Annotated in this window: 52 protein-coding genes, 1 tRNA gene and 1 other annotated feature (2 of these 54 only partly in view); of the genes, 35 read left to right on the top strand and 18 right to left on the bottom strand. The window is 69.4% G+C overall.

Annotated features, from left to right (window positions below; translation table 11 throughout):
• The 3 genes in view from F1C10_RS13710 to tsaD are tightly spaced (at most 13 nt apart) and all read right to left on the bottom strand, a layout consistent with a single transcriptional unit that may run on beyond the window.
• A protein-coding gene (locus F1C10_RS13710; protein ID WP_185206993.1) for a DUF1697 domain-containing protein crosses the window boundary here: on the bottom strand, positions 1–54 show its 5' portion. Its footprint begins 468 nt before the window's first position; 54 of the gene's 522 nt are visible here — the first part of the coding sequence; the start codon lies at positions 52–54; its stop codon lies beyond the left edge, outside the window.
• On the bottom strand, positions 51–1046 hold the full coding sequence (locus F1C10_RS13715; protein WP_185206995.1) for an NAD(P)H-dependent glycerol-3-phosphate dehydrogenase: 996 nt from the start codon (positions 1044–1046) through the stop codon (positions 51–53). The genes F1C10_RS13710 and F1C10_RS13715 overlap by 4 nt, the downstream gene beginning before the upstream one ends.
• A 13-nt stretch (positions 1047–1059) precedes the next feature.
• On the bottom strand, positions 1060–2085 hold the full coding sequence (gene tsaD, locus F1C10_RS13720; RefSeq protein ID WP_185210255.1) for a tRNA (adenosine(37)-N6)-threonylcarbamoyltransferase complex transferase subunit TsaD: 1026 nt from the start codon (positions 2083–2085) through the stop codon (positions 1060–1062).
• 128 nt (positions 2086–2213) lie between these two features.
• On the opposite strand from tsaD, the gene hemC reads away from it, so the two are divergent.
• The 3 genes from hemC to F1C10_RS13735 are packed head-to-tail and all read left to right on the top strand — an operon-like array spanning position 2214 to position 4654.
• Positions 2214–3059 (top strand): hydroxymethylbilane synthase, encoded by an 846-nt coding sequence (hemC, locus tag F1C10_RS13725; protein ID WP_374939384.1) that lies wholly within the window; start codon positions 2214–2216, stop codon positions 3057–3059.
• On the top strand, positions 3056–3724 hold the full coding sequence (locus F1C10_RS13730) for a uroporphyrinogen-III synthase (protein ID WP_185206998.1): 669 nt from the start codon (positions 3056–3058) through the stop codon (positions 3722–3724). The genes hemC and F1C10_RS13730 overlap by 4 nt, the downstream gene beginning before the upstream one ends.
• A 24-nt stretch (positions 3725–3748) precedes the next feature.
• Positions 3749–4654 (top strand): hypothetical protein, encoded by a 906-nt coding sequence (locus tag F1C10_RS13735; RefSeq protein WP_185207000.1) that lies wholly within the window; start codon positions 3749–3751, stop codon positions 4652–4654.
• Positions 4655–4682: 28 nt separating this feature from the next.
• Here F1C10_RS13735 and F1C10_RS13740 read toward each other — a convergent pair whose 3' ends face one another.
• On the bottom strand, positions 4683–5477 hold the full coding sequence (locus tag F1C10_RS13740; RefSeq protein WP_185207002.1) for a DUF72 domain-containing protein: 795 nt from the start codon (positions 5475–5477) through the stop codon (positions 4683–4685).
• 220 nt (positions 5478–5697) lie between these two features.
• Between F1C10_RS13740 and F1C10_RS13745 the strand changes: the two genes are divergently transcribed.
• Entirely contained in the window at positions 5698–6075 is a 378-nt protein-coding gene (locus tag F1C10_RS13745) for a hypothetical protein (protein WP_185207004.1), read from the top strand.
• 165 nt (positions 6076–6240) lie between these two features.
• Here the strand turns inward: F1C10_RS13745 and F1C10_RS13750 are convergent.
• Positions 6241–6315, bottom strand: a tRNA-Gly gene (locus tag F1C10_RS13750).
• Positions 6316–6516: 201 nt separating this feature from the next.
• Between F1C10_RS13750 and F1C10_RS13755 the strand changes: the two genes are divergently transcribed.
• The 8 genes from F1C10_RS13755 (at position 6517) to F1C10_RS13790 (ending at position 13723) form a co-directional block, all read left to right on the top strand.
• Positions 6517–7227, top strand: coding sequence for a response regulator transcription factor (locus F1C10_RS13755; RefSeq protein ID WP_085808427.1), 711 nt, complete (start codon positions 6517–6519; stop codon positions 7225–7227).
• The gene (locus tag F1C10_RS13760) at positions 7224–8561 is read left to right on the top strand and encodes an ATP-binding protein (protein WP_258042931.1); all 1338 of its coding nucleotides are present in this window, start codon (positions 7224–7226) and stop codon (positions 8559–8561) included. Before F1C10_RS13755 ends, F1C10_RS13760 begins: the two co-directional genes overlap by 4 nt.
• A gap of 88 nt (positions 8562–8649) precedes the next feature.
• Positions 8650–9348 carry a carbonic anhydrase gene (locus F1C10_RS13765; RefSeq protein ID WP_185207006.1) on the top strand — a complete coding sequence of 233 codons (699 nt, stop codon included), beginning with the start codon at positions 8650–8652 and terminating at the stop codon, positions 9346–9348.
• The gene (locus F1C10_RS13770; protein ID WP_185207008.1) at positions 9345–10877 is read left to right on the top strand and encodes a SulP family inorganic anion transporter; all 1533 of its coding nucleotides are present in this window, start codon (positions 9345–9347) and stop codon (positions 10875–10877) included. Before F1C10_RS13765 ends, F1C10_RS13770 begins: the two co-directional genes overlap by 4 nt.
• Positions 10878–11036: 159 nt before the next feature.
• Entirely contained in the window at positions 11037–11882 is an 846-nt protein-coding gene (locus F1C10_RS13775) for a TorF family putative porin (RefSeq protein WP_185207010.1), read from the top strand.
• Between the two features lie 97 nt (positions 11883–11979).
• The gene (locus F1C10_RS13780) at positions 11980–12876 is read left to right on the top strand and encodes a tetratricopeptide repeat protein (RefSeq protein ID WP_185210257.1); all 897 of its coding nucleotides are present in this window, start codon (positions 11980–11982) and stop codon (positions 12874–12876) included.
• Complete coding sequence (locus F1C10_RS13785; protein ID WP_185207012.1) at positions 12873–13490, top strand: LON peptidase substrate-binding domain-containing protein; 618 nt, start codon at positions 12873–12875, stop codon at positions 13488–13490. The genes F1C10_RS13780 and F1C10_RS13785 overlap by 4 nt, the downstream gene beginning before the upstream one ends.
• On the top strand, positions 13487–13723 hold the full coding sequence (locus F1C10_RS13790; protein ID WP_185207014.1) for a Trm112 family protein: 237 nt from the start codon (positions 13487–13489) through the stop codon (positions 13721–13723). Before F1C10_RS13785 ends, F1C10_RS13790 begins: the two co-directional genes overlap by 4 nt.
• Here the strand turns inward: F1C10_RS13790 and msrA are convergent.
• From msrA to pabB, 4 genes are all read right to left on the bottom strand, one after another.
• The gene (gene msrA / locus F1C10_RS13795; protein ID WP_185207016.1) at positions 13692–14345 is read right to left on the bottom strand and encodes a peptide-methionine (S)-S-oxide reductase MsrA; all 654 of its coding nucleotides are present in this window, start codon (positions 14343–14345) and stop codon (positions 13692–13694) included. The two genes, F1C10_RS13790 and msrA, sit on opposite strands and share 32 nt — an antisense overlap.
• 64 nt (positions 14346–14409) lie before the next feature.
• Complete coding sequence (locus F1C10_RS13800; RefSeq protein WP_179187081.1) at positions 14410–14556, bottom strand: hypothetical protein; 147 nt, start codon at positions 14554–14556, stop codon at positions 14410–14412.
• A gap of 215 nt (positions 14557–14771) precedes the next feature.
• Positions 14772–15971 (bottom strand): pyridoxal phosphate-dependent aminotransferase, encoded by a 1200-nt coding sequence (locus tag F1C10_RS13805; protein ID WP_185207017.1) that lies wholly within the window; start codon positions 15969–15971, stop codon positions 14772–14774.
• A 27-nt stretch (positions 15972–15998) separates the two neighbouring features.
• Positions 15999–17777, bottom strand: a complete 1779-nt coding sequence (gene pabB, locus F1C10_RS13810; protein WP_185207019.1) for an aminodeoxychorismate synthase component I — start codon at positions 17775–17777, stop codon at positions 15999–16001.
• Between the two features lie 131 nt (positions 17778–17908).
• Between pabB and F1C10_RS13815 the strand changes: the two genes are divergently transcribed.
• From F1C10_RS13815 to F1C10_RS13840, 6 genes are all read left to right on the top strand, one after another.
• On the top strand, positions 17909–19849 hold the full coding sequence (locus tag F1C10_RS13815; RefSeq protein ID WP_185207021.1) for a prolyl oligopeptidase family serine peptidase: 1941 nt from the start codon (positions 17909–17911) through the stop codon (positions 19847–19849).
• Between the two features lie 29 nt (positions 19850–19878).
• A complete protein-coding gene (locus F1C10_RS13820; protein ID WP_308458085.1) occupies positions 19879–20514 on the top strand; it encodes an MBL fold metallo-hydrolase in 636 nt (211 codons plus the stop codon).
• 105 nt (positions 20515–20619) lie between these two features.
• Complete coding sequence (gene thiL / locus F1C10_RS13825) at positions 20620–21519, top strand: thiamine-phosphate kinase (protein ID WP_185207023.1); 900 nt, start codon at positions 20620–20622, stop codon at positions 21517–21519.
• A gap of 109 nt (positions 21520–21628) precedes the next feature.
• Entirely contained in the window at positions 21629–23815 is a 2187-nt protein-coding gene (locus F1C10_RS13830; protein ID WP_185207025.1) for a sodium-translocating pyrophosphatase, read from the top strand.
• 198 nt (positions 23816–24013) lie between these two features.
• Positions 24014–24069: a sequence feature (sul1 is cis-regulatory element that is thought to sense ions involved in sulfur or methionine metabolism; They are found in Alphaproteobacteria), on the top strand.
• A gap of 62 nt (positions 24070–24131) precedes the next feature.
• Positions 24132–25628: a SulP family inorganic anion transporter gene (locus F1C10_RS13835; RefSeq protein WP_185207026.1), complete on the top strand. Its 1497-nt coding sequence runs from the start codon at positions 24132–24134 to the stop codon at positions 25626–25628.
• Between the two features lie 89 nt (positions 25629–25717).
• Entirely contained in the window at positions 25718–27004 is a 1287-nt protein-coding gene (locus tag F1C10_RS13840; RefSeq protein ID WP_258042932.1) for a dicarboxylate/amino acid:cation symporter, read from the top strand.
• 27 nt (positions 27005–27031) lie between these two features.
• Here the strand turns inward: F1C10_RS13840 and F1C10_RS13845 are convergent, their stop codons facing one another.
• From F1C10_RS13845 to F1C10_RS13865, 5 genes are all read right to left on the bottom strand, one after another.
• Positions 27032–28693: an ATP-binding protein gene (locus F1C10_RS13845; RefSeq protein ID WP_185207035.1), complete on the bottom strand. Its 1662-nt coding sequence runs from the start codon at positions 28691–28693 to the stop codon at positions 27032–27034.
• 104 nt (positions 28694–28797) lie between these two features.
• A complete protein-coding gene (locus tag F1C10_RS13850) occupies positions 28798–29556 on the bottom strand; it encodes a TIGR02186 family protein (RefSeq protein ID WP_185207037.1) in 759 nt (252 codons plus the stop codon).
• Positions 29553–30467 (bottom strand): sulfite exporter TauE/SafE family protein, encoded by a 915-nt coding sequence (locus tag F1C10_RS13855; protein ID WP_185207039.1) that lies wholly within the window; start codon positions 30465–30467, stop codon positions 29553–29555. The genes F1C10_RS13850 and F1C10_RS13855 overlap by 4 nt, the downstream gene beginning before the upstream one ends.
• 46 nt (positions 30468–30513) lie before the next feature.
• Positions 30514–31536, bottom strand: a complete 1023-nt coding sequence (locus F1C10_RS13860) for a hypothetical protein (protein ID WP_258042933.1) — start codon at positions 31534–31536, stop codon at positions 30514–30516.
• Positions 31533–32924, bottom strand: a complete 1392-nt coding sequence (locus tag F1C10_RS13865) for a glycosyl transferase family protein (protein ID WP_185207041.1) — start codon at positions 32922–32924, stop codon at positions 31533–31535. Before F1C10_RS13865 ends, F1C10_RS13860 begins: the two co-directional genes overlap by 4 nt.
• 184 nt (positions 32925–33108) lie before the next feature.
• On the opposite strand from F1C10_RS13865, the gene F1C10_RS13870 reads away from it, so the two are divergent.
• Both F1C10_RS13870 and pbpC read left to right on the top strand, forming a co-directional pair.
• A complete protein-coding gene (locus tag F1C10_RS13870; RefSeq protein ID WP_185207043.1) occupies positions 33109–38847 on the top strand; it encodes an alpha-2-macroglobulin in 5739 nt (1912 codons plus the stop codon).
• A 158-nt stretch (positions 38848–39005) separates the two neighbouring features.
• Positions 39006–41099: a penicillin-binding protein 1C gene (gene pbpC / locus F1C10_RS13875; RefSeq protein WP_258042934.1), complete on the top strand. Its 2094-nt coding sequence runs from the start codon at positions 39006–39008 to the stop codon at positions 41097–41099.
• A gap of 222 nt (positions 41100–41321) precedes the next feature.
• Here the strand turns inward: pbpC and F1C10_RS13880 are convergent, their stop codons facing one another.
• Together F1C10_RS13880 and F1C10_RS13885 are read right to left on the bottom strand one after the other, a co-directional pair.
• The gene (locus tag F1C10_RS13880) at positions 41322–41858 is read right to left on the bottom strand and encodes an RcnB family protein (protein ID WP_185207045.1); all 537 of its coding nucleotides are present in this window, start codon (positions 41856–41858) and stop codon (positions 41322–41324) included.
• 155 nt (positions 41859–42013) lie between these two features.
• Positions 42014–42469: an outer membrane protein assembly factor BamE gene (locus F1C10_RS13885; protein WP_085808430.1), complete on the bottom strand. Its 456-nt coding sequence runs from the start codon at positions 42467–42469 to the stop codon at positions 42014–42016.
• 138 nt (positions 42470–42607) lie between these two features.
• On the opposite strand from F1C10_RS13885, the gene F1C10_RS13890 reads away from it, so the two are divergent.
• Positions 42608–43123, top strand: coding sequence for a ubiquinol-cytochrome C chaperone family protein (locus tag F1C10_RS13890; protein WP_258042935.1), 516 nt, complete (start codon positions 42608–42610; stop codon positions 43121–43123).
• A complete protein-coding gene (locus F1C10_RS13895) occupies positions 43120–43641 on the top strand; it encodes a DUF177 domain-containing protein (RefSeq protein WP_185207047.1) in 522 nt (173 codons plus the stop codon). The genes F1C10_RS13890 and F1C10_RS13895 overlap by 4 nt, the downstream gene beginning before the upstream one ends.
• A 7-nt stretch (positions 43642–43648) precedes the next feature.
• Here F1C10_RS13895 and F1C10_RS13900 read toward each other — a convergent pair whose 3' ends face one another.
• On the bottom strand, positions 43649–45313 hold the full coding sequence (locus tag F1C10_RS13900) for a thiamine pyrophosphate-binding protein (protein ID WP_185207048.1): 1665 nt from the start codon (positions 45311–45313) through the stop codon (positions 43649–43651).
• A 148-nt stretch (positions 45314–45461) separates the two neighbouring features.
• On the opposite strand from F1C10_RS13900, the gene F1C10_RS13905 reads away from it, so the two are divergent.
• From F1C10_RS13905 to F1C10_RS13935, 7 genes are all read left to right on the top strand, one after another.
• Positions 45462–46382 (top strand): SMP-30/gluconolactonase/LRE family protein, encoded by a 921-nt coding sequence (locus F1C10_RS13905; RefSeq protein WP_185207050.1) that lies wholly within the window; start codon positions 45462–45464, stop codon positions 46380–46382.
• A gap of 58 nt (positions 46383–46440) precedes the next feature.
• Entirely contained in the window at positions 46441–47949 is a 1509-nt protein-coding gene (locus tag F1C10_RS13910) for a calcium-binding protein (RefSeq protein WP_185207052.1), read from the top strand.
• Positions 47950–47952: 3 nt separating this feature from the next.
• Positions 47953–48603, top strand: coding sequence for an HAD-IA family hydrolase (locus F1C10_RS13915; protein WP_185207054.1), 651 nt, complete (start codon positions 47953–47955; stop codon positions 48601–48603).
• A gap of 475 nt (positions 48604–49078) precedes the next feature.
• Positions 49079–49810: a CoA transferase subunit A gene (locus tag F1C10_RS13920; RefSeq protein WP_185207056.1), complete on the top strand. Its 732-nt coding sequence runs from the start codon at positions 49079–49081 to the stop codon at positions 49808–49810.
• Entirely contained in the window at positions 49807–50472 is a 666-nt protein-coding gene (locus F1C10_RS13925; protein ID WP_185207058.1) for a hypothetical protein, read from the top strand. The genes F1C10_RS13920 and F1C10_RS13925 overlap by 4 nt, the downstream gene beginning before the upstream one ends.
• Positions 50469–50777: a DUF5076 domain-containing protein gene (locus tag F1C10_RS13930; RefSeq protein WP_185207060.1), complete on the top strand. Its 309-nt coding sequence runs from the start codon at positions 50469–50471 to the stop codon at positions 50775–50777. The genes F1C10_RS13925 and F1C10_RS13930 overlap by 4 nt, the downstream gene beginning before the upstream one ends.
• Positions 50777–51439 carry a CoA transferase subunit B gene (locus F1C10_RS13935; RefSeq protein WP_185207062.1) on the top strand — a complete coding sequence of 221 codons (663 nt, stop codon included), beginning with the start codon at positions 50777–50779 and terminating at the stop codon, positions 51437–51439. The genes F1C10_RS13930 and F1C10_RS13935 overlap by 1 nt, the downstream gene beginning before the upstream one ends.
• Here the strand turns inward: F1C10_RS13935 and F1C10_RS13940 are convergent.
• A complete protein-coding gene (locus tag F1C10_RS13940; protein ID WP_185207064.1) occupies positions 51427–52677 on the bottom strand; it encodes an MFS transporter in 1251 nt (416 codons plus the stop codon). The two genes, F1C10_RS13935 and F1C10_RS13940, sit on opposite strands and share 13 nt — an antisense overlap.
• A 134-nt stretch (positions 52678–52811) precedes the next feature.
• Here F1C10_RS13940 and leuC point away from each other — a divergent pair, with 134 nt between their 5' ends.
• The 6 genes from leuC to grxD all read left to right on the top strand — a co-directional run.
• The gene (leuC, locus tag F1C10_RS13945; protein ID WP_185207065.1) at positions 52812–54251 is read left to right on the top strand and encodes a 3-isopropylmalate dehydratase large subunit; all 1440 of its coding nucleotides are present in this window, start codon (positions 52812–52814) and stop codon (positions 54249–54251) included.
• A 128-nt stretch (positions 54252–54379) separates the two neighbouring features.
• On the top strand, positions 54380–55018 hold the full coding sequence (gene leuD, locus F1C10_RS13950) for a 3-isopropylmalate dehydratase small subunit (RefSeq protein ID WP_085808373.1): 639 nt from the start codon (positions 54380–54382) through the stop codon (positions 55016–55018).
• The gene (locus F1C10_RS13955; RefSeq protein WP_185207066.1) at positions 54981–55982 is read left to right on the top strand and encodes an NADPH:quinone oxidoreductase family protein; all 1002 of its coding nucleotides are present in this window, start codon (positions 54981–54983) and stop codon (positions 55980–55982) included. The genes leuD and F1C10_RS13955 overlap by 38 nt, the downstream gene beginning before the upstream one ends.
• Before the next feature lie 155 nt (positions 55983–56137).
• Positions 56138–56461, top strand: coding sequence for a DUF1476 domain-containing protein (locus tag F1C10_RS13960; protein WP_185207067.1), 324 nt, complete (start codon positions 56138–56140; stop codon positions 56459–56461).
• Position 56462: 1 nt separating this feature from the next.
• On the top strand, positions 56463–56696 hold the full coding sequence (locus F1C10_RS13965; RefSeq protein ID WP_185207069.1) for a BolA/IbaG family iron-sulfur metabolism protein: 234 nt from the start codon (positions 56463–56465) through the stop codon (positions 56694–56696).
• A gap of 33 nt (positions 56697–56729) precedes the next feature.
• Positions 56730–56849 carry the beginning of a Grx4 family monothiol glutaredoxin gene (grxD, locus tag F1C10_RS13970; RefSeq protein WP_185207071.1) on the top strand. The gene runs 207 nt beyond the window's last position, so only the first 120 of its 327 coding nucleotides appear in the window; the start codon lies at positions 56730–56732; its stop codon lies off the right edge, out of view.

Here is a 56849-nt window from a genome sequence, read left to right on the forward strand (position 1 = left end):
CTTGAGCGTCTTGCCCGCATTGATCGCGCGCGGCAGCGCCGCCCAGCGCGTCACGCCTCCTCGCGCAGCGGCCGCGCGAGCAGCGCCTCGATCACGTCGCGCGCCGGCGCCCCGTCGAGCAGCCGGCAGACCGCGGCGGTGATCGGCATGTCGATCCCGACCTCCTGTGCCGCTTCCGCCAGCACCGGCGCGGTGAACGCCCCCTCCGCCACCGTCCGGCGATCGGCGAGAAGGTCCGCCGCGCGTCCGCCGCGCCCGAGCCCCAGGCCGAGCGAGAAGTTGCGGCTGCTCGTCGACGAGCAGGTCAGCACCAGATCACCGAGCCCCGACAGTCCTGCCAGTGTCTCGGGCCGCGCGCCGCGGGCGATGCCGAACCGCGTCATCTCGGCAAAGCCGCGCGCGATCAGCGCCGCGCGCGCGTTCTGTCCCAGCCCCGCACCCTCGACGACGCCGCACGCGATCGCGAGCACGTTCTTCACCGCGCCGCCGATCTCCGCGCCGACGACGTCGCTTGAGGCATAAGGCCGGAACGCCGGGCTCGCGAGCCGCGCCGCGAGCCGCGCCTGCAGCGCTGAGTCGGCGCACGCCAGCGTCACCGCCGTCGGGAGGCCGGCGGCGACCTCGTGCGCGAAGGTCGGCCCCGACAGCACCGCGATCGGCGCACGCGGGTGCGCCGCCTGCGCGACCTCGCTCACCAGCCGCCGCGTGCCCGCCTCGATCCCCTTGGCGCACAGCACCAGCGGCGTCTCACTGGCGGGCAGTTGCGCCAGGACGGCGCCGACGTGTTGTGTCGGCGCGACGACGAGCAGAGCGTCGCACCCCGCCAGATCGTCCAGCGCGCTGGTCGCACGAATTGCTTGCGACAGCGGCACGCCCGGCAGGAAGACGATGTTTTCATGGCGATCGTTGATCGCGGCGACGACGTCCGCCTCGCGCGCCCACAGCAGCACTTCGCCGCCCGCTACGTCGCCGGTGTCCGCGACTCGCGCCGCCACTTGGGCGAGCGCCGTCCCCCAGGCGCCGCCACCGATCACGCCGAGCTTCATGCCTCGTTGCCCCTCACGCCTTGACGCCGGCGCCGCGCACCGCCTCCGCCGTCGGATCGAGCGGCCAGCGCGGGCGCGCGGCGACGTCGAGCGGGTCGGTCAGCCCGGCGGCGAAGCGTTCGGCCCCTGCCCAGGCGATCATCGCGGCATTGTCGGTGCACAGCCACAAGGGCGGCGCTACGAAGCGCAGCCCGTTCGCCGCGGCGAGCGCCGACAACGCGCAGCGCACCGCGCCGTTCGCCGCGACGCCGCCCGCCACGACCAGCGCGGTCGCGCCCGGTGCGCGGGCGATCGCGCGGCTCGTGCGATCGAGGAGGCAATCGACCACCGCCGCCTGAAACGATGCCGCGATATCGTCCGCCGAATAGTCGCCGACGACGCGCGCGACCGCCGCCTTGAGCCCCGCGAAGGAGAAATGCGGCTCGGGCGAACGCAGCAGCGGGCGCGGCAGCGGCACGGCGGCGGGATCGCCGCGCAGCGCCGCCTGCTCCACCGCCGGCCCGCCGGGGAAGCCGAGCCCCAGCAGCTTGGCCGTCTTGTCGAACGCCTCACCTGCCGCATCGTCGATCGTCGTCGCCAGCCGGCGATAGCGATCGACCCCTTCGACCAGCAGCAACTGGCAATGCCCGCCGGAGACGAGCAGCAGCAGATAGGGAAAATCGAGGTCGGGATCGCTCAATCGCGGGCTCAGCGCGTGGCCTTCGAGGTGGTTGACCGCGATCAGCGGCTTGCCCGCGGCGTGCGCCAGCGCCTTGCCGGTGACGAGCCCCACCATCACCCCGCCGATGAGCCCCGGGCCGGCGGTCGCCGCGACCGCGTCGACGTCGGCGAGCGTCAGCCCGGCATCGTCGAGCGCCGCAGCGACGAGCGGCTCGAGCGCCTCGACGTGCGCACGCGCCGCGATCTCGGGCACGACGCCGCCGTACGGCCGGTGCGCCGCTTCCTGTCCGGCGAGGCGGTGAGCCAGCACCTGCCGGTCGCCGGTCACCAGCGCCGCCGCGGTTTCGTCGCACGAGGATTCGAGGCCGAGGATGATCATCGGCATGGCCTTATCGCGTCACCCGCAGCTTGTCGAAGCGCGCGCGGCGGCCGATAGGGCGGGGCGTTGTGAGCGAGATATTCAAATTGGGAACGCGCGGCTCGCCGCTCGCGCTGACGCAGGCCGGCATGGTGCGCGATGCGCTGATCGCCGCGCACGGCTGGGCCGACGTCGAGATCGTCGTGATCCGAACGACGGGGGACCGGGTGCAGGATCGCGCGCTGGCCGAAATCGGCGGCAAGGCGCTGTGGACCAAGGAGCTCGACCGCGCGCTGCTCGCGGGCGAGGTGGACGCGTGCGTCCACTCGATGAAGGACGTCGAGACGATCCGCCCCGATGCGATCGCGATCGCCGCGCTGCTGCCGCGCGCTGATGTGCGCGATCGGCTGGTCGGCGCCGCGTCGGTGGACGCGCTTCGCCACGGCGCGGTGGTCGGCACCAGCTCGCCGCGCCGGCGCGCGCAGCTCCTCCATCAACGCCCCGACCTTCAGATCGTGCTGTTCCGCGGCAACGTCGACACGCGGCTCGGCAAGCTCGCGACGGGCGAGGTCGATGCGACGCTGCTCGCCGCTGCCGGGCTCGATCGGCTCGGCCGCCACGATACTGGCGTTGCGCTGGCGATCGACGATATGCTGCCGGCGCCAGCGCAGGGCGCCGTTGGCATCGAGACGCGTGCCGACGGTCCGGCGCGCGCGCTGGTCGCCGCGATCGACTGCGCCGCAACACGGGCGTGCGTGATGGCGGAACGCGCCTTTCTCGCGCGGCTCGGCGCGACGTGCCACTCGCCGGTCGCGGCGCTGGCGACGCAGGGCGCGGACGGCATCACCCTGCGCGCCGAGCTGCTCGGCGAGGACGGTGAGGATCACGTCACCGCCTTTCTGACGGGGAGCGACGGCGTCGCGGTGGGGACACAGCTCGCCGAGACGCTGCTCGGCCGCGCGCCGCCCGCGATCCGCCGCCTGTTCGAGGGGTGAGCCGCCGGCTGCTGGTGCTGCGGCCCGCCCCCGGCGCTGCCGTCACCGCGGCGCGCGTGCATGCGGCGGGGCTGCGACCGATCCTGCTGCCGCTGTTCGCCATCGCGCCGATGGCCTGGTCGCCCCCGCCGGGGCGGTTCGACGCGCTGCTGCTGACCAGCGCCAACGCGGTGCGCCACGCCGGCGACGGGCTCGCGGCGCTGCGGGACCTGCCGGTGATCGCGGTCGGCACGGCGACGGCCGAAGCGGCGCGGGCGGCAGGGCTGACGGTGGTCGCGACGGGCAGCACCGATGGCGCCGCGGCGCTGCGCCTTGCGCAGACGCGCGGCTATCATCGCATCCTTCGCTTGACGGCGGATCGGCCGACCCCGCTCGCCGGCATCGTCGACGTGGCGGTCTATACGACGGTCGCGATCGATCATCCGCCGGGTGCGGTAGCCGCGGCGCGCGGTGCGATCGCGCTGCTCCATTCCAGCCGCGCCGCCGAGCGGTTCCGCGCGTTGCTCGACAGCGCGGGGGTCGATCCGGCTGACGTTACGGTCGCGGCACTGAGTGCGAAGGTTGCCGCCGCCGCCGGCACTGGCTGGCGCGACGTGGTCGTCGCCGCAACGCCCGACGATGCCGCGCTGGTCGCCGCTGCCGCGACGCGCGCGATTGACCGCTAGGCCAGGCGCGGGGATAAGGCCGCGATGGACGATGCCGCGACGCCCAACGCCGCCCCCCGCCGATCGCGCGTCAGCCTTCTGGTTCTGCTGATCGTGTTCGCCTTCGCGATCGGAATCGCGCTGATGTGGTCGGCGGTGCGCGACGGCAAGGGCTGGTGGCGCGACGGCGCGGCGCCCGCGGCGCAACCGAGCCCCGCCGCCGAGACCGCGCCTGCCGCCGGATCACCGCCTGCCACGCTGCCGAACGCCGCCACCACGACGCTTGCGGCCCGCGAGAGCGCACTTGCGGCGCAGCTTGCCGCGCTGGAGGCACGCACCGCGGCGATCAGCGTCGATGTGGCCGGGGCTGCCGACCGCGCGGGCCAGGCCGAGGCGATCCTCGTCGCCTTTGCCGCGCGCCGCGCGATCGAGCGCGGCACGCCGCTCGGCTATCTCGAGGAACAGCTTCGCACGCGCTTCGGTGCGACGCAGCAGCGCGCGGTGGTGACGGTGATCCAGGCTGGTCGCGATCCGGTAACGATCGAGGCGCTGCGCCAGGCGCTCGACAGCAACGCCTCGATCCTGCTCAATCCCGGACCGGGCGACTGGTTCGACGGGCTACTGCGCGAGCTGCGCACGCTGATCGTGCTGCACGAGGCAAACACGCCGTCGCCGCTACCCTCCGACCGCCTGGCGCGCGCGCGCCGCATGCTCGATGCGGGGCAGGTCGAACCCGCGCTGGAGGAGATCGGCCGCTTGCCGGGTGCCGACCGTGCGACCAATTGGACCGCTGCGGCGCAGCGCTACGTCGAGGCGCGCCGCGCGCTCGACACACTCGAGACCGCCGCGATCGTCGGCACGATCCCCTCCGCCGCGCGCCCGGCGCTTCCAGCGTCCGCGCCGCCGCCCGTCGATCCCGCCGCCTTGCCGCTGGAACAACCGGTGGGTTGACGTTGCGGACACGCGCCGTACGCCGCCGCTACCGCAGCCGGTCGAGCAGCGCGATCGCACCGTGCGGCGCGCGCACCTTGGCGCCGTTGATGAAGAACACGAACGTCTCGCGCGGGCTCTCCGCCGGCGCGTCGGCAACATAGGGCAGCCCCGTCGGCTGGCCCCCGCCGGCCCAGCAGCGCGCAGCGTCGGCCCACCGATCGAGCGCGGCCGGCGCATAGCCCGTCGGCTCATCCTCGACCGCATCTTCAAGCCGCGCGTAGACGAAGTCGCCCGACACGTCGGCGATCGCCGGATGGTCGCGCGAATCGGCGTAGACGATCGCCACGCCCGCCGCCCGGCACAGCGCGACGAACGCCGGATCGGCGAAGCTCGCGTGGCGCACGTGGACGGCGTGACGCAGCGCCACCCCCTCGTGCTTCGCGGGCAGCAGCGCGAGGAATGCCGCGAAGTCGTCGGGCTCGAACTTCTTCGTCGCCATGAACTGCCACAGGATCGGCCCGAGCTTCTCGCCGAGCTCGACGATCCCCTGCGAGACGAAGCGCTGCACCGATTCGCCACCTTCGGCGAGGACCTTGCGGTTGGTGCAATAGCGCGACGCCTTCAGCGTGAAGACGAAGCCGTCGGGCGCGGTCTTCGCCCAGCCCGCGAACGTCGCCGGCTTGAACCCGCTGTAGTAGGTGCCGTTCACCTCGATCGCGGTCACCTGCCGGCTGGCATATTCGAGCTCGCGCTTCACCGGCCATTTTTCGGGGAAGAAGCTGCCGCGCCATGGCTCAAAGGTCCAGCCGCCGATGCCGACGCGAATCGGTGCCTGTGTCATGTGGCGCATGTAGCAGGCTGCGCATCGCGGCGGCAGGTGCAGGGCGGTGCGCGTGATCGATCGGCGCGACCGACGCAGACCGGCACCGATAGAGACCGGCACCTGATGGAGATCGGCACTTGATCAAGATTTGTATCATTGCCGCAGGCACGGCAGGACCCATCGTCACCACGCTTCGTTCGCCTCGCGGGATTGATCCCAAGGCGAAAGGACAGGTTCGATGGCAGTGAAATATGCCGGCACGATGAACGCGATCAATCGCGGCCTCGACGAGACCAAGGCGACCAAGGGCGTCGACATGGTCGAGGATTGGGAAGCCGCGCTGGCAGACATCGATACGCCGGGTGCAAAAGGCATCCTTCGTGATCTGGGTTCGCTACGCAAGCAGCTCGAGAAGGACACGCCCGACGCCGATCGCGTCCATGCGCTGCTGCATCGCCTCGGCGAGGCGACGACCAAGATCGCCGATCGCGCAGACAAGTCGCAGGACAAGCTGAAGGCGCTGGGCGAGGCATTGACCGAGGCGGGCGAGGAGCAGCCCGACGAGGAAGAGGATGTCGCCGCGGCCGCCGCGCCGAAGCGCGCGCGCAAGAAGTAAGTGCCGATCGGGTCGGGCGGCCGGTCGCCGTCCGATCCGCTCTGCGCGGCGTCCAGGCTGATGCCGTTGGTCGACGCCAATCGACCGACCATGATAAAGCGCGGCAGACCGCGCTGGCCCGGTCGAAACCGAGCCTTTGCGATAACGCTATCATGCTGAAGAAACTGGAGCGGGCGAAGGGATTCGAACCCTCGACCCCAACCTTGGCAAGGTTGTGCTCTACCCCTGAGCTACGCCCGCTCTGGCGCCGTAAGTCCCGGCAGCGAAGCGCCGGGGCTGGGTGAGGCGCGGCCACTAGCAGCGGCTTTTCACCCCCGCAAGCCCAATTGTGCGGCAATCGTCGAAGTACCGCGCTCGGCCGCATCGCCCCGGCCACGTGGTTGATCCAAATTGCCCGCGAGATTGACCGAAGCGGGCCTTACAGCCTACGCCGCGCGGCGCATGACTGCCCCAACCATCCTTCTCGTGGAGGACGATCCTGCGCTGCGCATGCTCACCGCACGCGCACTTCAGGAAAACGGCTTTGCCGTCCGTCCCGCCTCCGCCGCCCCCGAAATGTGGCTCGCGCTCGATTCGGGGCCGGTCGACCTCGTGCTGCTCGACATCATGCTGCCGGGCACCAGCGGGATCGATCTGTGTCGTTCGCTGCGCCAGAAGAGCGACGTGCCGATCATTTTCATGTCGGCGCGATCGAGCGAGACCGATCGCGTCGTCGGGCTGGAGCTCGGCGCGGACGATTATATCGCCAAGCCGTTCGGCGTGCGCGAGCTGGTTGCGCGCGTGCGTGCGGTGCTTCGCCGCCCCGCGCTCGATCGCCGCTCGGGCGAGGGCGACCAGGGCGTGCTCAAGTTCGAGGGCTGGACGGTGAACCTGCCGCGCCGCGAGCTGACCTCGCCGACCGGCGCCGCCGTCGATCTGACCGGCGCCGAGTTCGACCTTCTCGTCGTCCTCGCCGATCACGCGCAGCGCGTGATCGCGCGCGAGCGGTTGATCGAACTGTCGCGCACTCGGCTGGGTGACAGTTCGGATCGCTCGATCGACGTCCTCGTCAGCCGGCTGCGCCGCAAGCTGTCGAGCGCGGGCGAACAGGCGCCGATCGTCACGGTGCGCGGCGTCGGCTACATGCTCAACGTTCCCGTCGAGCGCGTTTGAGGCGGCTGCTGCCCTCCGTCGGCCTGCTTGGGCAGGTCGTCGCGATCCTGCTGCTGACGATGGTGATCGAATTCGGCGTGTCGACGCTGATGTACGAGCGCGCGAGCGAATTCTCCGTTCGCGACGACGAGGCGCGCCGGCTGGCCGAGCATCTCGTCATCAGCCGCCGCCTGCTCGAGGAACGCGCGCCGGTGCAGCGCCCGGCGATGGCGGCCGAGCTCACCACCGATCGCTACGAGGTGCATTGGGACGGCATCGCCGATCTGCCGCTCGCGCTCGATCCCGCGCTCGATGCGACGCGGCAGCAGATCGTCGATTGGGAGCCGAGCCTGCGCACCGGCGACCTGCGGTTGCGACTGATCTCGCCCGGACGCAGCTCGAAGCTGCGCGGCGCGCTGCGGCTGCGCGACGGCAGCTGGTTGCACTTCCGCACCTTGGCCGCAGTCGCCAAGCTCGATTTCGCGGTCGAGCGGATCGTCCTCGCGCTGGTGCCGGCGATCGCGCTGATGGTGCTCGGCGGGCTGATGATCCGCCGCACGCTGCTGCCGCTGCGCCGGCTCGCCGCCGCCGCCGACCGCGTCGGGCGCGATCCGGTCGGCTCGGTGCCGGAAGACGGGCCGGGCGAAGTGCGCCGCGTGGTCGCCGCGTTCAACCGCATGCAACAGCGTATCGGCGCGCTGATCGACGCGCGGACGCAGGCGCTCGCCGCGGTCGGCCACGATCTGCGCACCCCGCTCGCACGACTGCGGCTGCGCACGGAAGCGATCGACAGCCGCGAGACGCGCCAGGCGATCGGCAACGACGTGTCGGAGATGGAGGCGATGATCGCCTCGCTGCTCGCGTTCCTCGGCGGCGATGCCGATCCCGAATCGCCGACCTCGATCGATCTGGCGGTGATGTGCGCGACGCTGGTCGACGATGCGCAGGATCGCGGGCGCGAGGCGACGTACGAGGGGCCCGACCATTTCGAACTGCGCGTGCGGCGATTGGCGGTGAAGCGCGCGCTTACCAACCTCGTCGACAATGCGCTGCACTATGGCGATCGCGTCACCGTCGCGCTGGTGCCGGGCGACGGCGAGGTTACCGTTTGCGTGCGCGACGACGGGCCGGGCATTCCGGAGGCGGAGCTCGCGCACGTCCTCGAACCTTTCGTTCGGCTCGATCCCGCGCGCGGCCGCAACACCGTCGGCTTCGGTCTCGGCCTTCCGATCGTCGTCCAGGCGATCGAGGCGGAGGCCGGCCGGCTTACCCTGCGCAACCGCTCCGCCGGCGGGCTGGAAGCGTGCGTGACGCTGCCGATCACCCGCTACGTCGCGCCCAGAAACACAACGTAACAGCGACACAAAACATCACACGGCCGCCCACCGACAGCAACGCGCGGGCGGTAAATAGGCTGGTCCATATGTTTTAGGAGCAGCCCCTGTGAACGAAGTTATCGGCCGCGTCTTCGATTTCGAGACGAAGGTGTTCGAGGACAGCCGTGCGCTCTACTCGAACCTTGCCACCAACGGTCAGAGCCCGAAGGCGCTCATCATCGGCTGCGCCGATTCGCGCATCGTGCCCGAGCAGATTTTGCAGGCACGGCCGGGTGACCTGTTCGTCTGCCGTAACGCCGGCAACATCGTGCCGCCCTATGCGACGCAGAACGGCGGCGTCACCTCGACGGTCGAATATGCCGTGATGGTGCTCGGCATCCGCGACATCATCGTGTGCGGCCATTCCGACTGCGGCGCGATGAAGGGCCTTGCGGGCGATCCCGCGAAGCTAGAGGCAATGCCCAACGTCGTCGCGTGGCTGCGTCATGGCACCGCCGCGCGCCAGGTGGTCGATTCGAGCTATCCCGATCTTGAGGACGGTGACCGGGTCCGCGCCGTCAGCCTGGAAAACGTCGTCGCGCAGCTCGCGCACCTGCGCACGCACCCGTCGGTCGCCACCGGCATCGCGCGCGGCGAGATCGCGCTGCACGGCTGGTTCGTCGATATCCACAACGGCCAGATGCTCGCGCTCAACGGCGAGACCAACCGCTTCGAAGTGGTGCGCGGCGATCGCCCGCTGCCCGTCGCGCAGCCCGCGGCGAAGCGCCTTGCCGCCGACTTCTCCTATCAGGAAGCAGCCGAATGAAACACGCGACGGTCGAGCGCGCTGGCGTCTCCATTCCATCCCTGAAATTCTTCGGGCGGGATTTCACCGCCTCGATCGTCGTGTTTCTCGTCGCGATGCCGCTGTGCATGGGCATCGCGGTCGCCTCGGGTGTGGCGCCTGAGAAGGGCCTCATTACCGGTATCATCGGCGGCATCGTCGTCGGTGCGCTTGCTGGCTCACCGCTGCAGGTGTCGGGGCCCGCTGCGGGTCTCGCCGTGATCGTATTCGAGCTCGTACGTGACAAGGGCCTGTCTGCACTCGGGCCGATCCTCATCCTCGCCGGCGCGATCCAGGTCGTGGCCGGTATCTTCAAGCTCGGCGGATGGTTCCGCGCGATCAGTCCGGCGGTGGTGCACGGCATGCTCGCAGGCATCGGCGTGCTGATCGTCGTCGGCCAGTTCCACGTCCTGTTCGACGAGAAGCCATTCTCGTCGGGGCCGGAAAATCTCGCGGAAATGCCCGGCCGGCTGCTCGGTCTGTCGTTCGGCAACATCCAGGCGACCGAGCTCGCCTTCGTGCTGGCGCTGGTCACGATCGGCACGATGCTGGCGTGGGAGAAGTTCCGCCCGGCCGCGCTCAAGCTCGTGCCCCCTGCGCTCGTCGGTGTCGTCACCGCGACTGTCGTGTCGGCACTGTTCGGGTTCGACGTTGCCAAGGTCGCCGTGCCCGCTTCGATCATCGGCGCGATCACCCCGCCGGAAGCCGGCTTCCTGTCGCGCTTCCTCGATCCCAGTATCATCGCCGCCGCGCTCGCGATCGCCTTCATCGCCTCGGCCGAAACGCTGCTGTCGGCGGCGGCGGTCGACAAGATGCACGATGGCGTGCGTACGGACTACAACAAGGAATTGCGCGCACAGGGCGTCGGCAATCTGCTGTGCGGATTCGCCGGATCGCTGCCGATGACGGGCGTGATCGTCCGCTCCTCCGCCAACGTTCAGGCAGGCGCGATCACGCGCGCGTCGGCGATGATGCACGGCGTGTGGATCCTCGGCTTCGTCGCGCTGCTGCCCTGGCTGCTGCGCACGATCCCGATGGCGGCGCTCGGCGCGGTGCTGGTCGTCACCGGCTGGCGGCTGGTCAGCGTCAAGCACGCGCAGCACCTCTATCGCGACTATGGGCTGATGCCCGTCGCGATCTGGGCGGCGACGCTGTTCATGGTCGTCGCGACCGATCTGCTGACCGGCGTGCTCGTCGGGATCGGGCTGACGGTGCTCGAGCTGATCCCGAACCTGCGCCGCCTGCGGCTCAAGGTGTTCGAGCAGCGCGACGGTGAGGCGCACGCGATCTCGCTCGACGGCGCGGCGACGTTCGTCACGCTGCCCAAGCTGTCGGCGACGCTCGATCGCGTGCCGTCGGGCGCGCCGGTGCGGCTCGACGTGTCGAAGCTCGACGCGGTCGACCACACCACGGCGGAACTGCTGCGCGACTGGTTTCAGCGCCGCAAGGCCGCCGGCACGCCGGTCGAGCTTCGCGGTCAGCGTGGCCGGATCGCCACACTCGGCGCATGAGAGGACTGGGAAACGTTTTGATACGGTTCAGCAACAATCAAGATGTAATGCTGCGATAGGGTAGTAGTCAGCCGGCCAGCCCGCGACCGCTTCCTACGGGAAGGAGGAGCGCGGGCGGATCGGAAGCAGGAGGAGCCTCTGCCAACAGGAGGTTCCATGATGATCTTCAAGTATCTCCCCGCCGCTGTCCTAGCAGCGCTTGCCCTTCCCGCTACCGCGCAGGACGCCGATCCGCCCAAGCCGATCACCGTCAGCGGCAGCGTCGGCCTCGTCTCCGACTATCGCTTCCGCGGCGTATCGCAGAGCGACGAGAACCTCGCCGTCCAAGGCGGTCTTACCATTGCGCACGAGAGCGGCGTCTATATCGGCACCTGGGGCTCGAACCTCGCCGGCTGGGGCACGTTCGGCGGCTCGAATATGGAGCTCGACCTGATCGCCGGCTACAAGACGACGGTCGACGATCTAACCATCGACGTCGGCGCGACCTGGTACATGTATCCCGGCGGCTTCAACAACACCGACTTTATCGAGCCGTACGTCAAGGTATCGGGCACCGCCGGTCCCGCCAGCCTGACGGTCGGCCTCGCCTACGCCCCCAAGCAGGAAGCGCTGGGCGCGTGGTATTTCAACGGTACCTCGGCGGCGAACGGCGTGTACGACGATCCGGGCGACAAGAACGACAACCTCTACGTCTGGGTCGACGGTGCCGCCGCGATCCCCAGCACGCCGCTGACGCTGAAGGGGCATATCGGCTTCTCCAACGGCAATTCGGGCCTCGGCCCGTTCGCGACCAGCGTCGCGCCGACCGGCGAGTATATCGACTGGCTGGTGGGCGCCGACTTCGCGATCCCCAACACGCCGCTGACGCTCGGCATCGCCTATACCGATACCGACATCAGCCGCCGCGAGAGCGCGTACCTCCAGCCCAGCTTCAGCAAAGGGCAGGACGGCACGGGATCGATCGCCGATTCGCAGGTCGTCTTCTCGATCACCGCCGCGTTCTGACGACGCGGGCGCGCGGGCCGGGGGTTTGCTTCCCCCGGTCCGTCACCACATAAGGGGCTGATCCATCTATCGGGAGCAGCCCTTGGCTACGCTGGGAATGAGTGCCGCGGAAAAGGACGCCGTTCAGGCGTTCCGCAAGGACGTGGTCGAACCGTCGATGACCAGCCTGGTCATCATCGATTTCTGGGCGGAATGGTGCGGGCCGTGCAAGGCGCTGACCCCGCTGCTCGAGAAGGTCGCCGCCGAATACGCCGACAAGGGCGTGATCCTGGCGAAGATCGATACCGACAAGAATCAGTTCATCGCCGCGCAATTCCAGATCCGCTCGATCCCGACGGTCTATGCGATGTTCCAGGGTCAGCTTGTCGCCGATCTGACCAATGCGCGCACCGAATCGCAGCTGCGCGCGACGCTCGATCAGCTGCTGCGCCAGCTGCCGATCACCGGCGAGGCGCAGTCTCAGGAGGCCGAGCTCGAACCGCTGATCGCGATGGGCGAGGACGTGCTGGCCGAAGGCGATGCCGAGCGCGCGCTGTCCGTGTTCGATCAGCTTGCCGAAATGGCGCCCGAGCATCCCGCTGTCCTGTCCGGCCGCGTCCGCGCCCTGATCGCGGTCGGCGACCATGACGCCGCCGATGCGCTGCTCGCCGCGCTGCCCGACGAGGTGGCGAAGCGGCCCGAGCTCGACCGCGCGCGCGCGGCGCTCGCGCTCGCCCGCTCGGCGCCAGCGGTCGATGATCTCGCGCCGCTGCGCGCTGCCGCGGCCGCGAACCCCGACGATCTGCAGGCGCGGTTCGATCTCGCCAATGTCGAGATGGCAGCCGGCAATCGCGACGCTGCCGCGGACGGCTTCCTCGCCATCACCGCGGCCGAGCGCGACTGGAACGACGGCGCCGCCCGCCAGCAGCTGCTCAAGCTGTTCGAAGTCGTCGGGCTCGAGGATCCATGGGTGTCGGCGCAGCGCCGGCGCCTGTCCGCGATCCTGTTCGGATGACACGGCTCTCGATCTTCCCGCTTCCCGGCGCGCTGCTGTTTCCCGGCATGCACCTGCCGCTGCACATCTTCGAGCCGCGGTATCGCGCGCTCGTCTCCGACGCGATGGCGCGCGACCGGCGCGTGGCGATGATCCAGCCGCGGGCGGCCGAGCGCGGCAGCGACGCGCCCCCCGCGCTCTACGACATCGGCTGTGTCGGGCGGATCGCGGAGATCGAGATGCTCGACGACGGTCGCTCGAACCTCGTGCTCGAAGGCGTGTCGCTGTTCCGCCTCATCCGCGAGCTCGAAGTGGCGACGCAATTCCGCCAGGTCGAGGCCGAACTGCTGCCGGCACCGGCGGAGGAAACGCTGTCGCTCGGCGCGCGCGCGTCGCTCGAGGTCGAGGCGCGGCGTTTCGCCGATCGGCAGGGCTATGCGGTCGATTGGGAGGCGGTGTCGCGGCTCGACGATCAGAGTCTCGTCAACGGCATCGCGCAGATCGCGCCGTTCGACGTCGCGGCGAAGCAGGCGCTGCTCGAGGCGGACGGTATTGCCACGCGCGCCGACCTGATCGTCCAGTTGATGCAATTCTTTGGCCGGCACGATGGCGATGATCGCGTGACGCTGCAGTGAGCGCGACAGGAACGGGGCGCGCCACGATCGATCCGTGGCTGCTCGAACGTTTGGTCTGCCCGCTGACGCGCACGCCGCTGCGGTTAGACGAAGCGGCGTGCGAGCTTGTCTCCACAGCCGCCGGCCTCGCCTATCCGATCCGCGACGGCGTGCCGGTGATGCTGGTAGAGGTGGCGCGCCGCCTCGGCCCCGATGACGCGGTCAGCGCGCCAGCGTCGGAAACGCAGCCTTGAACGCCGCAACCTTGGGCTTGTCCCACGCGACGATATAGGGGTGCGTCGGGTTACGATCGAAGAACTGCTGGTGGCTCGGCTCGGCGGGGAAGAAGGCGCCGCTCTCCAGCCTGGTCACGATCGGGCGCTGATAGGCGCCGGTGCGCTGTAGCTGCGCGATATAGGCAGCCGCGACGGCACGCTGCTGCGGCGTCTGCGGAAAGATCGCCGAGCGATAGCTCGGACCCGTGTCGGGGCCCTGCCGGTTGAGCTGCGTCGGATCATGCGCGATCGAGAAATAGACGCGCAGCAGCGTGGCGTAACTCACCTGCCGCGGATCGTAGACGACCCGCACGGCCTCGGCGTGCCGCGTCCGCTCGGTCGAGACGGCGGCGTAATTGGCGGTGGCGCGATCCCCGCCGGCGTAGCCCGAGGTGACGGCGCGTACGCCCTTCACGCGCTCGAACACCGCCTCCATGCCCCAGAAGCAGCCGCCGGCGAACACCGCGGTCTGCATGCCCGGGGTGGCGGGCACGTCCTGACGCGCCGCCGGGATCACCACGGCGCGCTCGGCAGGGGCGGGGACGGCAAGCGTCGCGGCGGCGATTGCTACGACACTGGCGGGGATCAGGAACTTGCGCATGCCGTCAACCTGGGATGCGGACGATGCGACGGAAAGGCCCGGCGAAAGCGTCGAGGCCGATCACTCAGCGCGGCTGGACCGCCGCGGCGGCGTCGATCGGTGCGCCGGTAACCGGATCGGTCTGCGGCACCAGTGTGAACAACCCGATCCCGCCGAGTACGAAACCACCGGCGAACTGCCAAAGGAAGCTGGACTTGAGGATACGGGTCATCGGGCTTGCTCTTGTTCTCGTTGATCTGAGCGACCCGAATAGTCGCCCGCTGCTGAACGGCATCTTGGCGCGCCGTTCATCGTAGGTTGTCGATCTAGCGACGCACGCGGGGCCACCATAGGCCGAAGGTGGAAAGCAATCGTTTCCGCGATGGCACGCCGAGGAGGCGCGATCACGGGCGGCGCTGTATGCCGCCCGTTGCTGAACCGTCCGAGCTATTTCAGCGCGGCGCAGGCCTGCTGGATGCGTTTGCATGCCTCACGCAGGATGTCTTCACCGGTCGCGTAGCTGATCCGCATCGCGGGCGACAAGCCGAAGGCGACGCCCTGCACCGCGGCGACGCGTGCGTCCTCCAACAGGTAACCGACGAAGTCGCTGTCGGTATCGATCCGCTTGCCGCCGGGCGTGGTCTTGCCGATCAGCCCCGATACTTCGGGATAGACGTAGAACGCGCCTTCGGGGGTCGGGCAGGTGATGCCCGGGGTGTCATTCAGCATCGACACGACGAGATCGCGGCGCGTCTTGAACGCGGCGTTGCGCTCGGCGAGGAACGACTGGTCGCCGTTGAGTGCGGCGGTCGCGGCGGCCTGCGCGATCGAGCAGGGGTTGCTGGTCGACTGCGACTGAAGCTTCGCCATTGCCTTGATCAGCCACGGCGCGCCGCCGGCGAAGCCGATCCGCCACCCCGTCATGGCATAGGCCTTGGAGCAGCCGTTCACCGTCAGCGTGCGCTCGTAGAGCGCGGGGCAGACCTCGGCGATCGTCGCGAAGCGGAAGTCGTCATAGACGATATGCTCGTACATATCGTCGGCGAAGATCCACACGTGCGGATGCCGTTCGAGCACCTCACCAAGCGCCTTCAGCTCGGCGGCGGTATAGGCGGCGCCGGTCGGGTTCGACGGCGAATTAAGGATCAGCCATTTCGTGCGCGGCGTGATCGCCGCCTCGAGCGTCGCCGGCGTCAGCTTGTAGCCCTGTTCCGGCCCTGCGGCGACGACGACCGGCGTGCCGCCGGCGAACTGCACCACGTCGGGATAGCTCACCCAATAGGGCGCCGGCACGATTACCTCGTCGCCCGCCTCAACCGTGGCGACGAGTGCGTTGAACAGCGTGTGCTTGCCGCCGACGTTGACGCTGATCTGTGCCGGCGAATAATCGAGCGAATTGTCGCGCCGGAACTTGGCGACGATCGCGTCCTTCAGTTCGGGCGTGCCGTCGACGTTGGTGTACTTGGTCTGCCCACGGCGGATCGCCTCGATCGCGGCTTCCTTGACGAAATCGGGCGTGTCGAAATCGGGCTCGCCCGCGCCAAGGCCAATGACGTCGACGCCGGCGCGCTTCAGCTCCTGCACCTTGGTGGTGATCGCGAGCGTCGGCGATGGGCTGATGCGATCGAGCGCGGCGGAGGTCTTCATCGGGGCGGCTCCTGTTGGGCGCCGCGGCTATAGCGATGCGGCGTCCGATCTCGCAACCGCAACAATCGCCGACATCAGGCCACGCAGCGCATTGCCGAGGAGGAAGCCGGCTGCGAGATCGGCTGCGCACAGATCATGCTCGACCGAGCGGCCGGTCTCGATCAGTTCGGCGCGCAGCACGCCGGGCAACAGCCCGCGACGTAGCGGCGGGGTCAGCAACCGGCCATCGCGCGCGACGAAGACGTTGGTGAAACTTCCCTCGGTGACGAAGCCGTCGGGATCGACGAACACCACCTCGTCCATCCCCGACGCCCGCCGCGCGGCGTCGTAGAAGGCGCGGTCGCTCGTCTTGTGGCGCAAGCGATGATCGTGCGTCGCCACCGGCAGCGGGACGATCGCCGTGCGAAGCGCCGCCTCGCGAACTGCCGGCAGCGGCGCGACCTCGATCGCGATCCCGCCGGCGCGCGCGGCGAGCAGGCGAACGCGCGCGGGATGTCGCAGCCGAAAGGTCGCCGCCTGCAATTCGTTGCGCGCATCGTGCCGGTCGAAGCGGTAGCCGAGCGCCGCGGCACTGTCGCGCATCCGCGCCAGGTGGCGCTCGAGGAGCAGGAGGCCCTCGGCGGGATCGAAGCGCATCGTCTCGATCAGGTCGGGATCGTGCTGGCCGTGCGTCAGGAACGCGCCCTTCGCCAGCGCCTCGTCCCACTCGGCATCGGGCTGGCTGTCGGCAACGATCCCGCCGCCTAGCCCCAGCGCCGCGCGCTGCTCACCGGGGCGTATCAGCAGCGTACGGATCGCGACGTTGAACTGCGCCTCGTCCTTCGCAAGATACCCGATCGATCCCGTATAAGCCCCCCGCGGGCCCTGCTCGACGCCTCCGATCACCTGCATCGCGCGTACCTTCGGCGCCCCGGTGATCGATCCGCACGGGAACAGCGCTTCCAGCACGTCGATCGCGTCCTTGCCCGCCGCAAGCTCGGCCGTGACGGTGGAGGTCATCTGATGCACGGTTGGAAAGTGCTCGACCTCGAACAGCTTGGGGACCGCGACGCTCCCCGCCACCGCGACGCGCGACAGATCGTTGCGCATCAGGTCGACGATCATCAGGTTCTCGGCGCGCTGCTTCTCGTCCGCCGCCAGCGCTGCGGCGGCGGCAACATCCTGCGCCGGGTCCGGCTCGCGCCTGGCGGTCCCCTTCATCGGCCGGCAGACGAGCGCGGTGCCGGCGAGCTGGAAAAACAGCTCGGGCGAGAAGGAGAGCAGCGTCTCCTCGCCGGTCGCGACGATGCCGCCCCAGCCGGCAGACGCGCGCCCGCGCACCGCGGCGTAGAGCGCCAGCGGATCGCCGAGGAACGGCACCGCGGCACGAAAGGTGAGATTGGCCTGGTAGATGTCGCCCGCGCGGATCAGCTCGCTGACCTGCGCCAGCATCGCGTCATAGTCGGCTCGCGTCACGTCGGGGATCGGCGGCGTGATCCGTGCCCCCGCCGGATCGGGGAGCAGCGCGGCCACGTCGCTCACCGCCGCGTGCCCGTCGAACACGCCGAACCAGACAAGCGGCGTTGGTGCCTTGTGCGGTGTCGCGGCCCTCAACTCGAACGCGGCGCCAGCATCGTACGACAGGAGCCCCGCGACCTCGCGCCCATCGCGGATCGCAGCGCGGGCTGCCGCAAGCGCCGGGCGAACCTCTGCCGTGCTGTGCGCGGTGATGATCGCCGCCGGCCGGGTATACAGCCGCGCCGCTGCGCCGCCGGGCCGAGCGTCGTCGAGCAGCACGAAGGGCGCGGCGGGAAGCGCGATGGCCATCGTCGTGCCATGCCCTTCACCACCGCGCGCGGCAAGGCTGCGCGTCCGTAGCGCCGCCGGCCATTTACTCTTGAGACGGCGGCGGCATGCACCGGCTTGCGGCACGGCGGCTCGGCACGCTAGCAGGTGTCATGCTTCGATCAGCCACCGCCATCGCCGCCCTCGGGTTCTCCTCGCTCGGCGCCATCGCCCCGGCGGCCGCGCAGGTCGCGAAGCCCGCGGCGATCACCGCGGACGGCGTACCCGCGATACCCGCGACGCTGGCCGAAAAGCTGCGGCCGTATCTCGAGGCGCGGTCGGCGGGCGCGGTCGATTGGAACCCGGTCGACCGGTCGCTGCTCATCTCGACCCGCTTCGCCAATGTCGCGCAGCTGCATACCGTCGCCAGCCCGCTTGCGATGCGGCGCCAGATCACCTTCGAGACCGATCGGATCGGCACCGCCGCCTTTTCCAAGTCGGGCGACGTGCTGCTCGTACAGAAGGATACCGGCGGCGGCGAGTTCTTCCAGCTGTACACGCTGAAGGACGGGCGTCTCACCCTCATCACCGACGGCAAGAGCCGCAACGAGTTCAACGCGTGGAGCCACGACGGCCGGCTGGTCGGCTATTCCTCGACGCGGCGTAACGGCGCCGACAGCGACCTCTACGTCGTCGACCCGCGCGATCCCAAGACCGATCGGCTGGTCGCGCAGGTGAAGGGCGGCGGGTGGGGCATCGCCGACTTCGCGCCCGACGGCCGGACGGCAGTGGTCGGCGAGTATCTCTCGGTCCAGAAATCGAACCTCCACATGCTCGATCTGGCGACCGGCAGACTGACCCCGCTGACCGATCCCAAGGCGCAGGTGGCGTGGGGCGGCGCGCGATACGCGCCCGACGGTACCTTGTGGGTGACGAGCGACGAGGGGTCGGACGTTCAGCGGCTCGGCACGCTCGATACCAGGACCGGCGCGTTCCGCGCGGTCACGCCGCCGGGCAAGTGGGACGTCGACGAGTTCGACATCGCCGACGACGGCCGCTTCATCGCCTATGCCACCAACGAGGCGGGCATCGGCAGGCTCAAGCTGCTCGACCCCAGGACAGGCCGGTCGCGCGACGTGACGGGGCTGCCGCAGGGTGTCGTCGGCGGAATCAGCATCGCGCCGTGGGGGGCGATCGCGGTGACGGTGAGCAGCGCGGGCACGCCGGGTGACGCCTTCGTCGTCGATCCGGCGACGCTGGCGGTGACGCGCTGGACCGAGAGCGAGACCGGCGGGCTCGATACGGCGAAGAACGTCACGCCCGAACTCGTCACGGTGAAGAGCTTCGACGGCGAGGCGGTGACGGGGTTTCTCTATCGCCCAGATGCGCGGAAATTCCCCGGTAAGCGGCCGCTGCTGATCGACATCCACGGCGGGCCCGAAGGGCAGACGCGACCGAGCTATCGCGGCGCCGCCAATTACTATCTCAACGAGCTCGGCATCGCGCTGTTCTACCCCAACGTCCGCGGCTCGTCGGGGTTCGGCAAACGCTTCATCGCGCTCGACAACGGGCCGTTCAAGCGCGAGGATTCGGTGCAGGACATCGGCGCCTTCCTCGATCGCTTCGCCGCGGATCCGCGGATCGATGCGGGCCGCGTCGGCGTGCAGGGCGGCAGCTACGGCGGCTATATGTGCTACGCCTCGGCGATCCGCTACGGCGCGCGATTGAAAGGCGCGCAGTGCACCGTGGCGATCTCCAATTTCGTGACGTTCCTCGAAAATACGCAGAGCTATCGCCGTGACCTGCGCCGCGTCGAATATGGCGACGAGCGCGATCCCGCGCAGAAGGCGAAGCTGATCGCGATCTCGCCGATGACGCGCGTCGACGAGATCAAGATCCCGCTGCTCGTCGTCACCGGCGCGAACGATCCGCGCGTGCCCAAGTCGGAGGCCGATCAGCTGGTCGCGGCGGTGCGCCGCAACGGCGGCACGGCGTGGCACATCGTCGCCGCCGACGAGGGCCATGGCTATGCCAAGAAGGAGAACCGCGACTATTCGACGCTCGCGGTGCTGACCTTCTGGCAGCAATATCTGCTGGGAGGGAAGGCGCAGTGACGACGACGAGCGAACCCGCGCTGCGCGCGATGATCGTGCCGGTGACGCCGATCGAGCAGAATTGCACGCTGATCTGGTGCACGCGCACGATGAAGGCGGCAGTGATCGATCCCGGCGGCGATCTCGCCAAGATCCGTTCGGCGGTGGCGCAGGCGGGCGTCACGGTCGAGAAGGTGCTGCTGACGCACGGCCATATCGATCACGCCGGCGAGGCGAAGCCGCTCGCCGACGAACTCGGCGTCGCGATCGAGGGGCCGCACGAGGCGGATCGCTTCTGGCTCGCGCGGCTCGCCGACGACGGGCGCAACTGGGGCATTAACGGCGTGCCGTTCGAGCCCGATCGCTGGCTCGACGAGGGCGATACGGTGACGGTGGGCGACCTGACGCTCGACGTCTATCACACCCCCGGCCACACCGCGGGTCACGTCATCTTCCACCACGCGCCGTCCAACTTTGCGCAGGTCGGCGACGTGCTGTTCCAGGGCTCGGTCGGACGCACCGATCTACCGCAGGGCGATCACCAGACGCTGGTCAATTCGATCGTCACCAAGCTGTGGCCGCTGGGCGGGGAAACGGCGTTCATCCCCGGCCATGGCAAGCCGTCGACCTTCGGCCACGAGCGGCAGTGGAACATGTTCGTCAGCGACGACGCCCTTTCGGCGTAGCGGACCGAGCGACACATTTCGGCGTCGGCGGCCAGGCAACGCTCCGCCGAAGAGCGGCGACCGGGCTTCGGCAGGCGGTGGGGGCCTTGGGCAGGATAGCGACGGATGATCGAGGCCGAATTCATCAGCGCGCTGCGCCAGCTGCCGCTGCACCGCGGGGCGGCGGGGCTGGCGGACGACGCCGCCCGGCTCGGCGCGCATGTCGTCACGACCGACACGCTGGTCGAGGGCGTGCATTTCCTGTCCGACGATCCGCCGGGCGATGTGGCGTGGAAGCTCGTCGCGGTGAACCTGTCCGATCTCGCTGGCAAGGGCGCGATCCCCGACGGCGTGCTCCTCAACTATCCGCTATCGGGCGACGCGTGGGACCGCGCTTTTCTCGCAGGACTGCGCGCCTCGCTCGCCGTGATGGATTGCCCGCTGCTGGGCGGTGACACCGTGTCGCTGCCGCCCGGTGCGCCGCGCGTGCTGACGATGACGGCGTTCGGCCGCGACGCGGCCGCGCCGCCGCGATCGGGCGCGCGGGCGGGTGACGCCTTGTGGGTAACGGGGACGATCGGCGACGCGGGAGCCGGCCTCGCGATCGCCCGCGCGGGCGACTGCACCGGTGAGGTCCCCGCGGCGCTGCTCGCTGCCTATCGCAGGCCGCAGCCGCGCCTTTCCGAAGGGCGCCGCCTCGCGCCGGTCGCGCATGCGATGATGGACGTATCCGACGGGCTGCTGATTGACTCGCGGCGGATGGCGGCGGCGAGCGGCCTCGCCGTCACGATCGCGCTCGACGTCGTCCCGCTGTCGCCGGCGTATCGCAGCTATTCGGGCGACGTGATGGCGGCGGTGACGGCGGGGGACGATTACCAGCTGCTGTGCGCGCTGCCGCCCGATCAGCGCCCAACGGGCATTGCAACACGCATCGGCAGCTTCGCGGCTGGCACCGGCCTGAACCTCACCCGCGCGGACATGCCCGTCGCCCTGCCGCGTGATCTGGGTTACGAACACCGCGCTTGACCGCGCTTGCGCTTTCCCCGCGGCGGCTTAGGCTCTCCCGCAGAAATAGGAGATCGGCGGCCACCACCTCAAGGCGGGGTCGACCGGCGACATTAGGGGAAGGAATGCGATGACCACGGTCACTATCGCCATCCTCTGCGGCCTGCTGGCCGTGGTCTATGGCGTCTTTACGAGCCAGCAGGTTTTGCGCGCATCGCCGGGGAACGAGCGGATGCAGGACATCGCCGCCGCGATCCAGGAAGGCGCCAAGGCCTATCTCGGCCGGCAATATACCACCATTGCGATCGTCGGCGTGGTCGTCGCCGTGATCCTCGCCGCGACGCTGGGCACGCTGTCCACCGTCGGCTTCGTGATCGGCGCGCTGCTCTCGGGCGTCGCCGGTTATGTCGGCATGAACATTTCGGTGCGCGCCAACGTGCGCACGGCGGAGGCGGCGCGCGGCTCCTTGCAGGGCGGGCTGACGATGGCGTTCCGATCGGGCGCCGTCACCGGCATGCTCGTCGCGGGGCTGGGGCTGCTCGCGATCGCGGGGTTCTTCTGGTACCTGACCGGCCCTGCCGGCTACGCGCCCAATGCGCGCGAGATCGTCGAGGCGCTGACCGCGCTGGCGTTCGGCGCGTCGCTGATCTCGATCTTCGCGCGGTTGGGCGGCGGCATCTTCACCAAGGCGGCGGACGTCGGCGCCGATCTCGTCGGCAAGGTCGAGGCGGGCATTCCAGAGGACGATCCGCGCAACCCGGCCGTCATCGCGGACAATGTCGGCGACAACGTGGGCGACTGCGCCGGCATGGCAGCCGACCTGTTCGAGACGTATGTCGTCACGCTCGGCGTGACGATGATCTCGATCGCGCTGCTGATCCGCGCGTCGGCCGCCGAGCTGACGCAGCTGATGAGCCTGCCGCTGATCGTCGGCGGTGTGTGCATCGTCACTTCGATCATCGGCACGTACATGGTGCGGCTGGGATCGAAGGGATCGATCATGGGCGCGCTGTACAAGGGGTTCTGGACCTCCGCGCTGCTCGCCGTACCGGCGATCTACGTCGCGACGCAGATGACGCTGGGCGATCTCAACACCGTGATCGGCGCGTCAGGCTTCCTCGATGCCGGGGCCGACGCGATCGGCAGCGGGCTGGGCGGGGCGGGTGATCTCGCCGCTGCCGACGTGACGGGTGCACCCGGGGCCGATGCCTTCACCGGCATGGACCTGTTCTGGTGCATGATGATCGGCCTGCTCGTGACGGGCGTGATCGTGTGGATCACCGAATATTACACCGGCACCAATTATCGCCCGGTGAAATCGATCGCCAAGGCGAGCGAAACGGGCCACGGCACCAACGTGATCCAGGGGCTCGCGATCAGCCTGGAGGCGACGGCGCTGCCGACGCTGGTGATCGTGATCGCGGTGGTCGCGACGTACAAGCTTGCCGGCGTGATCGGCATCGCCTTCGCCGCCACGTCGATGCTCGCGCTCGCGGGCATGGTCGTCGCGCTCGACGCCTACGGCCCGGTAACCGACAATGCCGGCGGCATCGCCGAGATGGCGGGGCTGCCCGACGACGTGCGGCACCGCACCGACGCGCTCGACGCGGTCGGCAACACGACCAAGGCGGTGACCAAGGGCTATGCCATCGCCTCCGCCGGGCTTGCCGCGCTGGTGCTGTTCGGCGCCTACACCACCGATCTACAGACGTATTTCCCCGACATCAGCGTCGATTTCAGCCTGTCCAACCCGTACGTCATCGTCGGGCTGTTGCTCGGCGCGCTGCTGCCGTACCTGTTCGGCGCGTTCGGGATGACCGCGGTGGGCCGCGCGGCGGGCGCGGTGGTGGAGGAGGTGCGCGAGCAGTTCCGTAACAATCCAGGCATCATGGAAGGCACTAGCCGGCCAAATTATGGGCGCACCGTCGATCTCGTCACCCGCGCCGCGATCAAGGAGATGATCATCCCCTCGCTGCTGCCGGTGCTGTCGCCGATCGCGCTCTATTTCATCGTCACGGCGGTGGACGGCCAAGCATCGGGCTTCGCGGCGCTCGGCGCGATGCTGCTGGGCGTGATCGTCTCCGGCCTGTTCGTCGCCTTGTCGATGACGAGTGGGGGCGGGGCGTGGGACAATGCCAAGAAATATATCGAGGACGGTAATCACGGCGGCAAGGGGTCGGAGGCGCACAAGGCTGCGGTGACCGGCGATACGGTGGGCGATCCCTACAAGGACACTGCCGGACCTGCGGTGAACCCGATGATCAAGATCACCAACATCGTCGCGCTGCTGCTGCTGGCGGCGCTGGCAGTGGGATGAGGCGAAGATCCGCCGTCCCGCGTCAGTCGCGGGATGGCGGGTAATCCCGGCCGGCATTGTCACCGCCGGGATGGTCGATGGTGATGGCCGGCCGCTTCAACCTGGAATAAGCATCACGTTAGAGCAGCCGGCCAAGTCGTTTGCGCGCGTGTCGCGGATTGCCTCAACCTCATTTTCGTTTAGGGGAGCCACCAACCGCAAGGACCCGGTGAGATTCCGGGTGGCTATTCCGGCCGCCGATCCGCCGGACAACATCACACATGACCGATACAGCGTGCCGCAGCGTCGGTGCCATGTGATTTGATGTGGAAACTCCATGACGATCAATCTGACTTCGTATCGCCGCCAGTGGTTCACTGACGGTTCTGCTGCCCGCCGCGACATCATGGCGGGCATCGTCGTCGCGCTTGCCCTGATTCCCGAAGCAATCGGCTTTTCGATCATCGCCGGCGTCGATCCACGCGTCGGCCTCTACGCCTCGGTCGCGATCGCGATCACCATCGCGCTGATCGGTGGGCGGCCCGGCATGGTGTCCGCTGCGACCGCCGCCGTGGCCGTCCTCGTCGGCCCGCTCGTACGCGCGCACGGTGTCGACTATCTGTTCGCCGCGACGATCCTGATGGGCGTTATCCAGATAGCGGCGGGCTTGCTGCGGCTCGATCTGGTCATGCAGTTCGTGTCGCGGTCGGTCATCACCGGCTTCGTCAACGCGCTCGCGATCCTGATCTTCGCCGCCCAGTTGCCACAGCTGATGAACGTCGGCTGGCAGACCTATGCCATGGTCGCCGCCGGCCTTGCCATCATCTACGGCCTGCCACGTATCACCAAGGCGGTCCCGTCGCCGCTGGTGGCGATCCTGGTTCTCAGCGCGATCAGCATCGGCTTGGGCCTGAACGTCAACACCGTGGGGGACATGGGCCAGCTTCCCGCAGGCTTGCCGAGTCTGACGATCCCTGACGTGCCGCTGACGCTCGACACGCTGCGGATCATCCTGCCTTACTCGCTGACGATGGCGGCGGTCGGGCTGCTCGAATCGCTGCTCACCGCGCAGATCGTCGATGACATGACCGACACCGATAGCGACAAGTGTGTCGAATGTGCCGGTCAGGGCGGTTCGAACATCGTCGCCGCACTGTTCGGCGGCATGGGCGGATGCGCGATGATCGGGCAATCGGTGATCAACGTCACGTCCGGCGGTCGCGGACGCCTGTCGACCTTTGTCGCGGGTGCGTTTCTGATGTTCCTGCTGGCAGTGCTCGGACCGCTCGTCGGCCGCGTTCCGATGCCGGCCCTCGTCGCCGTCATGATCATGGTGTCGATCGGTACGTTCAGTTGGAACTCGATTGCCAACCTTCGTCGGCATCCACCGACATCGTCGATCGTGATGCTGACGACCGTCGTGGTTGTGGTGGCGACGCACGATCTGTCGCTCGGCGTTCTGGCGGGCGTGCTGCTGTCCGGCATCTTCTTCGCGGGCAAAGTGCAGCGCATGTTCTCGGTGGAACGCGAGGAGACGGCGGATGGCACGCAGGCGATCTACCGGGTGACCGGTGAGATCTTCTTCGCCTCCGTCGACCGGTTCACACGCGCGTTTCAGGCCGAAGGCACGGCGCGGCATATCGTCATCGACGTCAGCGACGCGCATTTCTGGGATATTTCGGGCGTCGGCGCATTGGTCAAGATCGTCGCCCGACTGCGGCGCGACGGGCGCGATGTGGAAGTGATCGGGTACAATCGGGCAAGCGCCGACATCGTCGACCGCTTCGCGCTTCACGACAAGACGGGCGTCGAGATGGGGCTGGCCCCGCATTGAGCGTCCGCGCCCGATCGTAACGTGGACGCGCTGCGCCGCCCGCGGCCGGCGTCGGTGAGGCTTCGGGCGCGCTCGAGCGTTGCAAAATGATGGACGATCCGCCGCCCGCCCGCTTTCCGCTGCATCTGCAGATGCTTGCCGGCTTCGTCGTGGGGCTGGCGGGCGGGCTGATCGTCAATGCGGTGGCGGGCGATGCGACGTGGGTCGAGACGGTGACGACCTACGTCACCGGGCCGATCGGGCAGGTGTTCCTGCGCCTGTTATTCATGCTAGTGATTCCGCTGCTGTTCGCGGCGCTCGTCACCGGCGTCGCCGAGATGGGTGATATCGCGGCGCTGAGGAAAGTGGGGCTGCGCACCTTGTTCTTCACCGTCGTATTGTCCGGCGTGTCGGTGGCGCTCGGGCTGGTGCTGGTGAACGTGATCCGGCCGGGGGCGGGCGTCGATCCGGCGATGGCGAAGGAGCTGCTGGCGCAGGCGGGCGCCGGCGCGGCTGCGATCGTGCAGGAATCGCGCAAGGCGCCGGGCGCGCTCGAATCGGTGCTGGGGATCGTGCCGACCAACGTGATCCGCGCGGCATCGACCGACGATATCCTGGCGCTGATGTTCTTCGCGCTGGCTTTCGGGATCGGGCTGGTGATGGTCCGTTCCGACAAGACAAAGGTGCTGCACGACGCGATCGAGGGCATCCTGGAGGTGACGATGACGCTGATCGGCTTCGTCATCCGCCTCGCCCCAATCGCGGTGGCGTGCTTCATGTTCAACCTGACGGCGGTGTTCGGTGCGGACGTGCTGGTGCGGCTGGGTGCGTATATGGGCACGGTGATCGGCGCGCTGCTGATCCAGCTGATCGTCGTCTATTCTGCCGGCGTATGGCTCGCCGCGGACATCCGGCCGCTCGCTTTCTTCTGCGGCAGCCAGGAGGCGATGGTGATGGCTTTTTCCACCGCCTCGTCCAACGCCACGCTGCCGACCAGCCTGCGCATCGCGGAAACCGAGCTGAAGCTGCCGCGCCGCGTCGCGCGCTTCGTGCTGACGATCGGCGCGACCGCGAACCAGAACGGCACCGCGATCTTCGAGGGCGTGACGGTGATCTTCCTCGCGCAGTTCTTCGGAGTGGAGCTGACGATCGTGCAGCAATTGACGGTGATGCTGGTGTGCATTCTGGGCGGGATCGGGACGGCGGGGGTGCCCGGCGGATCCTTGCCGGTAGTGGCGATCATTCTGAGCATGGTGGGCGTGCCGCCGACCGCGATCGGGCTGGTGCTGGGCGTCGACCGGCTGCTCGACATGTGCCGCACCGCGCTCAACGTGACGGGCGATCTCGCGATCGCGACGATGGTGGCGGGCAAGGATCGCGAGGCGGCGGTGCGCTGATCCCGCAACCCGCCATCCCCCGTTCCGCTATCGTCCCTGCGCGCGCCACTTCGCGATGGTGCGGCGGATGATGTGATCCTCCTCGCCGACCTCGCGCCACAGTTCCGAGAAGACCGGGTCGGCCGAGGCGGGGCGCTTCTCGGGTTCGAGCCCATCGAACGACACGCGGATCGGGATCGCGACGCCTTCGCCGCAGATGATGCATTCGCGGTTGCGCAGTGCGGGGATCGAATCGAGGAAGCCGCGGGCGCCCTCCGGCATGGCGGCGCGCACGAACGCCTGGTCGCGATCGTTGTTGAGCCGCATCGCGATGATCGTGCCGCATTGCGACAGGACGCCCTCGGCGAGATCCGACGGGCGCTGCGTGATGAGCCCGAGCGACACGCCGTACTTGCGGCCTTCCTTGGCGATCCGCCCAAGGATGCGGCCGACCGACGAGCCGTCGTCGTCGCGCGGGATGTAGCGGTGCGCCTCCTCGCAGACGAGGAGGATCGGGCGCTGCGGCTCGTTGCGTGACCAGATCGCGAAATCGAACACCATCCGGCTGAGCATTGCAACGACGACCGAGGTGATCTCGCTCGGCACGCCCGACACGTCGATGATCGAGATCGGCCGGCCGTCACCCGGCAGGCGGAAGATGCGCTGGAGGAAATCGGCCATCGTATCGGCGACGAGCATGCCCGAGAACATGAAGCCGTAGCGCGGATCGGCCTTGATCTCCTCGATCTTGGTCTTGAGGCGAAGATAGGGCGCGGAGTTCGACGCCTTGTCCATCTTGCCCATCTCGAGCTGGATGAGGCTCGTCAGGTCGCTGAGCAGATAGGGCACCGGCGCATCGACGGTGAGCTTGGGGATCTCACTACCGACGCGGCTCTTGGCGCGCGCGGCGAGCAGGCATTTGGCGAGGATGTCGGCATCCACCTGACGATCGGCGCCCTGCGTCGTCAGGAACACCTCGCAATGTTCCTCGAAGTTCATCAGCCAATACGGCATCTGGAGGTTCGACACGTCGAACAGCGCGCCATTGCCCCGGAACGCGGCGGAATATTCGCCGTGCGGATCGATCATCACGACGTGGCCCTGCGGCGCGAGCGCGCAGATGCGGTGAAGGATCAGCGCTGCGGAGGTCGACTTGCCGGTGCCGGTCGAGCCGAGCAGCGCGAAATGCTTGCCCAGCATCGCATCGACGTAGAGCGCGGCGCGGATATCCTCGGTCGGATAGACGCTACCGATCTCGATATGCGCGCGATCGTCGGCGGCGTAGATCTGCACCAGATCGCCGGTCGACAGCGGATATACCTCCGCGCCGGGCGTCGGGTAGCGCGTCACGCCGCGGCGGAAGCGGTACAGCTTGCCCGTCAGCCGTTCCTCGTCGCCTTCGCCGAGGAAGTCGATAAACGCGGTGACGCGGCCGGCGGCGAAATCATCGAGCCGCAGCGAGCGGACGTTGGCGATCAGCCATACATTGCCGACGCGCAACTTGATCTGGCTGCCGACCTGGCCCGACGCTGCGGTGACCGGATCGGGATGATCGGCGAGCACCGTCAGACCGGCGAGATCGAACACCACCTGACTCGACGAGCCGGCGATCTCGACCACGACGCCGATCGGTTCCGGCAGGGCGTGCGCGCGTTCGGCGGCGGCGCGTGATGCCACCTCGAACGCATGCTGTGCCGGCATTTCCGTCATTCGGGCAATCCCCCGCGATTCCATTCGGGCGGGTTATGACGCCAGTTCGTAAATTAACCATGAGCACCGGGAATTGCGCATTTTCCGTAGCTTAGGTCCGTGCCTCAGGTGCGCTGGGCGAAGCGTCCGGCGGCCCAGCCCAGCAGGACGGACAGCGTCACCGCGGACAGGCCGTAGAGCAGGGCTGCGCGATCGGCGGCGCGTGCGACGAAGCGCTCGAAGCCTTCCTTCTGCACGTCGATCTCGCGCACCGCGGCGGCGAGGACCTTGCCGTCGCGGATCAGGAACGTCTCCGCGGTGAAGCGGCCGACGGGCACGCGCGCGGGAATGGCGACGCGGGCGCGATACAGCACGCCCTCGCTGATCTCGACTGCCTTGGGCGCCTCGTAATAGAGCCCGGCGCGGCGGCGCAGATCGACAAGACCGGCGGCGAAGCGGTCCTGCACCGGCGATGGCGCGGAGGATGCCGGGGAGAGCTGGAGGCTGTCGAGGCCAAGCTCGTAGATCGCGCGCGTCCGATCATCGACGATCCGGTCGATCGGCCGCGACGAGGCGATGGCGTAGAAGCTCGGTGCCGAGCGATAGCGCAGCGCCTGCGCATTGACCCAGATGCCGGCGAGCTTCTCCTTCTCGCGCACGGTGATCGACTGGACCGGGCCCTTCACCACGACGACGAGGTCGGTGGGGTGCTCGCCATCGGGCAGCCTGCCGCCGGGATAGAGGATCGCGCCGAACAGCAGCAGCTCGGCGCCGGTGAAGCTGTAGGCGATGCGGATCTCGCGCTGCGACACGTCGGGCACCAGCACGGGCTTCGCCTGCGCCAGCAGCAGCGGCGCGGCAAGGACGAGCGCGGCGCGCCTCATGACAGTTCGACCGTGTAGATCTCGTCCGGGCGCCAACCGAGGCCGAGCGCGATCCGCCCGGCGACGAGCAGCACGAGCAGAGCGAGCGCGAGGCGCAGATATTCGGGCTTGGCGCGCGCCGCGAAGCGCGCGCCGACCTGCGCGCCGATCACCGATCCGATCAGCAGCAGCCCGGCGAGAACGATATCAACCGCCTTGGTCGTCAGCGCGTGGACCATCGTCGCTGCCGCGGTGACGAACAGGATCTGGAACAGCGAGGTGCCGACGACGACCTGCGTCGCCATGCCGAGCAGGTAGATCATCGCCGGGACGAGCACGAAGCCGCCGCCGATGCCGAGCAGGATGGTGAGGATGCCCGTCGCAACGCCGAGCAGCAACGGCGCGAGCGGCGAGATATAGAGGCCCGAGCGGTAGAAGCGCATGCGGAAGGGGAGGCCCGCGACGAGCGGATGGTGCCGGCGGCGGCGCGGCCGCGCGGCGCGGCGGCCGCGGGTGACGGCGATCGCCTCGAGCGATTCCTTGAGCATCAGCCCGCCGATCGAGACGAGCAGCACGACATAGGTGATGGCGATCGCGGTATCGATCTGTCCGCTCGCCTGGAGCAGCTGGAACAGCCACGCGCCTGCGAGCGAGCCGATGACCCCGCCGGCGACGAGAACGCCGCCCATCGCCATGTCGACCCCGTCGCGCCGCAGGTAGGCGAAGACGCCCGAGACGCTTGCGCCGGTCACCTGGCTGGCGGCAGAGGCGGCGGCGACGGTGGGGGGGATGCCGTAGACGATCAGCAGCGGGGTGGTGAGGAAACCGCCGCCGACGCCGAACATGCCCGACAGGAAGCCCACCCCACCACCCAGCGCGATGATGACGAACGCGTTGACCGAGAGGTTCGCGATCGGGAGGTACAGATCCATGAACCCCCGATTATGCCGATCGCGCGCCGGACGATAGCGCCGACGATCAGAAATCGGTGCCGATCGACAGCGCCGGGCCCGAGGCCGGCCGGGCATCGCCGGCGACACGCTGGCGCCAGTCGAGCGACAGGCGGATCACGCGTTCCGACAACGGCACAGCGAGCGTCACCGACGGGCCGAGATCGAGCCTGCTCGCGCCCCGCTGCGCGCCGCCCCACGCGCCGACGCCCAGATCGAGCCGCGTCTGTCCGACGCGGGCGATGGGATGGGCGACGCGCGCGGCGGCATCGACATAGCCTTCCACGCCGTCGCGCGCGATCGCGCCGCCCTGCGCATAGGCGTCGATCGTGAGCGCGCCGGTGATGGGTGCGGGGCCGATGCCGGCGATCACCCCCAGCGCCGGGCCACCGCGTGCGCGCTGCACGCCGATGCGCTGTTCGGCGACGATGTGGATCGGCAGGCGGGTCGGCTGCCAGTCGAGGCCGATTGCGGCTTCCTGCTGGCGGGTGCCGATCGCGGTGGAAACGCGGGCGGCGAGCGCGAGGCGGCGCGCGTCGCCCAATGCGTAGGTGACGCGCGCCCCCGCCTGGCTTCCACCGAGCTGCGGCGCGAACGGCTGACCGCTGCCGCCGTCGCGCAGGATCGTCCAGACGCTGGCGGCGAAGCGCGACCGTGTGGTCGCGGCGCGATCGGGGGGCGGTGGGGCGAGCGGCGCGGCGATCGCGGTGAAGGGCTGCGCGCGGATCGACGATGGCGGGGCGGGATCGTCGCTTGGGGATGGCTCGCGGTTGTCGGATGGCGGGAGGAGGAACCCTGCGTGCTGCGGTGTGGCCGGGCGGCGTGATGCAGGCGGCGGCTTTATATCAGCGCGCACCGCCGTCATTTGGCGCGCGGTGAAGCGAGGGTGGGTGAGCGGTCGCGGCGTAGTTTCCGCCAGTGCCGGCGGCGCGACGACCGTGGCGAGCGCGGGCAGCGGCGCCTGATCGGGCCAGAGTAGCGCGGAGCGTACGCCGATCCAGCCCGCGCCCATGACGACGAGGAAGCGCAGGGGGCGGCCGCGCGCGCTCATTGCGGCGCCAACTCGTCGGGGGTGAGCGGGAAGACGTGGGCGGTCTTGTCCCAATGCGGCGTACGGCCGGCGAGCAGGCGGGCGTAGCGCCCGGCGGCGTGGCGTGCGGCGAGCATCGCGATCAAATTGCCGACGACCGCGCGCGGCAGCGACCACAGCCCCTCGCGCCATCCATAGCCGTGCGCGGTGGTGGCGAAGCGCCACACGAGCCGCCAGGCGAGCAAGGCGGCATTGCACATGAGGACCGTTCCCATCGCCTTGCCGAGCCCCGGCAGCGGCGTGCCGAGCAGCAAATGCACGCTGGCCGCGATGCCCCAGCCGAGGATCGCGCAATAGGCCGCGACGAGCAGGATGACGGCGGCGGGCGCGCGGCGATCGCGCATCCGCATCCAATGTTCGGCGACATGCCACCAGCGCCCCCAGCCGATGCGATCCCAGCCGGCGAGCGCGATGCCGGTGATCCAGCGCGATTTCTGCCGCACGGCGGTGGCGACGGTGAACGGAAAATAGGCGCGCGTCGCAATCAGGTGGCCGGCATCGTCGGAGACGCGCGCGAAGCAGGCGGCATAGCCGAGCGCGGCAGCGCGCAAACCCAGTTCGTAATCCTCTGTCAGGCTGGCCTCGTCGAACGGTGCGCCATGTGCGGCCTCGAGTGCGACGAGCACCTCCGTCGCGATCGCGCAGCCGACCCCCGACAGCGGCAGGCCGGCGCCGATCGCGGCGCGCAGCACCATCTGGCGGCCGTGCGATTCGGCGAATTCGTCGGCATAATGGCCCGACACGAGCCGCGGGGCGCGATCGATCAGCGGCATGACAGGGATCTGCACCAGCGGATGGTCGCCGATCAGCGCGTCGTAAACCTTGAGTTCGGCGGCGTGAACGACGTCCTCCGCGTCGTGAAGGACGACGGCGCGCGTCACCGTGCCCGTTGCCGCATCATCGGCGCACAGCGCGCGCCACAGGGTGTTGAGATTGTCCGCCTTGGTCGTCGGTCCGGCGCGCGGCCCGATCACCAGCCGGACGCGATCGTCGCGCGTGGCGACCGCGCGGACGGCGGCGATCGTCGCCGCGTCGTTGGGATAGCAGCCGACATAGAGGCGATAGGAGGTGTGATCGAGCCGCGCGAGCGCGGTCGACAGCATCGCGCCGATCACCCCCGCTTCCTCCCACGCGGGCACGAACATCGCGATCCGCCCCGGCGTCGCGGGATGCGGCAGACCCGCCAGCGGCCGCCGCGTGCTGCCGTGGCGCAGGCGATGCCACGCCCAACCGACGTCGACGAGGAGATCGTCGAGACCGAAGATCAGGAAGCCGACTGCCGCGAACAGCGTGACCTCGCGAACCGCGAGGTCGAGCCCCGCCAGCACCATTCCCCCCACCGCGCCCATAACCCCCCGATCGGTTGCGATACGCAACGCTAGCACGGACGTATTCAAAATGAAGGCTTTTCTGACCGAAACGGCGGGAATGACGCGCGCTGACCCAATCGTTGGGCCGGGCGCGCGGCCGTGCGACGGATGGCTGGAGTAGCGCCGCCGATCCCGTTAGGATGATGCCACGGGGGAGACGGCGATGAGACTGGCGGCGCGGCTCGCGATTCTGGCACTGGCGCTGGCGCCGGTGGCTGCATTGTCGGACAATGCGCCGCGCGTCATCCTGGCGCAGCCGGGGGTCGAGGCGGGCGGGATCCAGCGCTACACGCTGCGCTTCAGCCAGCCGATGATGCCGCTGGGCGATCCGCGCGCGGCGGCGCCCGTGACGGTGGAATGCGGCATCGGCGGCACCGGGCGCTGGGTCGACCAGCAGACCTGGGTGTACGATTTCGCGACGGCGCTGCCCGGCGGCACGACGTGCAGCTTTACGACCCGCGCGGGGCTGAAGAGCCTGGCGGGCTATGCGCTGAGCGGCGAGCAGCGCTTCACCGTCGACGCCGGCGGGCCGGTGGCGCGCGCCGTGCTGCCCGCCGCCGACGGAAGCGAGATCGAGGAGGATCAGGTGTTCCTCGTCGCTGCCAATTTGCCGCCGACGCCGCAATCGGTGGCGGCGGGCGCCTATTGCGCGGTCGACGGGATCGGCGAGCGTATTCCGGTGGAGGTGCTGGGGCGCGACACCGCAGGCTCGCTGCTCGCCGGGCTGGGCAAGGATCGCTGGGAGGTGCGCCAGTTACTGGAGAGCGGCGGCATGCCGGCGGACCTGCCCGAGGCGGGCGAGGGCCGCGATCGCGCGATCGCGGGGGTGACGGCGCTGCGCTGTCGCCGCGCGCTGCCGCCGGGGCGCGACATGGCGCTGGTGTGGGGGGCGGGCATCGCCGCGGCGGGCGGCAAGCGCGCCGGCGCCGACCAGCGTTTCGACTTCACCGTGCGCAAGCCGTTCACCGCGCGCTTCGAGTGCAGCCGCGTCAACCCGCAGGCCGGATGCAGCCCGGTCGAGAAAGCCTATGTGCGCTTCACCGCCGCAGTCCCGATGTCGCAGGCGCGCGCGATCCGTATCGTCACCGCCGACGGTACGGAGATTGCCCCTACCTTCAGCAAGGAGGAGCAGCAGCGCGCGACGGTGAACGACGTGACCTTTGCCGCGCCGCTGCCGACGGGCGTGCGGGCTAGGCTCACCTTTCCCGCGGGGGTTCGCGACGAGAGCGGGCGGCCGCTCGCCAATGCCGAGCGCTTCCCGCTCGACGTGGCGTTCGACGCCGCCCCGCCGCTGGTGAAGTTCGCCGCGCCGTTCGGCATCCTCGAGGCGAAGGAAGGCGGCGTGCTGCCGGTGACGGTGCGCAACGTCGAGCCGGGATTGCAGGGCCGCAACCTGGCGGTCGGCGGGGCGGCGATCCGCGTCGAGAGCGGGCCGAACGGGCTCGACGGGGCGGTCGCCGAATGGCTGCGCAGCGTCGACAAGGCGGGCGAGAGCAATATCGAGGACGTGACCGGCGCGAAGGGCGAGGTGATTCGCCGCGTCAACCATACTGGCGACACGTCGATCCTCGCCGGCAAGGGCAGCAAGCTGAGCGTCGCGCTGCCGGGCAAGGGGCGCGATTTCGAGGTGGTCGGCATCCCGCTTACCAAGCCCGGCTTCTACGTCGTCGAGCTGGCGAGCCCGGTGCTCGGCCGCGCGCTGCTCGGGCGGGCCGCGCCGCGCTACGTCGCTGCGGCGGCGCTCGTCACCAACATGGCGGTCCATTTCAAATGGGGGCGCGAGCGCAGCCTCGCCTGGGTGACGCAGCTCGACACCGGGCGGCCCGTGGCGAACGCGTCGGTGGCGGTGAGCGACAGCTGCACCGGCAAGTTGCTGGCACGCGGGGTGACCGATCGCAGCGGCGGGCTGATGATCCCCGCCGGGCTGCCGCAGCCCGAAACCTATGCCAGCTGCGAGGCGAGCTCAACCGCGCACGCGCTGATGGTGTCGGCGCGCAGCGGCGATGATTTCAGCTTCACGCTGACCGAGTGGGGTGAGGGCATCCGGCCGTACGATTTCGACCTGCCGTACGGCTACGATGCGCGCAGCGAGATTCTCCACACCGTGTTCGACCGCGCGCTGGTACGGCAGGGCGAGACGGTGCACATGAAGCATATCGCGCGCCGTCCGGTGGGCAGCGGCTTCGCGATCCCGCCGGGGTTCCGGGGCACGCTGAAACTGTCGCACCGCGGATCGGACACGCAGTTCGAGCTGCCGCTCGCGATCGACGCCAACGGCATCGGCGAGACCGAGTGGACCGCGCCCGCGGGCGCACCGATGGGCGACTACGACCTGCAGGTGGTGACCGGCGACCGCACGATCTACACCGAGCAGAGCTTCCGGCTCGACGAGTACAAGCTGCCGACGATGCGCGCGAGCGTCACCGGGCCGAAGGGCGCGCTGGTGCGGCCCAAGAGCGTGCCGCTCGACCTGTTCGTCGGTTATCTCTCGGGCGGCGGCGCGTCGAACCTGCCGGTCGACGTGCGCGTCGGCTGGTCGCCGCGCACCGCGACGCCCGATGGGTATGAGGCGTTCACCTTCGGCGGGCGGCGGATCGAGGAAGGGGTGCGGCCGCTAGACGGCGACGGGGAGGAGACCGGCGCGGCGTTCCCGCCGACGCAGACGCTGCCCGCAACGCTGCGCGGCGACGGGACGCAGCGCACCAGCGTCGAGGCGCCGACGACGCTCGACGGCAATGCCGACATGCGCGTCGAGATGGATTATCAGGACGCCAACGGCGAGACACTGACCGCCAGCCGCACGCTGCCGGTGTTCGGCGCGGCGGTCCAGCTCGGCGTGCGCACCGACGGCTGGCTGATGAAGCAGGACGACCTTCGGTTGCGCTTCGTCACGCTCGATACCGATGGCAAGCCGGTGAAGGGACAGAAGATCGCGGTCGCGGTATACAGCCGGCAGGTGCTGACCGCGCGGCGGCGGCTGATCGGCGGCTTCTACGCCTATGACAATCGCGTCCGCGTGACCAAGCTCGACGCGAGCTGTTCGGCGACGAGCGACGCGCAGGGGCTCGCGCAGTGCAGCCTCGATCCCGGCGTGTCGGGTGAGGTCGAGGTGGTGGCGACCACCACCGACGGCGACGGCAACGTCGCGCGCGCGACGCGCTCGGTGTGGCTGGCGGGTGACGAGGACTGGTGGTTCGGCGGCGACAACGGCGACCGGATGGATCTGGTGCCCGAACAGATCGCCTATCAGGCGGGCGATACCGCGCGCTTCCAGGTGCGCATGCCGTTCCGCAGCGCGACCGCGCTAGTAACGGTGGAGCGCGAGGGCGTGCTGTCGAGCTTCACGACGCAGCTGTCGGGCAAGGACCCGGTGGTGTCGGTGCCGCTCAACGGCGCCTATGCGCCCGACGTCTATGTCTCCGTCCTGGTGGTGCGCGGGCGCGCGACGCAGAGCTGGTGGGGCTGGCTTACCGGACTGTTTGGCGGGCATGACGACGCGCCAGCGCCGACCGCACTCGTTGATCTGGCCAAGCCCGCCTATCGCCTCGGCATCGCCAAGGTGAAGGTGGGGTGGGAGGCGCATCGGCTGGGCGTGGCGGTGAAGGCCGATCGCGCGCGCTATGCCGCGCGCGACACCGCGCGTGTCACTATCGCGGTGACGAAGCCGGGCGGGCAGCCCGCACGCAGCGCCGACGTCGCCTTCGTCGCGGTGGACGAGGCGCTGTTGCAGCTCGCGCCCAATCCGTCGTGGGATGTGCTGACCGCGATGATGGGCGATCGCCCGCTCGCGGTGCTGACCGCGACGGCGCAGACGCAGGTCGTCGGCAAGCGGCACTATGGGCGCAAGGCGGTGGAGGCGGGCGGCGGCGGGGGCGGCGACCTGTCGGCGCTGAACCGCGAAAATTTTCAGCCCGTACTGCTGTGGAAGGGGCGCGTCGCACTCGACGCCGCGGGGCGTGCGGTGGTGCCGGTGCGGCTGAGCGACGCCTTGTCGTCGTTCAAGCTGGTGGCGATCGCGACCGATGGCGCGCAGCTCTACGGCACGGGCACCGCCGCGATCCGCACCGCGCAGGATCTATCGATCTATGCCGGCCTGCCGACGCTGGTGCGCAGCGGCGACGATTACGCGGCGGGCTTCACGCTGCGCAACGGATCGGACCGGCCGATGACCGTTACCGCCGAGGCCTCGCTGACGCCGCGGATCGCGCAGGGGCGGCCGATCACGGTGACGATCCCGGCGGGGGGCGCGGCGCCGATCGCGTGGAACCTCTCGGCGCCCAATGCGGCAGGTACGGTGCGCTGGCAGGTGAGCGCGCGCACCGCCGACGGGCGGGCGGCGGACCGGATCACCGTGGCGCAGGACGTGATTCCCGCGGTGCCGGTGGAAACCTGGGCCGCGACGATCGCGCGGGTGGGCGGTGAGACGACGATACCGATCGCGCCGCCGGCGGGGGCCCTGCGGGGACTGGGCGGCGTCGACGTGCAGCTGAGCGACACGCTCGCGCCGCCGCTCGCGGGCGTGCGCGACTATATGGCGGCCTATCCGTACGAATGCTTCGAGCAGCGGCTGAGCCGGATCGTCGCGCTGGGCGATGCGCGCGGTTGGGCAGCGCTCGCGGCCGAGATGCCGACGTATCAGGCGGCGGATGGCCTGCTGCGCTACTTCCCCGGTGACACGCTGGCGGGATCGGAGGCGCTGACCGCCTACGCGCTGTCGATCACCGCGGAGGCGGGGTTGGCGATCCCGGAGGCGGTGCGGCTGCGCATGATCGAGGGGCTGCGCGCGGTGCTCGACGGGCGGCTGCGGCGCGAGGAATATGGTGACGTGCGGCTGCAGCGCGTCGCCGCCTTCGCCGCGCTCGCGCGGGCGGGCGCAGCGGAGGCGGGGATGCTCGGGCAGCTCGGCATCGCGGCGAACGAGATGCCGACCGCGTTGCTCGCCGATTATCTTGTCGCACTCGATCGCACACGCGGCATCGCCAATGCCGCCGCGCTGCGCACTGCTGGCGAAGCCGTCCTGCGCAGCCGACTGGTCTACGAAGGGTCGCGGATCGATCTGTCGGATCGCGCCAACGCGCCGTGGTGGCTGATGTCGTCGGCGGACGAGGGCGCGATCAAGGCGCTCCTCGCGACGCTCGGGCGGCCCGGCTGGCAGGAGGAGGGGCCGCGGATGATGATCGGGACCGCGCTGCGCCAGCGCCGCGGGCATTGGGACACGACGCCCGCCAACGCCTGGGGCACGCTGGCGGTGCGCCGCTTCGCCGCGCTGTATCCGGCGCAGGCGATCGCGGGCACGACGACGCTGTCGCTCGGTGCGCAGACGCAGGCGCGCGGCTGGCCGCTCGACCCTGCGGCGCGGCTCGCGCGGTTCGCGCTGCCGGCGGCCCCGACGCCGCTGCGGCTCACCCAGGCCGGCGGGGCGGGGCCGTGGGCGAGCGTGGCGGTGAAGGCGGCGGTGCCGCTGACGCAGCCGCTCGCCGCGGGCTATCGCCTGTCGCGCAAGCTTGACGTGGTGCAGGCGCGCAACGCCGGCCGGCTGACGCGCGGCGACGTGGTGCGCGTGACGCTGACGATACATGCGTCCGCGGAACGCAACTGGGTGGTCGTCAGCGACCCCGTGCCGCCGGGCGCGACGGTGATCGGCGGGCTGGGCGGGCAATCGGCGATGCTGGACGAGGGCGGCGCGAGCGAGGGCGTGACGCCGGCCTATGTCGAGCGCGGGCGCGAGGCGTGGCGCGGCTATTTCGCCTGGGTGCCGGCGGGATCGTTCACGGTGAGCTACACGATGCGGCTCAACGGGGCGGGGCGGTTCGGACTGCCGGCGTCGCGCGTCGAGGCGATGTATTCGCCCGACATCCGCGCGGCGGTGCCGGTGGGGACGATGACCGTCGGGCTGCGGTGAGAGGGCCGCCGGCGTATGTCTGAACGACGCGCCGCGGCGCGAATTGCGCGAGACTGGCGGTGAGTGCGCCTGACGCGCCTCGCGCTACCGCCGACGTTTCGGAGGGTCGGACGTCGCGTGCTGCGCAGGCAGGACCTGCCGAATCGCGTGGTGCAAGGGTGGCGATCGCCGTCATCCTCGCGCTCGCGGCGCTGATCGCCACCGCCGACTGGCTCACGCGGCCGCCGCCGATGCCGGGCTACGCGCAGACACGCGCGCGTTGGCAGCCGTCCGAAGCGTGGCTGTACGATCGACGCGGGCGGTTGATCGATTCATCGCGCATCGATTTCGCCGCGCGGCGGCTCGCGTGGACGCCGCTGGCGCGGGTCGCCCCGGTGGCGCGCGCGACGATCCTCGCCGCTGAGGACCGGCGCTTCGCGCGCCACGGCGGGGTCGACTGGCTGGCGATCGCTGGGGCGGCGCGCGACCGGTTGGAGGGCAGGCGCGGGCGCGGGGCGAGCACGATCGCGATGCAGCTCGCCGGGTTCCTGTCACCGGGTCTGGCGCAGCCGGGCGCGCGCCGGTGGCGCGACAAGATCCGCCAGATGCGCGCCGCACAGGCGATCGACGCGGCGTGGAGCAAGGACCAGCAGTTCGAAGCGTATCTCAACCTTGCCGGGTTTCGCGGCGAGGCGCAGGGGATCGGCGCCGCGGCGCTAGGACTATTCGGCAAGACGCCGGCGAGCCTGTCGCGCGACGACGCGCTGCTGCTCGCCGCGCTGCTCCCCGATCCGCAGGCGAATGCTACGGCGATCGCGCGCCGCGCCTGCGCGATCGCCGGGGGCGGATGTGCCCGCTTCCCCGCGCTCGCCGCATCGATGCTCGGCCCCGCACGCAGCCTGCAGCTCGATCCGGGGCTGGCGCCGCATCTGTCCGACCGACTGCTGACCAAGGCCGGTCTCAAGGTGACATCGACGCTCGACCTCGACGTCCAGCGGCTGGCGATCACCGCGCTCAGGCGCCAGCTGCTCGGGCTAGGCGCGACGCGGGCGCGCGACGGCGCGGTGATCGTCGTCGACAATGCGAGCGGCGACGTGCTCGCCTATGTCGGCGGGATCGGCGGGCATTCGACGAGCCCCGCGGTCGATGCAGCCGCCGCCTATCGCCAGGCGGGATCGACGCTGAAGCCGTTCCTCTACGCACAGGCGATCGAGCGGCGCTATCTGACGGCGGCGTCGATCCTCGACGATACGCCGGTGCAGCTCGACACCGCCTCGGGGCTCTACGTGCCGCAGAATTACGATCACGCGTTCAAGGGGCCGGTGTCGGCGCGCGTCGCGCTCGCCGCGTCGCTCAACGTGCCCGCGGTGCGCACGCTGCTGCTGGTCGGGACCGAGCCGTTTCGCGACCGATTGTGGGACATGGGCTATCGCGGGCTGGTGGAGGACGGGAGCTATTACGGCTTCAGTCTCGCGCTCGGATCGGCCGAGGTGACGCTGGGCGAGCAGGCGGCGGCGTATCGCGCGCTGGCGAACGGCGGGCGCTGGTCGCCGCTGCGGATGGTGCGCGATGCGGCGCCGGTGCCGCCGCGCGCGGTGACGGGTGCGTCGGCGGCGTGGATCGTCGGCGATATCCTCGCCGATCCGGCGGCGCGGGCGGGCACGTTCGGGATGGATTCGGCGCTGCGGCTGCCGTTCTGGGCGGCGGTGAAGACGGGCACGTCGAAGGCGATGCGCGACAATTGGTGCGTCGGCTTCTCGCGCCGTTTCACGGTTGCGGTATGGGTGGGCAACGTCGAGGGCGATTCGATGCGCGCGGTATCGGGGACGAGCGGCGCGGCGCCGGTGTGGCGCGACGTGATGACCGCGCTGGAACGGCGCGGCGCGCTGCCCGCCCCGGCGCGGCCCGCCGGCGTCGTCGCGCAAGGCGTGCGCTTCGCCAGCGCGCGAGAATTGCCGCGCACTGATTACTTCGTGGCGGGGACGCAGGTAGCGCAGGTCGTCGCTGCGCCTGCCGCCGCGCGACGGCCGCGGATCACCTCGCCCGTCAGCGGCAGCGTCTACGCGCTCGATCCCGATATCCCGTCCGCGGCGCAGCGACTGGCGGTCGACGTCAGCGGCGCGGCGATGGCGCATCGCCTGCGGCTCGACGCGCGCGACCTGGGCAGCGCGGCGGCGCCGCCGCTGCTACGCGCCGGGCCGGGGCGGCACGAACTGGCCCTGGTCGACGTCGCTGGTAAAATCGTCGATCGGGTATCATTTACCATTCGGTAGAACCAATTCGGATGGCGCGCGTTTGCCGAAACAGTCCCACCCCCTTTCGGGACTAGTGCCGGATCCCAAGCCAGGCACCGACCGCGCCGCGGCGTAGCTTGCGGCGCGGTCGTTCTTGGCCGCAGTTCATCGCTGCGCCTTAAACCGAACTTTTCATCAATCGCGAACGCAGAGGGCCGGGCGATCGCTCGCCCGGCCCTCGCCTTGTCCGGTAGCGGGAGCTTACCAGTAGAAGTTGCGGATCACGTCCAGCACGATGCCGCGGCGGTAATCGACTAGCACGACGTCGTTATAGTGGCGGATCCAGCGTGCGTTGCCGCGCGCGGCCGGCAGGCGATAGCGCCACGGATCGTTGATCCAGTACCGCTGGCCGTAGAACTGCGGTGCAATGCGCGCCCCGGTGCGGAACGTGTTGTAGCGGAACGGCGCGCGCCAGTTGCCGCGCGAATAGAGCGCCCGGTTCTGGTTGCGATAACCCTGCCAGTCGTTGCGACCCCACGCGCGGTTACGGTCCTCGAACCGGTCGCGGCGATCTTCATAGCGATCGCGGCGGTCGTCGCGATATTCCCGGCGGGCGTCGCGCAGGTCGCGTCGCTGCTCCTCAACCTCGCGCCAGTCGCCGCGGCGCTGCGCCTCGCGCACGTCGCGCCGCTGCTCGCGAATCTCCTGGCGGTCGCGGCGCAGCTCGCCGTTCTGGGCGCTGGCCACGCCGGGCAGCGCGATCGCGGCGATCAGGGTAGGGATGATCAACTTACGCATGATCGTGAACCTTTCATCTTGGTGCGGCATGAACACCGTTGCCGCGCCATGGATGCAGGCTTCGCACGATTCGGCTGAATGGCGCGGGAATGCGTCTGTCAGCCAACAGAAAGGATCGTGACGCCGGCGTTACGGCGTCCGGCCTCGATTACGCTTTACGGACCCGATGGGCCCCCGGCGCCGGCCGCGCCGACGGTGCCGATGTTGCCGAACAGATCCTGGAAGAAGCCGCGCTTGCGCCCGAGTGTCGGCGTGACCTTCTTCGACGGATCGATCGCCACCACCTGCTCGGCGTTCCAGCGACGGATCGCCGACACGTTGCCCGCCTGATCGAAGCTGATCTGCACCGTCAGCTGATCGCGCACCTTGGGCACGTTGAAGGCGTAGTTGCGGCTATCCCGCGAGACATAATACCAGTCGCCCTGGTTGAACTGGCTGGCGAAGCTCGGCTGGCCGAGCGTCGCGAGCACCGACTGGCGGTTGTCGACGCCGGGCTGGACGGCGTTGAGCAGATCGTTGTCGACGACATAGCCCTGGTGCGACCGCAGCGGGGCGCAGGCCGACGCGGTGATCGCCAGCGCGGCGACGGCAGCGAGAAGGGGAAAACGCATGATCACTCCGCAATAGGCCCGCGACGGGCGACACGCCGTTGCGTCGGCGGCCATTCGCCTCAATATGCCCGCACGACAGGCGATACAAGCACGGGTGCCCGCCAGGGGCGTTCGGCACGACACGAAGGTTCGACGATCTTGGCTCTATTCGACCGGTTCCGGCGGCGTGACCGCGAGGCGGCGGCACCGCTCTATGCCGCGGTGGTGGCGCGCGCGCGCGATCCGCACTGGTATCTTGCCGGCGCGCCAGACACGCTCGACGGGCGGTTCGACATGGTCGCAGCGGTGCTGTCGATGGTGCTGCTGCGGCTGGAGGAGGAGCAGGTCGAGCCCGAGGCGGCGCGGCAGATCGTCGCGCAGCTGACCGAACGTTTCATCGACGACATGGACGCGCAGGTGCGCCAGATCGGCTTCGGCGACATCATCGTCGGCAAGCATGTCGGGCGGATGATGGGCATGCTCGGCGGGCGGCTCGGCGCGTATCGCGACGGCGTCGCGGCGGGAGACCTGTCGACGGCGCTGGTGCGCAACCTGTGGCGCGGCGAGCCGCCGGCGGACGGTGCGGTGGCTGAGGTGGGCGCAGGGCTGCTCGGGCTGCGCCGTGCGCTCGACGCGGTGCCGCTCGCGACGTTGCAGGCGGGGCGGCTCGCATGACGCCCGAATTCTCGCGCCCGGTGCGCGTCGACACGATCGGCGAGGGCGAGCGCACCGTGACGATCGAAGCGGATGCGGGCGAGCGCGCGGCGCTGGCGAAGCGGTTCGACCTCGTCTCGATCGAGCGGCTCTCGGCGGACTTCACCGTGCGCAAGGAAGCCGCCGGCATCCGCGTGGCGGGGCGGGTGACAGGAGCGGCGGTGCAGGCGTGTTCGATCACCGGCGACCCGCTGCCCGTGACGATCGACGAAGAAACGCAGCTGCGCTTCGTCGAGGACGATGCGCGTGAGGAGGAGATCGAGCTCGACGACGAGGCGATCGACGTCCTGCCGCTGGAGGGCGGCGCGATCGATCTCGGCGAGGCGGCGGCGGAGACGCTTGCGCTGTCGCTCGATCCGTTTCCACGCGGGCCCAATGCCGCCGCGGCGCTCGCCGCCGCCGGCGTCGTCAGCGAGGACGAGGTGACGCCGCTCAACGCCTTCGCCGCGTTGAAGGACAAGCTCGCCAAGAAGGGCTGAGCCGCCGCTAGTGCGTGCCCGTACCGCGCACGTTGGAAAGCGTGGTGCCGGCGGTAATCTGCTCGACATCGGTCTTGACGTGCAGCAGGCGCACGCCGCCGTGCTCCATGGCGCGGGCGAGCGTGGGGGCGAAATCGGCCGTCGCCGTCACCGTTTCGCTCCACGCGCCATAAGCCTTGGCGAGCAGCGCGAAATCGGGGTTGGCGAGCCGCGTCGCCGAGGGGCGATCGGGGAATTCGCGCTCCTGATGCATGCGGATCGTGCCGTAGGTGCCGTTGTCGACGACGACGACGAGCATGTCGCAGCCGTGCTGGATCGCGGTGGCGAGCTCCTGGCCGTTCATCAGGAAATCGCCGTCGCCGGCGACCGCGACAACCATGCGGCCGGGGCGGCGCAGCGCGGCGGCGACGGCGGCGGGGACGCCATAGCCCATCGCGCCCGCGGCCGGCGCCAATTGCGTGCCCGGGCCGGCATAGGGCCAGTAGCGATGCCACCAGCCCGAGAAATTGCCCGCGCCGTTGCAGATGATGGTGTCCGCCGGAAGCATGGCGCGCATCGTGCCGACGCACGGGCCGAGATCCATCGCGACGCCATCGCGCGCGGCGGGGGTCGACCAGGCGCGATAGGCGTCGTGCGCGTCGAGCTCGTGCGGATGCGCCGGGCCGTCGACCAGCGCCAGCGCCTCGGCGAATTCGGCCATTGTCGCGCAGATCGCGAGATCGGTCCGGTACGTCATGCCGAGCTCGGTCGCGTCGGGATGGATGTGGACGAGCCGCTGGCCGGGATGATCGGGAGTGATCAGCGTATAGCCGTCGGTCGTCGCCTCGCCGAGTCGTGCGCCGATCACCAGCAGCAGGTCCGCCGCCTTCACCCGCGCGACGAGTGCCGGATTGGGGCCGTAGCCGAGGTTGCCGGCATAGGCGGGGCAATCATTAGGCACGGCATCCTGGCGGCGAAAGGCGGCGACGAGCGGCACGCGCGCGCGATCGGCCCAGGCGGCGACGTCCTGCCCCGCCGCGCTGTCCCACCCCGCGCCGCCGACGATCGCGACCGGACGCTCGGCGGTGGCGAGGAGATCGGCGAGCTGCTCCATCGCGTCGGGATCGGGCGCCTGGCCGACGCGCTCGACGCGCGGGCGATCGATCGCCTCGACGCGGTCGAGCAGCATGTCCTCGGGCAGCGCGAGGACGACGGGGCCGGGGCGCCCGTTCATCGCCACGGCATAGGCGCGCGCGACATATTCGGGGATGCGGCGCGCGTCGTCGATCCGCGCGGTCCATTTGGCGACCGCGCCGAACATCGCCTCGAAATTGATTTCCTGGAACGCCTCGCGGTCGCGCGTGCCGCGATCGACGTCGCCGACGAACAGGATCATCGGCTGCGAATCCTGCCGCGCGACATGGACCCCGATCGACGCGTTGGTGGCGCCCGGCCCCCGCGTGACGAAGGCGATGCCGGGGCGGTGCGTCAGCGCGCCGTCCGCGCAGGCCATGAACGCGACGCCGCCCTCCTGCCGGCAGGTGACAACGTCGATCGCGGGCGTATCGACCAGCGCATCGAGCACAGCGAGGAAACTCTCGCCCGGCACGGTGAAGATCCGGTCGCAACCCTGGGCCACGAGCTGATCGACGAGGATGCGGCCGCCGGTGCGGGCGGAGGGGGGATTGGTCATCGCGGCACCCTAGCCCCGCGGGGCAGGGGCCGCCACTCGTTATGGTCACCGACACGGGCGACAAGGCGGCTGGGCAGCGCGGCGATCGCGGCTTGCTAAGTCGTCCGCCTTAGCCGATCGTTCGCCGCAAAGAATGGAGAGGATCACCATGGCGGATTTCGAACTCGTCACCGACGGCCTGCGCTTTCCCGAGGGGCCGGTGATGATGCCCGACGGCAGCATCGCGCTGGTCGAGATCGAGCCGGGGCGGATTACGCGCGTCCACCCCGACGGGCGCAAGGAGACGATCGCGGAGCCGGGCGGCGGGCCGAACGGCCTCGCGCTCGGACCCGACGGCATGCTCTACTGCTGTAACAACGGCGGGTTCGACTGGCACGAGAACAACGGCATGCTCGCGCCCGGCGGGATCGCGAGCGATTATTCGGGCGGGCGGATCGAGCGGATCGATCCCGCGACGGGCAAGGTCGAGGTGCTGTACAAGTCGGGCGATCACGGCTGCGTGCTGCGCGGGCCGAACGATCTGGTGTTCGACGCGCACGGCGGCTTCTGGTTCACCGATCACGGCAAGATGGACCACAAGAAGCGCGTCCACGACGTCGTCGGCATCTTCTACGCGCACGCGGACGGCAGCCATCTCGAGGAAGTCGTCTTCCCGTCGAACAACCCCAATGGCTGCGGCCTCTCGCCCGACGGCAAGTGGCTCTACGCCGCCGAAACCTACACCTGCCGGCTGATGAAGTTCGCGGTGACCGCGCCGGGCAAGGTCGACGCGACCGCCGGCGTCGGCGGGCCGGGCATCCCCGTCTATCGCCCGGCGGGGTGGAAGTTCTTCGATTCCCTGGCAATCGAGGCTTCGGGCAACGTGTGCGTCGCGACGATCGGCGAGAGCGGGATCAGCGTGGTCTCGCCCGACGGCGAGCTGGTCGAATTCGTCGCGACCGACGATGTCTTCACCACCAACATCTGCTTCGGCGGGGCGGACATGCAGGACGCGTATCTGACGCTGTCGGGCACCGGGCGGCTGGTAAAGACGCGCTGGAACCGGCCGGGGCTGAAGCTCGAATATTGAACCGCTGGCGGGTAAGCCCCGGTTGCGCTAGCGCCGGGGCGACACGGGGGAGATCGGCATGTTGGTTAGGGGCACGCGGCGCGCCAATCGGCTGGACGGAACGGACGATCGGGACGCGCTGATCGGCGACTGGGGCGATGATCGGCTGTTCGGCTATGGCGGCGACGATCTGTTGATCGGCGACCTGAACGGCGACACGTCCGAGCGGGCGGCCGGCAACGACCAGCTGTTCGGCGGCGACGGCAACGACGTGCTGATCGGCGGCCGCGGCGACGATCTGCTGGTGGGCGGGAACGGCAACGACACGCTCGTCGGCGGCTATGCCGAGGGCTTTTTCAGCGACGATCCGGCAAGCGGCCCAGCGATCGTCTATGGCGGCGCGGTGCCTGCGGGCAACGACAGCTACAACGGCGGCGCGGGGATCGACACCGCGATCCTGCTGTATCGCGGCGACGGCGCGATCACGCTCGACATGTCGGTGACGAACCGCGCGGCGACGATCCGGCGTGACGGCGTCGACGCGGGCTCGATCGTCAACGTCGAGGCGTTGGTATTCCAGGGCGGCGACGGCAACGATCGCGTCACGGCAGCGCGTGTATCGGCGCCGTTCCTGATCGACACGCTCGACGGCGGGGCGGGCGACGACGTGCTCGACGGCGGCGGTGGCATCGACCTGCTGATCGGCGGCGCCGGCAACGATACGCTGATCGGCGGCGGTGAGGATATCGCCTCCTACGAGGATCGTGGGTTGGCGAGCGACGACATGGCGGGCGTCACGGTCGACCTGCGGCTCAACCGCCAGGCGCAGGATACCGGCGGATCAGGGATCGACACGCTGATCGGCATTCGCGGCCTGTACGGCAGCGGCGGATCGGACGTGCTGATCGGCAACGGGAGCGCCAACGAGATCGTCGATCGGCTGAGCGGCGACGATCGGATCGAGGGTGGCGCGGGCGACGACAGCCTGCGGATCGAGCGTTTCCTGGGCACGCGCGCGACGACGACGCGCATCGACGGCGGCGTCGGCAACGACGCGATCGACTTCTTCTCCAACCGCAACGCAGCACACGATGTGACGCTGATCGGCGGCAATGGCGACGATACCATCAGCGTGACCGGCGCGGCGCGCGCGGTGATCGATGCGGGTTACGGCGTCGATCGCGTCGCGGTGGATACGGCGGCGGGCCTGTACCAGGTCACGCTGGGCGGCGGGGCGGACACGTTGATCCTGCGCGAGGCGGCGGATGCGACGCTGCGCGCGCACGAGGTGCGCGTCACCGACTTCGCGACCGGTGATGCCGGCGACAAGGTGGACCTGCGTGACTGGCTGTCGACCGCCGCGATCGGCTATGTCGCGGGCGACGATCCGTTCGGCGAATATCTGAGGCTTGGCCGGCGCGGCGACGATGTCGTGCTGGTCGCCGACCGCGACGGCGCGGGCGACGCGTTTGTCTTCAATACGCTCGTCGTTTTTGAAGATGCGCGGTTGCAGCGGTTCACCGACGCCAATTTCATCCTTCCCTCCGCCGCCCCGGCGATGGACACTTTCGTATCGGATTTTGCCTGACTTATGCGTGATACCGTTATTTTCGATTTCGGCGGGGTCGTCACCTCGTCGCCGTTCGAGGCGTTCAACCGGCTCGAGCGCGAGCGCGGCCTGCCGCACGATCTGATCCGGCGGATCAACGCCACCGATCCCGATGACAATGCCTGGGCATTGTTCGAGCGCGCCGAGATCGACGCGCGCGGGTTCGATGCGAAATTCGCCGCGGAGGCCGAGGCATTGGGGCACGAATTGCGCGGCGAGGACGTGCTCGCACTGCTGTCGGGCGATATTCGGCCGCGGATGGTGCACGCGCTCGATTGGCTGAAGACGAACGGCTACAAGCTCGGCTGCATCACCAACAACGTGCCGGCGGGCGAGGGCGCTGGCATGTCGCGCAGCGCGGAGAAGGCGGCCAAGGTCGCCGAGGTGCTCGCGCGGTTCGACCACGTAGTCGAATCGAGCAAGGTCGGCATCCGCAAGCCGGACCCCAAGATTTACCAGATGATGCTCGACCATCTCGGCAAGCCCGCGGCGAACTGCGTCTACCTCGACGACCTCGGCATCAACTGCAAGCCGGCGGCGGGCCTGGGGATGCACGCGATCAAGGTGACGGGCGAGGCGCAGGCACTCGACGATCTCGCCGATGCGCTGGGCGTCGAGCGCGGGCTGTTCTGACGACCAGGCGTGGCGATCGGGGAGCATGCGGCGCGCGTCGCCGCGTGCCTCGACGCTGAGGTGTAAAAGGTACGGCAGCAGGAAGCCCCCGCCGCCGAGCAGCGCGACCGGCGCGAAGCGTTCGCGCCAACGCGGTCAGTGTCTTCAAGAAAATCGAGAGGCACGGGGAATCGAGGTCGAACTGGCCCGGCCAGGCTAGGCGTGCGATGTCGGCGAAGAATATCGGCAGGAGATCGATGCCGGGCTGCGCAACGACCAGTACGGTACAGGCGACGACGACGTGGCAAGCGCCGCGAGCAGTGCGCGAAACGGTGCCATGCTTTCCTTTTGCCGTGTCGATCGACCGATCGAATGACGGGACGATCGTGCGGGGCACCGGGGTGCGCCAACTTGAACAGTGGTTCACCTTTGCTTGATGCCGCCGCCACGAGCCGCTAATCGCGGGCACCGGACGACAGCGAGAGGCAGCGCGGCAATGAACAAGCTCTATCCCGATGCCGCGACGGCGCTCGACGGTCTGCTGCACGACGGGATAACGATCTGCGCCGGTGGGTTCGGGCTGTGCGGCATTCCCGAGCGGCTGATCGACGCGATCCAGGCATCGGGCGTCAAGGATCTGACGATCGCCAGCAACAATGCCGGGATCGACGGCGAGGGGCTCGGCAAGCTGCTGCGTACGCGCCAGGTGAAAAAGATGATCTCGAGCTACGTCGGCGAGAACAAGGAGTTCGAGCGCCAGTATCTGTCTGGCGAGCTCGAGGTGGAGTTCTGCCCGCAAGGGACGTTGGCCGAGCGTTGCCGCGCCGGCGGGGCCGGCATCCCGGGCTTCTACACCAAGACGGGCGTCGGAACGTTGGTGGCCGAGGGCAAAGAAGTGAAGAGCTTCGACGGCGAGGATTACATCCTGGAGCGCGGCATCCGCGCCGACATCAGCATCGTCAAGGGCTGGAAGGCGGACGAGAGCGGCAACCTCGTGTTCCGCAAGACCGCGCGCAACTTCAATCAGCCGATGGCGACCGCGGGGCGGATCTGCATCGCCGAGGTAGAGGAAGTGGTGCCGATCGGCAGCCTTGATCCCGATCACATTCATTTGCCCGGCATCTACGTGAAGCGGATGATCGTCGGCGCGCCGTACGACAAGAAGATCGAGTTCCGCCTGACGCGGCCGCGCCCGACGGCGGGCGAAGGGGCGGCTGCGGCAGCGTGAGGCGCGCGATCGCCGCGGTGATGCTGGCGGTGCTGCTGCCGGGCTGCGTCGCGGCAGTGATTCCTGCGGCAGCTGCGGGCGTGATCGGCAAGCGCAAGCTCGATGCGCCCAAGCAGCGCAGGGCGAAGGGGCGAGCGGCGCGTTCGGTAGCGGCGGCGGCCGCGCCGGTCGCCACGCCGCTGGCGGGGGAGCGGCTGACGCTGCTGCCGAGCGGGAGCGCGCTGCCGCCGCCCGGGCCATCGAGTACGATAGCGACCCCCGCCCCGCAGGCTGGATGGCGCGCGCTGGTGCGCCACGTCGCGACCGCAATGACGAGCGGTGCGGCGTGTGCTGACGGGACCACCGCGGTGCTGCTCGACGCCGCGGTTGCCGGTGCGCCGGCGGACGAGCGTGACGCGGCTACGGCATCGATCAACGCGCTGCGCACGATGGGCGCGCGCGTGACGTTCGTCGCGGCCGATCGCGCCGCCTCGCGCGAAGCGTTGGCGAAGGCGGGGATGGCCGAGCCGGATACCGCGATCGCCGCGCCCGCCGATGTCGTGACGATCGCGCGCAGCGGTTGCGTGGTGGCGAGCGGCGGCGGGCGGCGCGCCGATTATACCGGGCTCGCGTGGTTCGCGCTGCCCCCCGCCGTGCCGGCCGTGACGAGCAAGGCGCCGTGAGCACGCCGCGCGCGATCGACGTCGCCGGCGTGATCGGGGCGGACGACGCCTCGGTCGAGGTGGCGCGCATCTGGGTTACCGATCATGCCGGCAGCACGGTGCTGATCGACGCCGGCGTGCTCGAGGATCCGCAGGTGTTCGGCCAGCTTATGGCGGACACGATCCGCCACGCCGCCAAGGCCTATGCCGCGGCCTGGTCGATAGACGAAGGCGCGGCGCTGCAGGCGATCGTCGACGGCGTCGCGGCCGAATTGCGCGACCAGTTCCACACCATCACCCCGTTGCCCGAAGGACGTATCAACTGATGCCCGACACCGCTACCGCCGCCACCAAGGGGTGGGACCGCAACCAGATGGCGGCGCGCGCCGCGAAAGAGCTGCGCGACGGCTATTACGTCAATCTCGGCATCGGCATCCCGACGCTGGTCGCCAACAACATTCCCGAAGGGATGACGGTGACGCTGCAATCGGAGAACGGGATGCTCGGCATCGGGCCGTTCCCGTACGAGGGCGAGGAGGATGCTGACCTCATCAACGCGGGCAAGCAGACGATCAGCGAGCTGCCGCAATCGGCCTATTTCGGTAGCGAGCAGAGCTTCGCGATGATCCGCGGCGGGCACATCGATCTGACGGTGCTGGGCGCGATGGAAGTGGCCGAGAACGGCGACATCGCGAACTGGATGATCCCGGGCAAAATGATCAAGGGCATGGGCGGCGCGATGGATCTCGTCGCCGGCGTGAAAAAGATCATCGTCGTGATGGAGCATGTGTCGAAGGACGGCAGCCCGAAGTTCATCCCCGCCTGCACGCTGCCGCTGACGGGCAAGAACGTCGTCGACATGATCGTGACCGACCTTGCCGTGTTCCAGCGCGACGATCACGCGAGCCCGTTCCGGCTGGTCGAGCTGGCGCCGGGGGTGAGTGCCGACGAAGTCGCGGCGAAGACGACCGCCAGCTATCTTTCCTGACGCGCGGTTTCCGGCATCGCGACGGCGTAGAGCAGCAGGCCCGCCCCCGCGATGCCGGCGAGGACGAGAAAGGCGGGGGTGTAGCCGCCCCACACGATGATCGCACCGGCGAGCGTCGTCGACAGTGCGCCGCCGAGCCCCTGGAGCGTCGCCGCAATCCCCTGCGCGGCGTTGAACCGCCCCGTGCCGCGCATGATCGCCGCGACCACGACGGGGAATAGCGCGCCGAAAATGCCGGCGCCGATCCCGTCGAGCAGCTGGATCGTCAGCAGCCAGAACGGGGCGTCGGACAAAGTGTAGAGCACGCCGCGCGCCGCCAGCACGGCGAAGCCCGCCAGCAGGATCGGCTTATGCCCCCAGCGATCGGCGTTGCGGCCGACGACGATCGCGACCGGCACCATGACGAGCTGCGCGCCGACGATGCAGGCGGCGATCAGCGACGTCGCCTCGCCTCCGCCGACACGCTTGGCGAGCAACTGGCCGACCGAGGGCAGCATCGCCGCATTGGCGAGGTGAAAGAGAAAGGCGGTGGCGGCGAAGATCGCGAGCTTTGGCGATCCGCGTAACGTCTCCCTCATCGTCGCCGGGCGCGCGTCGGCATCGCTGTCGCAGCCACGCGCGGCAGCGTGATCGATCGCGGCGGGATCGACCCGCAGGATCGCGCCGATGCTGAGCGCCGCGAGCCCGGCCATTAGCCAGAACACGACGACCGGGCCGAACTTCCACGCGAGCAACCCGGCGAGCGCAGCCGACACGGCGTTGCCGGCGTGATTGAACGCTTCGTTCCGACCGACGCGCTTGGCAAACGCCTTGGGACCGACAATGCCGAGTGTGATCGCCGCGATGCCCGGCGCGAACACGGCGCCCGCGGCGGCGGCGAGTGACTGGCCCACCGTAACGAGCGCGAAGCCGCTGACGAACGGCAGCGACAGCGAGGCGAGCGTGACGATCAATGCGGCGGTGATGAGCAGCGCGCGCTTGGCATGAATGCGATCAACGAGGATGCCGGCGGGTGCCGTCGCGAGCAATCCGGCGATCCCCGCGATCGTCATCACCAGTCCGGCGGTCGCCTCGTTCCACCCATGGCTCGGCCCGCGCACCGCGACGAGGTAGATCGCGAGGTATGGACCCAGACCATCGCGCACGTCGGCCAGCAGGAAGTTGAGCGCGTCGAGTGGCCGCGCCCGATCCGGCGCGTGATGCGGTCGGCCGGATCGAGCGGATGCAACGTCGGCCATGCAGCAAAACCTTGAAAGGGGCCGCTGCGGAACGATCGATTGGACGAACGGGTCCGACAGCGCGGCTAGTTTTTGGCGAGGCGCAAAACGCCGCCTTCGCATGGCCGCCAATCTCGGTTAATGGGTGCGGCCATATGGCTAGCCGTCCGCTCACGCTCTACGAGAAGGTCTGGGCCGCGCACGTCGTCGAGCGCCGCGACGATGGCACGTGCCTGATCTACATCGACCGTCACCTCGTGCATGAGGTGACCAGCCCGCAGGCGTTCGAGGGGCTGCGCGCCGCCGGCCGCCGTGTCCGCCGGCCCGACCTGACGCTCGCCGTGCCGGACCACAACCTGCCGACCACCGCGCGTGTCGATGCTGCGGGGAGCGAGCTCCCGATCGCCGATCCCGACAGCGCGACCCAGCTTGCCGCATTGCGCCGCAACGTTGCCGAATTCGGCGTGCCGTATATCGACGCGCTCGCGGCGGCGCAGGGCATCGTCCACGTCGTCGGGCCCGAGCAGGGCTTCACGCTGCCCGGCACCACGGTGGTGTGCGGCGACAGCCATACGTCGGCGCACGGCGCGCTGGGCGCGCTCGCCTTCGGGATCGGCACCAGCGAAGTCGAGCACGTGCTCGCGACGCAGACGCTGCTGCTCAGCCCGTCGAAGACGATGGAAGTGCGCGTCGAGGGGAAGCTCGGCTTCGGCGTCGGGCCGAAGGACGTGATCCTCGCGATCATCGGGCGGATCGGCGCGGCGGGCGGCACGGGCTACGTTATCGAATATACCGGCAACGTCATCCGCGAGATGTCGATCGAAGGGCGGCTGACGGTCGCCAACATGTCGATCGAGGCGGGCGCGCGCGCCGGCATGATCGCGCCCGATGACACGACCTTCGCGTTCATCAAGGGCCGGCCGATGGCGCCGGAGGGCGCGGACTGGGACCGGGCGGTGGCCTGGTGGCGCAGCCTGGCAAGCGACGCAGGCGCCGTTTACGATCGGACAGTGGTGATCGATGCGAACGAGATTGCGCCGGCGCTGACCTGGGGGACGAGCCCGGAGGACGTGGTGTCGATCACCGATACGGTGCCTGCGCCCGACAGTTTCGCCGACGCATCGAAGCGCGAGGCGGCGCGCAAGTCGCTCGATTACATGGGGCTGACGCCGGGCACGCGGCTGCAGGACGTGCCCGTGCAGCACGTCTTCATCGGATCGTGCACCAACAGCCGGATCGAGGACCTGCGCGCCGCGGCCGCGGTGGCGCAGGGTCGCCGCGTGGCGGACGGCGTGCGCGCGATGGTGGTGCCCGGATCGGGCCTGGTGAAGCGGCAGGCGGAGGCCGAGGGGCTCGACCGGATCTTCACCGTCGCAGGCTTCGAGTGGCGCGAGCCGGGGTGTTCGATGTGCCTGGCGATGAACCCCGACAAGGTGCCGCCGGGCGAGCGTTGCGCCTCGACCTCCAACCGCAACTTCGTCGGGCGGCAGGGGCCGGGTGCGCGCACGCACCTGCTCTCGCCCGCGATGGCGGCGGCGGCGGCGGTGACGGGGCGGCTCGCCGACGTGCGTGAATTGATGACCGAAAACCGATAACCGCCAAATGGGGAGAGCGTGATGAAGAAGGTGCTGGTGCTGCTGATTGCCGGATCAATGCTGAGCGGCGTCGCTGCCTATGCCGCGATCGCCAAGCCGACGCTGCTGGTCAAGACGCGGCAGCGCTGATGCAGGCGGTGCGCCAGGTATCAGGCCGCGCCTATCCGTGGGGCGCGAAGAACATCGATACCGATGTCATCATCCCGGCGCACTGGCTGAAGACGATCACGCGCGCAGGCCTTGGCCGCGGCGCGTTCGAAACGGTGCGCGCGCAGCCGGGCAACGTGTTCGACGACCCCGCCTATGCCGGCAGCCCGATCCTGATTGCCGGCGACAATTTCGGCTGCGGATCGAGCCGCGAGCACGCCGCCTGGGCGCTCGGCGACTTGGGCATCCGCGCGGTGATCGCGCCGAGCTTCTCCGACATCTTTTCGGGCAATGCGTTCAAGAACGGCATCATACCCGTCGTTCTGCCGCAGGACGCGATCGACCGACTGATCGAGGTGGTGAAGGCATCGGGTGGCACCGAGGCGATCACCGTCGACCTCGAAACGATGACGGTGACCACGCCCTTCCAGGATCGCTTCGTCTTCGCGCTGGACCCGTTCCGCCGGCAATGCCTGATGGAAGGGCTGGACGAGATCGGGCTGACGCTGGCAAGGGATACCGCGATTTCGAAATTCGAGGCGATGCTGGACGAGCATCGCCCGTGGATCGCGGGAGAGACTGATGCGAGCATTGCTGTCGAGGGCGCCGGGCGGACCTGAAACGCTGGAGATCGGCGAGCTGCCCGATCCGACGCCCAAGGCGGGCGAGGTGATCGTCGCGGTGAAGGCGTGCGCGATCAATTATCCCGACGTGCTAATCATCGAGGACAAATATCAGTTCAAGCCGCCGCGGCCGTTCGCGCCGGGCGGCGAGATGTCGGGCGTGGTCGAGAGCGTCGGCGAGGGCGTGACCGCGTGGAAGCCAGGCGACCGCGTGATGGGCAACACCGGCAACGGCGCGCTCGTCGAGAAGCTCGCGGTGAAGGCCGACAACATCTACGCCATCCCCGACGAGCGATCGTTCGAGGAAGGCGCGGCGATGCTGCTGACCTATGGCACGACGATCCACGCGCTGGTCGATCGCGGCGACATCAAGGAGGGCGAGACGCTGCTGGTGCTCGGCGCGGCGGGCGGCGTCGGCCTCGCGGCGGTCGAGCTCGGCAAGGCGTTCGGCGCGCGTGTCGTCGGCGCGGTGTCGAGCGAGGAAAAGGCCCAGGCGGTGCGCGAGGCTGGCGCCGACGACGTCATCATCTACGGCCGCGCGCCCTTCTCGAAGGACGAGAGCAAGGCGCTGGCCGATACGTTCAAGGAGAAGGCGGGCAAGAACGGCTTCGACCTCGTCTATGACGCGGTGGGCGGCGATTATGCCGAGCCGGCGCTGCGATCGATGGCGTGGGAGGGTCGCTATCTGGTGATCGGTTTCCCCGCCGGCATTCCCAAGATCGCGCTCAACCTGACGCTGCTCAAGAGCTGCGACATCCGCGGCGTCTTCTGGGGCGCGCACGCGGCGCGCGAACCGGAGCACAACCGGCAGAACATCCGCCGGCTGTTCGACCTGTGGCGCGAGGGCAAGATCGCGCCGCGCGTGACCGAAGTGTTCCCGTTCGAGAAAGGCGGCGAGGCGATTGCCAAGATGGCCGGGCGCGGGGCGATCGGCAAATTGGTGGTACGCGTCGCGGACTGATGCAGGGAGTGCGGGGCGCCCGTCGTTTTGTGACACGGGCGCTTGCGGGCTGGAAGTTTGAACCGGGTAGTAGCCGGGCAGGGGCACGACGCCGTACGTGTTGCGTCGCGCCTCCTGCGGACCTATCCCCGCGCCAAACAGGAGCACGCACACCCATGACGACCTTCGACGATCGCGAACGTGCCTTCGAAGCCAAGTTCGCGCATGACGAGGAAATGGCGTTCCGCGTCGTCGCGCGGCGCAACCGACTGGTCGGCCAGTGGGCGGCGGAGCTGATGAAGCTGACGCCGGAGGAAGCCGATGCCTATGCCAAGACGGTGGTCCACGCCGATCTGGAAGAGGCGGGCGACGGCGACGTGGTGCGCAAGGTGTTCGGCGATCTGAGCGCGGCGGGGGTCGAGATTGATGAGGCGGCGGTGCAGGCGGCGCTCGACGAGCAGACGGTCGCCGCGCGCCGCCAGTTGATGGAGCTGAAGTAACATGCCGATGGCGGCGGACGAGATCGCCGCGCTGATACGCGCCGGCATTCCCGATGCCGAGGTCGAGATCACCGACCTGGCGGGCGACGGCGACCATTATGCCGCCAAGGTGACCGCCGCGTCGTTCGCGGGGATGCCGCCCGTCAGGCAGCATCAGGCGGTCTATGCCGCGCTGGGCGGGCGGATGGGCGGTGTGCTCCACGCCTTGCAGTTGACCACCGCCGTGCCGAAGTAACCGGCTGCAGCAGTTTTCCCGCGAGGACCGACCATGACCGACGACACGAACGCCCGCATCGACGCGGTGGTGAAGAACAATCCCATCGTGCTGTTCATGAAGGGTAGCCCGCTATTTCCGCAGTGCGGCTTTTCGAGCCGGGCGGTGGCGATC

The sequence above is a fragment of the Sphingomonas sp. NBWT7 genome, assembly GCF_014217605.1.
Classification (GTDB): Bacteria; Pseudomonadota; Alphaproteobacteria; order Sphingomonadales; family Sphingomonadaceae; genus Sphingomonas.

Bases quoted from the DNA above. Each gene is read 5' to 3' on its own strand.
- F1C10_RS13800 (WP_179187081.1), bottom strand. From the start codon at position 14,556: ATGACCCGTATCCTCAAGTCCAGCTTCCTTTGGCAGTTCGCCGGTGGT.
- F1C10_RS13835 (WP_185207026.1), top strand. From the start codon at position 24,132: ATGACGATCAATCTGACTTCGTATCGCCGCCAGTGGTTCACTGACGGT.
- F1C10_RS13955 (WP_185207066.1), top strand. From the start codon at position 54,981: ATGCGAGCATTGCTGTCGAGGGCGCCGGGCGGACCTGAAACGCTGGAG.
- F1C10_RS13895 (WP_185207047.1), top strand. From the start codon at position 43,120: ATGACGCCCGAATTCTCGCGCCCGGTGCGCGTCGACACGATCGGCGAG.
- tsaD (WP_185210255.1), bottom strand. From the start codon at position 2,085: ATGATCATCCTCGGCCTCGAATCCTCGTGCGACGAAACCGCGGCGGCG.
- F1C10_RS13880 (WP_185207045.1), bottom strand. From the start codon at position 41,858: ATGCGTAAGTTGATCATCCCTACCCTGATCGCCGCGATCGCGCTGCCC.
- F1C10_RS13885 (WP_085808430.1), bottom strand. From the start codon at position 42,469: ATGCGTTTTCCCCTTCTCGCTGCCGTCGCCGCGCTGGCGATCACCGCG.
- F1C10_RS13870 (WP_185207043.1), top strand. From the start codon at position 33,109: ATGAGACTGGCGGCGCGGCTCGCGATTCTGGCACTGGCGCTGGCGCCG.
- F1C10_RS13715 (WP_185206995.1), bottom strand. From the start codon at position 1,046: ATGAAGCTCGGCGTGATCGGTGGCGGCGCCTGGGGGACGGCGCTCGCC.
- F1C10_RS13900 (WP_185207048.1), bottom strand. From the start codon at position 45,313: ATGACCAATCCCCCCTCCGCCCGCACCGGCGGCCGCATCCTCGTCGAT.
- F1C10_RS13935 (WP_185207062.1), top strand. From the start codon at position 50,777: ATGCCCGACACCGCTACCGCCGCCACCAAGGGGTGGGACCGCAACCAG.
- F1C10_RS13770 (WP_185207008.1), top strand. From the start codon at position 9,345: ATGAAACACGCGACGGTCGAGCGCGCTGGCGTCTCCATTCCATCCCTG.
- pabB (WP_185207019.1), bottom strand. From the start codon at position 17,777: ATGGCCATCGCGCTTCCCGCCGCGCCCTTCGTGCTGCTCGACGACGCT.
- F1C10_RS13780 (WP_185210257.1), top strand. From the start codon at position 11,980: ATGAGTGCCGCGGAAAAGGACGCCGTTCAGGCGTTCCGCAAGGACGTG.
- F1C10_RS13775 (WP_185207010.1), top strand. From the start codon at position 11,037: ATGATCTTCAAGTATCTCCCCGCCGCTGTCCTAGCAGCGCTTGCCCTT.
- F1C10_RS13855 (WP_185207039.1), bottom strand. From the start codon at position 30,467: ATGGATCTGTACCTCCCGATCGCGAACCTCTCGGTCAACGCGTTCGTC.
- F1C10_RS13940 (WP_185207064.1), bottom strand. From the start codon at position 52,677: ATGGCCGACGTTGCATCCGCTCGATCCGGCCGACCGCATCACGCGCCG.
- F1C10_RS13805 (WP_185207017.1), bottom strand. From the start codon at position 15,971: ATGAAGACCTCCGCCGCGCTCGATCGCATCAGCCCATCGCCGACGCTC.
- leuC (WP_185207065.1), top strand. From the start codon at position 52,812: ATGGCTAGCCGTCCGCTCACGCTCTACGAGAAGGTCTGGGCCGCGCAC.
- F1C10_RS13965 (WP_185207069.1), top strand. From the start codon at position 56,463: ATGCCGATGGCGGCGGACGAGATCGCCGCGCTGATACGCGCCGGCATT.
- F1C10_RS13920 (WP_185207056.1), top strand. From the start codon at position 49,079: ATGAACAAGCTCTATCCCGATGCCGCGACGGCGCTCGACGGTCTGCTG.
- F1C10_RS13820 (WP_308458085.1), top strand. From the start codon at position 19,879: ATGATCGTGCCGGTGACGCCGATCGAGCAGAATTGCACGCTGATCTGG.
- F1C10_RS13785 (WP_185207012.1), top strand. From the start codon at position 12,873: ATGACACGGCTCTCGATCTTCCCGCTTCCCGGCGCGCTGCTGTTTCCC.
- F1C10_RS13840 (WP_258042932.1), top strand. From the start codon at position 25,718: ATGGACGATCCGCCGCCCGCCCGCTTTCCGCTGCATCTGCAGATGCTT.
- F1C10_RS13830 (WP_185207025.1), top strand. From the start codon at position 21,629: ATGACCACGGTCACTATCGCCATCCTCTGCGGCCTGCTGGCCGTGGTC.
- F1C10_RS13755 (WP_085808427.1), top strand. From the start codon at position 6,517: ATGACTGCCCCAACCATCCTTCTCGTGGAGGACGATCCTGCGCTGCGC.
- F1C10_RS13905 (WP_185207050.1), top strand. From the start codon at position 45,462: ATGGCGGATTTCGAACTCGTCACCGACGGCCTGCGCTTTCCCGAGGGG.
- F1C10_RS13815 (WP_185207021.1), top strand. From the start codon at position 17,909: ATGCTTCGATCAGCCACCGCCATCGCCGCCCTCGGGTTCTCCTCGCTC.
- F1C10_RS13850 (WP_185207037.1), bottom strand. From the start codon at position 29,556: ATGAGGCGCGCCGCGCTCGTCCTTGCCGCGCCGCTGCTGCTGGCGCAG.
- F1C10_RS13960 (WP_185207067.1), top strand. From the start codon at position 56,138: ATGACGACCTTCGACGATCGCGAACGTGCCTTCGAAGCCAAGTTCGCG.
- F1C10_RS13745 (WP_185207004.1), top strand. From the start codon at position 5,698: ATGGCAGTGAAATATGCCGGCACGATGAACGCGATCAATCGCGGCCTC.
- msrA (WP_185207016.1), bottom strand. From the start codon at position 14,345: ATGCGCAAGTTCCTGATCCCCGCCAGTGTCGTAGCAATCGCCGCCGCG.
- hemC (WP_374939384.1), top strand. From the start codon at position 2,214: ATGGTGCGCGATGCGCTGATCGCCGCGCACGGCTGGGCCGACGTCGAG.
- thiL (WP_185207023.1), top strand. From the start codon at position 20,620: ATGATCGAGGCCGAATTCATCAGCGCGCTGCGCCAGCTGCCGCTGCAC.
- F1C10_RS13915 (WP_185207054.1), top strand. From the start codon at position 47,953: ATGCGTGATACCGTTATTTTCGATTTCGGCGGGGTCGTCACCTCGTCG.
- leuD (WP_085808373.1), top strand. From the start codon at position 54,380: ATGCAGGCGGTGCGCCAGGTATCAGGCCGCGCCTATCCGTGGGGCGCG.
- F1C10_RS13860 (WP_258042933.1), bottom strand. From the start codon at position 31,536: ATGAGCGCGCGCGGCCGCCCCCTGCGCTTCCTCGTCGTCATGGGCGCG.
- F1C10_RS13845 (WP_185207035.1), bottom strand. From the start codon at position 28,693: ATGACGGAAATGCCGGCACAGCATGCGTTCGAGGTGGCATCACGCGCC.
- F1C10_RS13910 (WP_185207052.1), top strand. From the start codon at position 46,441: ATGTTGGTTAGGGGCACGCGGCGCGCCAATCGGCTGGACGGAACGGAC.
- F1C10_RS13865 (WP_185207041.1), bottom strand. From the start codon at position 32,924: ATGGGCGCGGTGGGGGGAATGGTGCTGGCGGGGCTCGACCTCGCGGTT.
- F1C10_RS13735 (WP_185207000.1), top strand. From the start codon at position 3,749: ATGGACGATGCCGCGACGCCCAACGCCGCCCCCCGCCGATCGCGCGTC.
- F1C10_RS13740 (WP_185207002.1), bottom strand. From the start codon at position 5,477: ATGACACAGGCACCGATTCGCGTCGGCATCGGCGGCTGGACCTTTGAG.